At 35.3% G+C, this 57671-nt stretch carries 54 protein-coding genes and 1 tRNA gene (1 of these 55 running past the window's edge); 22 read left to right on the forward strand and 33 right to left on the reverse strand.

Annotation, left to right across the window (positions count from 1 at the left end):
- Positions 1–221: 221 nt before the first annotated feature.
- The 3 genes from I5M07_RS14455 to I5M07_RS14465 form a co-directional block, all read right to left on the reverse strand.
- The gene (locus I5M07_RS14455; RefSeq protein ID WP_200107160.1) at positions 222–3029 is read right to left on the reverse strand and encodes an AsmA family protein; all 2808 of its coding nucleotides are present in this window, start codon (positions 3027–3029) and stop codon (positions 222–224) included.
- A 612-nt stretch (positions 3030–3641) separates the two neighbouring features.
- Positions 3642–5810, reverse strand: a complete 2169-nt coding sequence (locus I5M07_RS14460) for a DEAD/DEAH box helicase (RefSeq protein ID WP_200107161.1) — start codon at positions 5808–5810, stop codon at positions 3642–3644.
- Between the two features lie 157 nt (positions 5811–5967).
- Complete coding sequence (locus tag I5M07_RS14465) at positions 5968–6666, reverse strand: hypothetical protein (protein WP_200107162.1); 699 nt, start codon at positions 6664–6666, stop codon at positions 5968–5970.
- A 179-nt stretch (positions 6667–6845) separates the two neighbouring features.
- On the opposite strand from I5M07_RS14465, the gene I5M07_RS14470 reads away from it, so the two are divergent.
- Positions 6846–7034: a hypothetical protein gene (locus I5M07_RS14470; RefSeq protein ID WP_200107163.1), complete on the forward strand. Its 189-nt coding sequence runs from the start codon at positions 6846–6848 to the stop codon at positions 7032–7034.
- 223 nt (positions 7035–7257) lie between these two features.
- Here I5M07_RS14470 and I5M07_RS14475 read toward each other — a convergent pair whose 3' ends face one another.
- On the reverse strand, positions 7258–8067 hold the full coding sequence (locus tag I5M07_RS14475) for an MBL fold metallo-hydrolase (RefSeq protein ID WP_200107164.1): 810 nt from the start codon (positions 8065–8067) through the stop codon (positions 7258–7260).
- 89 nt (positions 8068–8156) lie between these two features.
- On the opposite strand from I5M07_RS14475, the gene I5M07_RS14480 reads away from it, so the two are divergent.
- Both I5M07_RS14480 and I5M07_RS14485 read left to right on the forward strand, forming a co-directional pair.
- The gene (locus I5M07_RS14480; RefSeq protein WP_200107165.1) at positions 8157–8345 is read left to right on the forward strand and encodes a hypothetical protein; all 189 of its coding nucleotides are present in this window, start codon (positions 8157–8159) and stop codon (positions 8343–8345) included.
- 401 nt (positions 8346–8746) lie between these two features.
- Entirely contained in the window at positions 8747–9616 is an 870-nt protein-coding gene (locus tag I5M07_RS14485; protein ID WP_200107166.1) for a DMT family transporter, read from the forward strand.
- Between the two features lie 120 nt (positions 9617–9736).
- Here the strand turns inward: I5M07_RS14485 and I5M07_RS14490 are convergent, their stop codons facing one another.
- Both I5M07_RS14490 and I5M07_RS14495 read right to left on the reverse strand, forming a co-directional pair.
- A complete protein-coding gene (locus I5M07_RS14490; protein WP_200107167.1) occupies positions 9737–10636 on the reverse strand; it encodes a BRCT domain-containing protein in 900 nt (299 codons plus the stop codon).
- Between the two features lie 423 nt (positions 10637–11059).
- Positions 11060–11136: transfer RNA gene (locus I5M07_RS14495), tRNA-Ala, on the reverse strand.
- 104 nt (positions 11137–11240) lie between these two features.
- Here I5M07_RS14495 and I5M07_RS14500 point away from each other — a divergent pair.
- From I5M07_RS14500 to I5M07_RS14510, 3 genes are all read left to right on the forward strand, one after another.
- Positions 11241–12005: an enoyl-CoA hydratase/isomerase family protein gene (locus I5M07_RS14500; RefSeq protein WP_200107168.1), complete on the forward strand. Its 765-nt coding sequence runs from the start codon at positions 11241–11243 to the stop codon at positions 12003–12005.
- A 100-nt stretch (positions 12006–12105) separates the two neighbouring features.
- Positions 12106–12558, forward strand: a complete 453-nt coding sequence (locus I5M07_RS14505) for a 6-pyruvoyl trahydropterin synthase family protein (protein WP_200107169.1) — start codon at positions 12106–12108, stop codon at positions 12556–12558.
- A gap of 11 nt (positions 12559–12569) precedes the next feature.
- Positions 12570–13328, forward strand: a complete 759-nt coding sequence (locus tag I5M07_RS14510; protein WP_200107170.1) for a UDP-2,3-diacylglucosamine diphosphatase — start codon at positions 12570–12572, stop codon at positions 13326–13328.
- Here I5M07_RS14510 and I5M07_RS14515 read toward each other — a convergent pair.
- The 5 genes from I5M07_RS14515 to recJ form a co-directional block, all read right to left on the reverse strand.
- Positions 13325–13681 carry a hypothetical protein gene (locus I5M07_RS14515; protein WP_200107171.1) on the reverse strand — a complete coding sequence of 119 codons (357 nt, stop codon included), beginning with the start codon at positions 13679–13681 and terminating at the stop codon, positions 13325–13327. The two genes, I5M07_RS14510 and I5M07_RS14515, sit on opposite strands and share 4 nt — an antisense overlap.
- Before the next feature lie 77 nt (positions 13682–13758).
- On the reverse strand, positions 13759–14799 hold the full coding sequence (locus tag I5M07_RS14520; RefSeq protein WP_200107172.1) for a glycosyltransferase family 9 protein: 1041 nt from the start codon (positions 14797–14799) through the stop codon (positions 13759–13761).
- A gap of 113 nt (positions 14800–14912) precedes the next feature.
- Positions 14913–15746, reverse strand: a complete 834-nt coding sequence (locus tag I5M07_RS14525; RefSeq protein WP_200107173.1) for a sulfurtransferase — start codon at positions 15744–15746, stop codon at positions 14913–14915.
- 12 nt (positions 15747–15758) lie between these two features.
- Complete coding sequence (locus tag I5M07_RS14530) at positions 15759–17033, reverse strand: MFS transporter (RefSeq protein ID WP_200107174.1); 1275 nt, start codon at positions 17031–17033, stop codon at positions 15759–15761.
- Positions 17030–18727 (reverse strand): single-stranded-DNA-specific exonuclease RecJ, encoded by a 1698-nt coding sequence (gene recJ / locus I5M07_RS14535; protein WP_200107175.1) that lies wholly within the window; start codon positions 18725–18727, stop codon positions 17030–17032. Before recJ ends, I5M07_RS14530 begins: the two co-directional genes overlap by 4 nt.
- 224 nt (positions 18728–18951) lie before the next feature.
- On the opposite strand from recJ, the gene ade reads away from it, so the two are divergent.
- A complete protein-coding gene (gene ade, locus I5M07_RS14540; protein ID WP_200107176.1) occupies positions 18952–20574 on the forward strand; it encodes an adenine deaminase in 1623 nt (540 codons plus the stop codon).
- A gap of 202 nt (positions 20575–20776) precedes the next feature.
- Here ade and fic read toward each other — a convergent pair whose 3' ends face one another.
- The 4 genes from fic to I5M07_RS14560 form a co-directional block, all read right to left on the reverse strand.
- Positions 20777–21328: a protein adenylyltransferase Fic gene (gene fic / locus I5M07_RS14545; RefSeq protein ID WP_200107177.1), complete on the reverse strand. Its 552-nt coding sequence runs from the start codon at positions 21326–21328 to the stop codon at positions 20777–20779.
- Positions 21329–21418: 90 nt separating this feature from the next.
- Positions 21419–21763 carry a HopJ type III effector protein gene (locus I5M07_RS14550; protein ID WP_200107178.1) on the reverse strand — a complete coding sequence of 115 codons (345 nt, stop codon included), beginning with the start codon at positions 21761–21763 and terminating at the stop codon, positions 21419–21421.
- Positions 21764–21875: 112 nt separating this feature from the next.
- The gene (gene rsmI / locus I5M07_RS14555; RefSeq protein ID WP_200107179.1) at positions 21876–22598 is read right to left on the reverse strand and encodes a 16S rRNA (cytidine(1402)-2'-O)-methyltransferase; all 723 of its coding nucleotides are present in this window, start codon (positions 22596–22598) and stop codon (positions 21876–21878) included.
- 24 nt (positions 22599–22622) lie between these two features.
- Positions 22623–23570, reverse strand: a complete 948-nt coding sequence (locus I5M07_RS14560) for a hypothetical protein (RefSeq protein WP_200107180.1) — start codon at positions 23568–23570, stop codon at positions 22623–22625.
- Between the two features lie 232 nt (positions 23571–23802).
- Here I5M07_RS14560 and I5M07_RS14565 point away from each other — a divergent pair, with 232 nt between their 5' ends.
- On the forward strand, positions 23803–24393 hold the full coding sequence (locus I5M07_RS14565) for a thymidine kinase (protein WP_200107181.1): 591 nt from the start codon (positions 23803–23805) through the stop codon (positions 24391–24393).
- Positions 24394–24686: 293 nt separating this feature from the next.
- Here the strand turns inward: I5M07_RS14565 and truB are convergent, their stop codons facing one another.
- The 10 genes from truB to I5M07_RS14615 all read right to left on the reverse strand — a co-directional run bounded on the left by truB (position 24687) and on the right by I5M07_RS14615 (position 32209).
- Complete coding sequence (truB, locus tag I5M07_RS14570; protein WP_200107259.1) at positions 24687–25376, reverse strand: tRNA pseudouridine(55) synthase TruB; 690 nt, start codon at positions 25374–25376, stop codon at positions 24687–24689.
- 2 nt (positions 25377–25378) lie between these two features.
- Positions 25379–26173, reverse strand: coding sequence for an undecaprenyl-diphosphate phosphatase (locus I5M07_RS14575; RefSeq protein WP_200107182.1), 795 nt, complete (start codon positions 26171–26173; stop codon positions 25379–25381).
- Between the two features lie 70 nt (positions 26174–26243).
- The gene (locus I5M07_RS14580; protein WP_200107183.1) at positions 26244–26498 is read right to left on the reverse strand and encodes a DUF3098 domain-containing protein; all 255 of its coding nucleotides are present in this window, start codon (positions 26496–26498) and stop codon (positions 26244–26246) included.
- 110 nt (positions 26499–26608) lie between these two features.
- Positions 26609–27484 carry a cell division protein FtsX gene (locus tag I5M07_RS14585; RefSeq protein ID WP_200107184.1) on the reverse strand — a complete coding sequence of 292 codons (876 nt, stop codon included), beginning with the start codon at positions 27482–27484 and terminating at the stop codon, positions 26609–26611.
- A gap of 127 nt (positions 27485–27611) precedes the next feature.
- Positions 27612–28487: an ATP-binding cassette domain-containing protein gene (locus I5M07_RS14590; RefSeq protein WP_200107185.1), complete on the reverse strand. Its 876-nt coding sequence runs from the start codon at positions 28485–28487 to the stop codon at positions 27612–27614.
- Positions 28484–29161 (reverse strand): molybdate ABC transporter permease subunit, encoded by a 678-nt coding sequence (gene modB / locus I5M07_RS14595; protein ID WP_200107186.1) that lies wholly within the window; start codon positions 29159–29161, stop codon positions 28484–28486. The genes I5M07_RS14590 and modB overlap by 4 nt, the downstream gene beginning before the upstream one ends.
- Positions 29154–29555, reverse strand: a complete 402-nt coding sequence (locus I5M07_RS14600; protein WP_200107187.1) for a TOBE domain-containing protein — start codon at positions 29553–29555, stop codon at positions 29154–29156. The genes modB and I5M07_RS14600 overlap by 8 nt, the downstream gene beginning before the upstream one ends.
- A gap of 60 nt (positions 29556–29615) precedes the next feature.
- Complete coding sequence (gene modA / locus I5M07_RS14605) at positions 29616–30377, reverse strand: molybdate ABC transporter substrate-binding protein (RefSeq protein WP_200107188.1); 762 nt, start codon at positions 30375–30377, stop codon at positions 29616–29618.
- 11 nt (positions 30378–30388) lie between these two features.
- The gene (locus I5M07_RS14610) at positions 30389–31765 is read right to left on the reverse strand and encodes an alginate export family protein (protein ID WP_200107189.1); all 1377 of its coding nucleotides are present in this window, start codon (positions 31763–31765) and stop codon (positions 30389–30391) included.
- Between the two features lie 96 nt (positions 31766–31861).
- Positions 31862–32209: a winged helix-turn-helix domain-containing protein gene (locus I5M07_RS14615; protein ID WP_200107190.1), complete on the reverse strand. Its 348-nt coding sequence runs from the start codon at positions 32207–32209 to the stop codon at positions 31862–31864.
- 186 nt (positions 32210–32395) lie between these two features.
- On the opposite strand from I5M07_RS14615, the gene I5M07_RS14620 reads away from it, so the two are divergent.
- Entirely contained in the window at positions 32396–35545 is a 3150-nt protein-coding gene (locus I5M07_RS14620) for a leucine--tRNA ligase (RefSeq protein WP_200107191.1), read from the forward strand.
- A gap of 203 nt (positions 35546–35748) precedes the next feature.
- Complete coding sequence (locus I5M07_RS14625; RefSeq protein WP_200107192.1) at positions 35749–36435, forward strand: zinc metallopeptidase; 687 nt, start codon at positions 35749–35751, stop codon at positions 36433–36435.
- Positions 36436–36511: 76 nt separating this feature from the next.
- On the opposite strand, the gene I5M07_RS14630 is transcribed toward I5M07_RS14625, so the two are convergent.
- Both I5M07_RS14630 and I5M07_RS14635 read right to left on the reverse strand, forming a co-directional pair.
- Complete coding sequence (locus I5M07_RS14630) at positions 36512–37261, reverse strand: uroporphyrinogen-III synthase (protein WP_200107193.1); 750 nt, start codon at positions 37259–37261, stop codon at positions 36512–36514.
- A gap of 13 nt (positions 37262–37274) precedes the next feature.
- Positions 37275–37943, reverse strand: coding sequence for a DUF4271 domain-containing protein (locus tag I5M07_RS14635; protein WP_200107194.1), 669 nt, complete (start codon positions 37941–37943; stop codon positions 37275–37277).
- 105 nt (positions 37944–38048) lie between these two features.
- Here I5M07_RS14635 and I5M07_RS14640 point away from each other — a divergent pair, with 105 nt between their 5' ends.
- From I5M07_RS14640 to I5M07_RS14650, 3 genes are read left to right on the forward strand one after another with little or no spacing between them, the layout of a single operon-like run.
- Positions 38049–38774 carry a polyprenol monophosphomannose synthase gene (locus I5M07_RS14640; RefSeq protein ID WP_200107195.1) on the forward strand — a complete coding sequence of 242 codons (726 nt, stop codon included), beginning with the start codon at positions 38049–38051 and terminating at the stop codon, positions 38772–38774.
- Positions 38775–38783: 9 nt separating this feature from the next.
- Positions 38784–40124, forward strand: coding sequence for a dihydroorotase (locus I5M07_RS14645; RefSeq protein WP_200107196.1), 1341 nt, complete (start codon positions 38784–38786; stop codon positions 40122–40124).
- A gap of 8 nt (positions 40125–40132) precedes the next feature.
- The gene (locus tag I5M07_RS14650; protein ID WP_233622077.1) at positions 40133–40621 is read left to right on the forward strand and encodes a DUF4296 domain-containing protein; all 489 of its coding nucleotides are present in this window, start codon (positions 40133–40135) and stop codon (positions 40619–40621) included.
- Here the strand turns inward: I5M07_RS14650 and I5M07_RS14655 are convergent.
- Positions 40611–41606, reverse strand: a complete 996-nt coding sequence (locus I5M07_RS14655; protein ID WP_200107197.1) for an NAD-dependent epimerase/dehydratase family protein — start codon at positions 41604–41606, stop codon at positions 40611–40613. The genes I5M07_RS14650 and I5M07_RS14655 overlap by 11 nt on opposite strands.
- An 89-nt stretch (positions 41607–41695) precedes the next feature.
- Between I5M07_RS14655 and tyrS the strand changes: the two genes are divergently transcribed.
- Positions 41696–42994, forward strand: a complete 1299-nt coding sequence (gene tyrS / locus I5M07_RS14660; RefSeq protein WP_200107198.1) for a tyrosine--tRNA ligase — start codon at positions 41696–41698, stop codon at positions 42992–42994.
- Positions 42995–43045: 51 nt separating this feature from the next.
- On the opposite strand, the gene I5M07_RS14665 is transcribed toward tyrS, so the two are convergent.
- The 5 genes from I5M07_RS14665 to I5M07_RS14685 form a co-directional block, all read right to left on the reverse strand.
- Entirely contained in the window at positions 43046–43738 is a 693-nt protein-coding gene (locus I5M07_RS14665) for a hypothetical protein (RefSeq protein WP_200107199.1), read from the reverse strand.
- A 43-nt stretch (positions 43739–43781) separates the two neighbouring features.
- Positions 43782–44762 carry a LuxE/PaaK family acyltransferase gene (locus I5M07_RS14670; RefSeq protein ID WP_200107261.1) on the reverse strand — a complete coding sequence of 327 codons (981 nt, stop codon included), beginning with the start codon at positions 44760–44762 and terminating at the stop codon, positions 43782–43784.
- A gap of 71 nt (positions 44763–44833) precedes the next feature.
- Positions 44834–45172 (reverse strand): T9SS type A sorting domain-containing protein, encoded by a 339-nt coding sequence (locus I5M07_RS14675; protein WP_200107200.1) that lies wholly within the window; start codon positions 45170–45172, stop codon positions 44834–44836.
- A gap of 108 nt (positions 45173–45280) precedes the next feature.
- A complete protein-coding gene (locus I5M07_RS14680) occupies positions 45281–46477 on the reverse strand; it encodes a hypothetical protein (RefSeq protein WP_200107201.1) in 1197 nt (398 codons plus the stop codon).
- A gap of 145 nt (positions 46478–46622) precedes the next feature.
- Positions 46623–49370, reverse strand: a complete 2748-nt coding sequence (locus I5M07_RS14685; protein WP_200107202.1) for a TonB-dependent receptor — start codon at positions 49368–49370, stop codon at positions 46623–46625.
- Positions 49371–49607: 237 nt separating this feature from the next.
- Between I5M07_RS14685 and I5M07_RS14690 the strand changes: the two genes are divergently transcribed.
- The 8 genes from I5M07_RS14690 to phoU all read left to right on the forward strand — a co-directional run.
- Entirely contained in the window at positions 49608–50291 is a 684-nt protein-coding gene (locus I5M07_RS14690; protein ID WP_200107203.1) for a response regulator transcription factor, read from the forward strand.
- A 124-nt stretch (positions 50292–50415) separates the two neighbouring features.
- Complete coding sequence (locus I5M07_RS14695) at positions 50416–51504, forward strand: sensor histidine kinase (protein WP_200107204.1); 1089 nt, start codon at positions 50416–50418, stop codon at positions 51502–51504.
- A gap of 237 nt (positions 51505–51741) precedes the next feature.
- Positions 51742–53034 (forward strand): porin, encoded by a 1293-nt coding sequence (locus I5M07_RS14700; protein WP_200107205.1) that lies wholly within the window; start codon positions 51742–51744, stop codon positions 53032–53034.
- Between the two features lie 217 nt (positions 53035–53251).
- Entirely contained in the window at positions 53252–54115 is an 864-nt protein-coding gene (locus I5M07_RS14705; protein ID WP_200107206.1) for a PstS family phosphate ABC transporter substrate-binding protein, read from the forward strand.
- Positions 54116–54239: 124 nt separating this feature from the next.
- On the forward strand, positions 54240–55448 hold the full coding sequence (gene pstC, locus I5M07_RS14710; RefSeq protein ID WP_233622080.1) for a phosphate ABC transporter permease subunit PstC: 1209 nt from the start codon (positions 54240–54242) through the stop codon (positions 55446–55448).
- 1 nt (position 55449) lies between these two features.
- Positions 55450–56328: a phosphate ABC transporter permease PstA gene (gene pstA / locus I5M07_RS14715; protein WP_200107207.1), complete on the forward strand. Its 879-nt coding sequence runs from the start codon at positions 55450–55452 to the stop codon at positions 56326–56328.
- Between the two features lies 1 nt (position 56329).
- Positions 56330–57082 (forward strand): phosphate ABC transporter ATP-binding protein PstB, encoded by a 753-nt coding sequence (pstB, locus tag I5M07_RS14720; RefSeq protein WP_200107208.1) that lies wholly within the window; start codon positions 56330–56332, stop codon positions 57080–57082.
- A gap of 37 nt (positions 57083–57119) precedes the next feature.
- Positions 57120–57671, forward strand: the 5' portion of a protein-coding gene (gene phoU, locus I5M07_RS14725; protein ID WP_200107209.1) for a phosphate signaling complex protein PhoU. 135 nt of this gene lie beyond the right edge of the window; 552 of the gene's 687 nt are visible here — the first part of the coding sequence; the start codon lies at positions 57120–57122; its stop codon lies off the right edge, out of view.

Raw genomic sequence — 57671 nt, forward strand, 5'->3', positions numbered from 1 at the left:
AAAATTCAGGTGTTATTATTTGATAATAAAAATACGAAAAATAGTATTAAAATAAAAATAAAACACCTGCTAATTGAGCCCCTAAACCCTTAACTTAATGACATTGCGCTCGCGCCAGCGGGGGCGATAGTGAATATGACTTTGACACAAGCAGAATTTTAAGTGCAATGGTTATTTTCTGACCTAATCCCATTACACTTATTTTTATAATTTTATTACATTTAACTTTTTTGGTTACTCACTTTTTCTTTACGAATGACTTTATTGTTTTTTTCATCGTACAAAGCATCTTCAATTTCTTGACCCGTTTTGCTGAAAATTTTGATTTTGGGTTCCTCATGTGTTCCCGTTATTACAATTGGGAAACCAATTAAGCCAAAAGGTGGCAATCCTAGTCGCATCCTTAAATCTAAAAGGCCATCAAAACTCGTGGTTCCTTTTATGGTGGGTCTGAATACAGCCACTTTGAATGTAAAAGGTTCAATATAAATTAAATTATTATCAATACTGGATTTGATGTCTATGCCTTCGATTCGCGGATTATCTAAATCTTTTTGTCCCGTTTTTGAACTTATTCCGTCAAACAATTTCAAACCTTTTATCTGTACATCACGTAAATTAATGGTTCCTGCTCCCTCCAGCGATGCATAAATGGGTCCCATATTTCGGTCTAAATCTCCTTTAATTTTATAATCGATACCGACAATCCCTTTTGCTTTTTCGGCAACCGTAACCATGTCGTGAAACATGGGTATCTCATTATAGGCTTTTTGTACACTAAAATCTTTAGCTGTAAAATGGGCATCAAAATGTGCTGCCGTTGGCGATTCATCTTTATAGGACGCATTGATTCCTAAAATACAATCGATAACGGAAAGTGTCGTATTTTCTAAATAAAAATTACCTTTAGACATTCCTATTTTTCCCGAAAGATTATTGAAGATAAGCTTATTGTACTCTACTTTATTTACGGTTGCGGCAAGACTTACGTCTAAATTTCTAGGAATACTAACAACGCCACTCGATTTTGGATGATCTTCTTTGGCATATTCCACTTCAATATTTCGGTCTTTATTTTCGCCTTTTTCAAGCGCCATAAATTCATCAACATTAATCAGATTTGATTTCATATTAAAACTTCCGCTCAATGTCCCATTTGATTCTAAAAAATAATTAATAGTGTTGAGCAGATACCCATTTATGTCAAAATCTGATTTTCCATAGGAAGCATCAAATTTTTCAAACCACATTTTTTCATTCTGAAAACGGAAATTTCCCTGTTTGATGTAAAAAGCCTTTGGAAAAAGTTCTGAGGTCGCTTTGATATTTTTTAAGAGAATCGTACCTCGGTTATCTAATTTATCATATTGGCCAGTCGTTGCATAACTTTGTCTTCCTTTCAGGGAGAGATCTGCTTTGGCATACCCTTTAATATCAAGCCCTTTTTGAGAGAATACTTTATAGATATTACCAACATTCAGTTCTCCTTTTATTTTAGCATTGTAAAACAAATCATTAAAGTCAGAAACAGTTGCATTAACATATACTGGATTTTTCTCGAAAACGAATGAAGCTGGTGTAACGGCAACATATAAATCTTTAAACGTTCCTGTTTTATTAAATACATTGGCGACAAAAGTAATGTTAGTAATTGGGTTCGGATACGAATCGGTTTTTAGCCAACCATTTTGTAATGAAATGCCTCCTTTGGTTTTTGGAAACAATTTTTTGGACGTACTAAACGTTCCTTTGGCTTGAATATCCGTTTTTAGAATTCCTTTTATATCCATGGTATTTAAACCGATTGCAGCATCCAAAGTGGCCAAGTCCAAAGCTCCTTTTATATTCGTATCGACTGTCATTTCACTGAGGCCTCTGCTGCGTAAATAAGCGGTAAAATAATCTTTTTCACCCACTTTAAGTTTCAATGTTTTTAAATTAACCAACAATTTTTCGGGATCAAGCGAAGGCAAAATAGCATTAAGATTCATCTGGAAATCGGTCAGCGGAGCTGGAGCCTTTTCATAATTTATAGACCCATCATTGACTTTTAAATTAAATGCTAAGTTGGGTTTTAGATTTTTAGAGACATTATAATCTCCTTTAAAAGTAAATAATAAATCACTTTTTCCAGAGATTTCGGTTTTTTCTAACCAAGTTAAATACTCAGGTGGCATTACGGATAAGAGGTCTTTAACCGTAGTATTTTTAGAAGCGGCTTTTATATCGATTTTGTAGCCATCCCTCAAGATCGTAAATAATCCCGTGAATGTTAATGGCAGTTTATTAATTTGAAGTTCATTTTTTTGAAGAATAAACGAAAGCGCATCTGTATTGATTCGTGTAATTAAATCAGCATGTACTTTCTTTTTCCTTAGATAAGCTGTTCTATTGTAATAAAAATCGACATTATCTATATCGGCATCTGTGTTTAAATCGAAAATATCCTCGCTTAGATTTCCTTTTCCGATATAATTAAACCCTTTAGCATCCACGAATATTTTTGCCGAACGGTCGTTGTATTTTACATGACAATCCTCTAAATCAATACGTTCTAGACGAATTGCGGTTCCTTTTTCAGTCGTTTCTTCATTTTTTCTGTTTTCGGGTGCTATATAAATGTTGTAGTTGGCTTCCCCTTTTTGGTTCACCAATATATTTACCTGGGCTTTAGAAACATATAATTTATTGATTTTCACTTCATTGTCAAAAATCAATCTCTTTAGATTAATACCAAATGCAACTTGTTCTGCCTTTATTAAAGTATCCTTGCGGAAAGGAGCTGAACCGGTAAGAGTTAAATCTTCTAATGAAACGGTTAACGCCGGAAAATGAGTGAAAAATGAAAGTTTAGATTTTGAAAAATCCATTTTGGTATCTAAACGTTCGTTTGCAATTTTTTTTACTTCAGAAGCTATTTTTCCTGGGAAAAGTATCGGAAGCAAAAATAATAATAGCAAAATAGCAGCAACCGTAATTCCGATTCCTTTGAGTGTTTTGACTATCCTATTTTTGGAATTATAATTCATTTCCTATGCCTTTGAGGATTGTATATTAACTTACATAAACTTAAACCGGAAATAAAGATTACGCCTTATATAACTTTTATGGAAGTTTATAAAATTTGCATTGTATTCTTGTAAAAAAAGCGGTTATTGTAAATCGTGTTAAATTACTAAGCAATTCATTTGATTTTATTCACGAGCGAGACGCTCGCGCCCAATGTCATTAAGTTAAGAAATAGAAATACAGTTTGTCATTTCGACCAACGGGAGAAATCACATCAAGTAAGCACATTATGAGATTTAGCTTCGCTGAACTAGCGTTTCTCCTTCGTCGGAATGACAAGCGTTGAGGATACTTTTGGGCTTAACTTAATGGCATTGCGCTCGCGCTGGTTTAAGGGAACTTGTGCCTAGCAGTAAAGAAAATCACTGTAAAATCATCCCACAATAAAAGAGGACTTAAATCCACTTGTAATCCTTAAAACTCAATTTTCGAAATCCCCATAAAAATACAGCGGTTTAGTTTATCCTGAGCTTGCCGAAGGGTTCAACCGAGGTTTCATTGCTTCGCCAGTTCGCTTCGCTCGGGTGTGCGTGCTCCACACGCAACGAAACCTTAGCTGTTAGCGGTAGTCATTATAAATATCTCTCAATTGCTTTATATTTTATACCATCTTCAAATAGCTCAGATATATTTTTTTTAAACTTTATTTCATTTTCATCTATTTCCAATATGTATGGCTTTACCCATTCAATTTCTTCAAAAGAAAAGCCATATCTAAGAAGCCATATCTCGACAATATCGTTTGTGCCGTTTCTAATATAATTAGCAAGTGACAGCGCTTTTAAGTTGGAAGTTCTACTATAATATAATTCAAAAGCTGCCGAAAGTGGATCTTTTAATGATAGCGAAAGAACTTTATCTATGTAATCATATGTATCGTAAATTAATAAGTCAAAATCAATTTCAGTTACACTTTTATAGCCAAATAATGGAATTGGAACCTGAAATCGGCTATTAGGTAATGTTTCTGCTATACAAGAAAATTTGATCTGTTTATTCGCTAATTGACTATGATATTCCTTTCGAGATATTTTTCCATTTTTTAAATCTCTTCTTAACCCTCGTCTAAAATCACGTTCGGATAAGTAAGAATATCGTAACGATACTATCTCAGAAAAAGACTTTCCTTGAATATGCCAAAGTAAAATAGGAATTGCTGTGTCAAGTACAGATATTTCACCTCTAGTTAGTTCTGTTCTACGTAAGTGACTGATGAAGATGTTAGCTAAACAGCGTCGAATTTGCCTGCGAATATCAATTGAAAGATCATGATAAGCACGTCCGCTTAAAGGAATGCCTTTAGAGTCAATAAATGAGGAAAGAATAAATTCGATGTCTTGATCTAAGTTTGTTGAATTTAGACGTGAAACTTGCTCACTTGTTAGGTTTAAATTGTTGTCAAATGAATCATTTTTAATTGCGTTTATAATATCGATAAAATCCTCGTCAACATTTTCAGTTGTGCTATCAAGAATTGATTCAGTTTCCAAATATGAGTCTGATTTAAGTCTTTCTATAAACCTGTTTTTATTTGCGCTATTAATAATTACATAACCATAATCATAATTATTGATTAACTTACTTGTCCTACCAGCTCTTCCTATTAAATTTTTTAAGCTTAATTTCTTTTGGTCTTCGCTACCTGTAAATCGAAAGTTATTAATCCACACAAGATCAAATGGCATATTAATTCCCTGAATGAGAGTTGAAGTTGAAAAGCATATTTGTGCGTGGTTTTCGTTTACAAACCTTTCTATAATTGTTCTAGCTTTCAATGGGATTGATCCGTGATGTATTACGATGCCAACGCGCATCAAAAACAACATAAGAGATTTTTTCTCTTGATTTTCACCAAAATAATTTTTTAATTCATTTATATGTTCTAATGCCTTTGGATCAGTAATTTCCTTGCAAAGTGCAATGTATTTTGCATATGTTTCTAGAAACGTTTCATCATAGATTTTTGACTTTGCAATATAGATTAGGGCAGTTTTTCCATTAGAAATTGAATCAGAAATAATATCGCCAGAATATTCTAATTTACCTCGGGATTGGTCATCATAAGGTGAAAAATATTTAAAAGTATCATTTCGATGTTCGATAAATATTTTTCCCACTGCTTTTTGGTCATAAGCTTCATAATCACCATTTTGGAGATTGTGTTTTTGTAATTGTGCCTCTGGATTTATAACAAATGGATGTGTAAACACTTTTTTTACATTAGGAAATTTTTTATCAATTCTCCTTACCAAAGAATCAAACTTCATCCCTCGAATCCCTTCCTCAGATAGCTGAGCTTCATCAAAAAGTACTAACTGTAGATTGATTTTTTCTTGATACTTAAAAAGTTCATCGCCACGCTCTGGCGTGATAATAAATATTCTCCTAATTGTTTTGCGAATATTGACAAAATCAATAAAAGGTAAAACTAGGATTTCGTTTGCTACTAAATCCTGAATTTTAATCAGATATTCTGAAAGTAAGGCACGAGAAGGTACGACTATTATAATGTCACCTTTTATATCTTTTATAAGTTCTTGAAATAAGTATGACTTGCCTGCACTAGTTGGCGCCGAAAAAGAAAAATTATCAAATTTTTGGATGGAATTAAATGCGTCTGCTTGGACTGGTGTAAAGTATCTGCCTGTTTGCTCAAATATTGAGTTAGCATAATCCCAGTAAATTTGATCAAAAAAAGTTTGAGGTTCAGTTGTTTTGTAAAAGAGCCCCATTAAAAACATAAGCTTTTTTCAAAATATTGAAATTGTTCGGGGGCAAATTTTTTAATATAAGCAAGAGTTTCAAGATGATCAGAATTTATAGGTCCTTCAACGTGAAATTCATTAAGAATGTGAGTTACCAAACTATTATCTAATTGTCCAATGGAAAGTGATTTGTTTAACATATTTCAACTGCAATTAAGTAAAGCTCGTTATGTTTTATCAATTCATCGATAATATCTGATTCCAACGCATTTTTAAAAATTGTATCAATGTCTTTTGCATTGAAAGAAAAGGCGGCTGCGTATCCTCTCATTCCAGCCAATATATTTTTTTCACATTCATCATCCATAAATGGTCTAAATGTTTGCACTTCAGCAATTTCTTTTTTTAAAGTTATAAACTCACCAATTTGATCTAATGCTATTGCTCGAGGTGTACCATCTAAGCTAAACTTAGCCTCTCCAAATACTAAAAATCTTTTTGCGCTTAATGTGTGAAAGTCAAACCCTGGATTTCCTGACACTTTTTCTTTTAATAGTTCAGCTAAAGGAATTTTAATATGAGAGAAATTTGTTTCAAGTGCACTTTGTCCAGCATAAGAAACAATATATTCTCCAATATCCTCATTTACGGTTGAAGTCATTCCTGCAATAATTTGGTTTACAATTTTATCAATTGTTCTTTCTGAAGTCGCACGAAAAATCTCTTGTGAAAGCGCGTCTAATTTATCAATCCAGCTTGTGTCTGCAATAGTTTCATGAATTTCGTCGACAATACTTTTCAAATTAGTAATCTGGACATGGATACAATTTACATCACATGTACTAGAAGAAAAATCTCTGTAAGTAGATACTGGTTTATTAATTAATTTCAAAATGTGCTAATTTTATACAATATTGTCAATTTAAAAGTTAGTTCCTATTTTATATATACTATTTTTCTATGGTACGGTATGATTACCACTAACGTCAGACTGTGAAAAAACACCACCGACTGCAAAACAAATATAGATTTTTATTTATCTCATAGGGATAAAAATCGTATATTTTAGCTATGCAACCTATTCAAGGAATTTCCCGTCATCAGCTCCAGCTGGTCAGTTTAGAAGATAGCATTACAGCTACTAATCCGGTGCGTTTTATCGATGCTTTTGTCCATGTTATAGACCTTGAAAAAACAGGTTTTCAGCCCAAAGTTTTAAAACATAAGGGCCGACCAAGTTTGGAGTTACCTAAAAAATAACATCGCTTAAAAGTCTCTTATCTGACTTAAAACAGGCTGTTTTTAGATTTCTTTTTATGAAAGCCGAAACTTTACTGCAAAAATAAACCTCCTTTAAATCACTTTAAAAGAGGTTGTGTTTATGTTTTTTTCTAAAATTTATTTTTTTAGGAGGTTTTTTTGCAACAGCTACGTGTGTTGTGCGATCGTAGTTTTATTTATTCCAATTTTCAATTTTATTTTGTTAAATTGATATTATGAAATTTCTATAATGAAACAATCCCGCACCTTGTTCTAACATACCGTCATTATCAATTTGTTCAAACGCATCTTTAATTTCTTGTATAATTGAAGTTTGTATATTTAAATCAAAATGAGAAGGTAATATTTTTTTAATCGGCAAATATACCACTTTGTCAATTGAGTTTTTGTATGTTTTTGGGTCACTGGTTGGAAAAAAGGCGGTTAATTTACCTTTATAGATTAAATCTCCTGAATATAAATACTCTTTTTCCTTTTCATATAGACATATATGACCTGGTGCGTGTCCTGGCGTATGAATGATTTGAATTGTACGATTTCCTAATTCTATAATATCATTGTCTTTTAATATTTTAGTTGGTTTTCCTTGAAATATCTCATAATCATCTATATTGAAATCTAATGGAAATTCACAAGGTTCTTCTATTAAAAGATTTTTGATAAAGTCCAAAGGCAAAGGGAAATTTCCATTAATCCAATCTTCTTCATTTTCGTGAATATAAAAATTGTCAAAATATTTTAGTCCACCAATATGGTCATAATGAGTATGTGTTGGAATTACTATTAGTGGTTTTGTTGCGAATTTATCCACAACTGCTTTAATATTTTTGACTCCCAATCCCGTGTCAATTAATAAACTATTTGTTGTTCCGTTTAACAAATAACAATGTGTTTCTTCCCAATGTTTATATTCGCTAATAACATAAGTTTTATTATCAACTTCTTCTACAGTAAACCAATCGTCTTTAATTAAATTCATATCTTTTTTTGCGGTTTTTTGACTATGTCGCATAACGTCAGACTGTGAAAAAACGTCACCGCCTGCAAAACAAATATAGATTTTTATTTATCTCATAGGGATAAAAATCGTATATTTTAGCTATGCAACATATCCAAGGAATTTCCCGTCATCAGCTCCAGATGGTCAGTTTAGAAGATAACATTACAGCTACTAATCAGGTGCGATTTATCGATGTTTTTGTCCATGTTATAGACCTTGAAAAAACAGGTTTTCAGCCCAAAGTTTTAAAACATGAGGGGCGACCAAGTTTGGAGTTACCTAAAAAATAACATCGCTTAAAAGCCGTTTGTCTGACTTAATTCAGGCTGTTTTTAGTATTCTTTTTTTGAAAACCGAAACTTTACTGCAAAAATAAACCTCCTTTAAATCGCTTTAAAAGAGGTTGTGTCTTATGTTTTTTTTTAAAATTTATTTTTTAGGAGGGTTGTGCAACAGCTACCCTTGTTACCTGCCGCTTTTTTTTGCTCATAAATAAATATATTTGCAATCATTAAATAATAAAAACAATATGAACCGTAAAAGTTGTCTACCACCTCCAATCGTTTAATATTTCTTTTCGTCAAAGAAGTGTAGCCTAATTTTTTAATTAGCTTTTTTGCTATGCTTTATTTTCAATTAAATATTAACAATTATAAGGCTTGTTCTATTTTAGGACAAGTAAGACAATTTTATGAAAAAAACATATTTGTTATTACACATTGCTGTAATACTGGCTGGATTTACAGGAGTTTTTGGAAAACTCATCACTTTGAATGAAGGATTATTAACTTGGTACAGAGTTTTCTTCTCTTCAATTTTTCTATTTATAATTTTAAAGCTGTTTAAGTTTAGTAATCATTTAAGTTCTAAAGAAAAATTAAAAATTTCAAAAGTTGGACTACTTATTACTATTCATTGGGTATTTTTCTATGCAAGTATAAAGTATTCAAATATTTCAGTTGGAGTCGTTTGCTATAGTCTCACAAGCTTTTTTACGGCACTTTTTAAACCAATTATTGACAGAAAACGATTTGTAATTTCCGAAATTTTGTTGAGTTGTATAACATTGTTGGGGATTAGTTTAATATTTCACTTTGACGCTTCCTATCAGTTGGGAATTTTGTTTGGTATTGTTTCTTCCGCTTTTGCGGCACTTTATACAATTTACAACGAACGATTGGCAACTATTTACGATAGTAAAATTATTAATTATTATCAGATGATTGGAGGAACTTTTGGTCTAGGAGCTTTACTTCCTATTTATTTACATTTTTTTCCTTCGGAAAGTATAATTCCTAGTTTGAAAGATACTTTATATTTGATACTTTTATCCGTTTTTTGTACAGTTGCGCTTTATGTGTCGGTTACAGAAGTATTAAAAAAAATTCCCGCTTTTACTGTTAATTTGTCATTTAATCTCGAACCAATTTATGCTATCATTATTGCATTTTTATTTTTTGATGAAGGCAAAGAGGTGAATTATTCGTTTTATGCTGGTTTATTTTTTGTAATGCTTTCAGTTATATTACAGTCAATATTTTCAGTTAGAAAAAGGAAATAGAGCTATCTTTTAAAAATAAAAGGGTACAAGTTTTTTTCAGCTTGTGCCCTTTTTTTGTTTCTGATTTGAACTCGATTTTTTACTATTTCTGCTAACGGCTGTTACCAGTAGTTTTTTTATTTATGAGTCTTGTAAAATATCCATAAAATCAAATTCGTGGATTAGTACAATTGTATGTCCGGTTTTTCTTAATTCTAAAGCTTTTTCTACTTTTCTACCATAACAAGCAAATGCCCAAGCTTGATTTCCATTGTCTCCAACGATTAAATAATCAGTTTCTTTAGTGACACTTTTTGTCGGATTTCCACCTAGGTCTTTAATTTGTTTTTCTATTGTTGAACGATTTCCACTTTTTAGAATTCCAGTAATACAAAATGTTTTATTTTTTATTTCAATATTCGGTTCACTTGTACAATGTCCTGTAATATTAATATCTTTTGTCTCTTCGTTTATTTTTCTACTGATTTCTTCATTTTGTATAATCACGAATTGCTTTAAGTATGCTTTTAAAACTAATTTTTCTTCTTCATCAATTTTTCCATCAGCAACAATTGATAAAATTAGACTTCTGATTTCATCATATGGATAATACGAGTTTAAATGTGTATTTCCATCTAACCATTTTTCAAGTGCAAAAATTTCTTTTTCATCGACAGTTCCATCCGCAAGTATTCCATGGCAAATTCCTTGAAGTAATTGTAAATCTGATGTAACTGTATTGTAATAGTAATTGTCGCCTTCGTATTTTTGACACAACCAATATAAATCTTCAATACTTTCTTTGCTATCAATATTTTGAGATGCAGTTTGATAAATAATAGCCATGAATTCTTTAAAAGGATTTCTGTTTATTAAATCATGATGATTTTCAGCCCATTGTTTAAGTTCTTCCAATTCTGTTTGGTTAACAGTTTCATTTGCAATCAGTCCTAATAAGATTCCTTTTAAAGAATTAATCGCTTTGTCTGCTCTACTTTTGGAAGTAAAAACATCCATTTGTTTTTGGCTTATTTCACTCATTTTTTTGATTTTTAGTTGTTAAATTCTCTTCGGTTTTTCAAAATTACAACTAACTTCTGCAAAATACTTATTTTTTCAGGCTTATAACTCTCTATAGCAAGAAAAGCCTAAAAATTGAGCTGCAATTTAAAAAGAAAATCCTTTAGGGTTTTGCGTATTAGCATTAATAAAGGGACGAGTTGTTAACAAGGGGCAACGATATAACTACGAAAAACATTAGACAAAATAAATTCAAATGATATGAATAGAATCCTATTTTGCCTACAATCATTGCCTTAAAACGCCTACAACAGTAACGTTGCTCTTTCAATATCGGATGTGAATTTCGAATTACACTCCCTTATTTTGCGTATATCTCCAAAATCGGTATACAAAATAGTGATAAAATAAAAAACCCAAGCCTTTCGGACTTGAGTTTGTAATTGGTGGAGAATACCGGATTCGAACCGGTCGCCTCTACGCTGCCAGCGTAGCGCTCTAGCCAAATGAGCTAATCCCCCATTGCGAGAGCAAATTAATGCAATTAATTCCCAAAAAACAAATTTCTATTCGCTTTGCAATGATTATTTTTCAAAACCGTAACTTTACCCTTAAAATTTTCAATATGAGTACAGCCTCCACGAGCGGATCCATTCAAACGGCTATTCACAATTCTATCGCTACGGTTACTTTTTATCATCCATTGGGGAATTCTTTTCCCGCTGCCTTGCTGCAAAAATTGGCGAGTGAATTTGATGACTTGAGTCAGAATGCTGCCGTAAAAGTAATTGTTTTGCAAAGTAAAGGCGCTACGGTTTTTTGTGCAGGAGCTTCTTTTGATGAATTACTTGCTGTCAAAAATGAGGAAGAAGGGAAGGTCTTTTTTTCGGGATTTGCACACCTGATTTTAGCGATGATTTCGTGTTCTAAAATTATAATTGGTCGGGTGCAAGCTAAAGCAGTGGGCGGTGGAGTAGGTATCATTGCAGCCTGCGATTATGTAGTCGCGGCTTCGGAAAGCAGTCTGAAATTATCGGAATTGAGTATCGGAATTGGGCCTTTTGTAATTGAACCGGTGGTTTCATACAAAATCGGAAAAACCAATTTTGCGAAAATGTGTCTCGAAGCCAAACAGTGGCACACTGCCGATTGGGCACAGCAAAACGGATTGTTTTCTAAAGTAGTAGCCAAAGAACAAGTAGATGATGCGGTGCTGCAACTGGCAAACGAATTGGCTTCGTTTAATCCAGAAGCCTTGTTTGAAATAAAAAAAATAATTTGGAACGAAACCCATCACTGGAAAGAATTGCTTTTTGAACGGGCAAAAATTTCGGGTCAATTGGTTTTGTCTGATTTTACTAAAAACGCTTTGCTAGCATTCAAAAAGTAATAATAGCGCCAGTAAAACAACTAGAAAATGGCATCGGTAGGCAAATTCGAGTCGTTTTTCATATCTATTGCTTAAATTTGCCTATTCAAATAAAGTTACAATGACAAAAATCCGAATTACCAAACAATTCAGTTTCGAAACAGGTCACGCCTTATATGGTTATGATGGCAAGTGTAAAAATGTGCACGGTCACAGCTACAAATTATCGGTTACCGTGATTGGGTCGCCTATTACCGACCGTTCGGATGTGAAATTTGGAATGGTGATTGATTTTTCGGATTTAAAAAAAATTGTGAAAGAAGAAATTGTAGATCAATTTGATCATGCTACTGTTTTTAACGAAACGACACCGCATATTGAACTTGCAAAAGAATTGATTTCACGCGATCACCATGTTATTTTGGTCGATTATCAACCCACAAGCGAAAATATGGTTGTCGATTTTGCACAACGTATCCAATCGCGTTTGCCAGAAAACATAGCACTATTTTCGTTAAAACTACAAGAAACCGAATCATCGTTTGCGGAGTGGTACGCTAGCGATAATTTGTAATTCGTTTTTTCATGCAAGTACCTCCTGATAAAAAAGTATATTTTGCCTCCGATCAGCATTTTGGAGCGCCCACAAACGATTTGAGTGCGCCACGCGAAAAGAAGTTTGTTTTGTGGCTGGATAGCATCAAACACGATGCTGCGGTCATTTTTTTGCTGGGTGATTTATTCGATTTTTGGTTCGAATATAAAACGGTTGTGCCCAAAGGTTTTGTGCGTGTATTAGGAAAATTAGCCGAATTGCGTGATAGTGGCATTCCCATTTATTTTTTTGTTGGCAATCACGATATCTGGATGCACGATTATTTTGAAAAAGAATTGAACATACCGGTTTACCATGATAATAAAGAATTCGTATTTAACGAAAGCGCTTTTTTAATTGGACATGGTGATGGGAAAGGACCTGGCGATAAAGGGTACAAACGAATGAAAAAAGTATTTACGAATCCTTTTTCTAAATGGTTGTTCCGTTGGTTGCACCCTGATATTGGAGTTCGTTTGGCGCAATATTTATCGGTGAAAAACAAATTGATTTCGGGCGACGAAGATGTTATGTTTTTAGGCGAAGAAAACGAATGGCTCGTCTTGTACGCCAAACGCAAATTAGAAACCAAACACTATAATTATTTTGTATTTGGTCACCGTCATTTACCGATGATTTTGCCGGTGGGTACGAATTCCGAATACGTGAATTTAGGTGATTGGATTACCTATTTTACGTATGGTGTTTTTGATGGTGCTACTTTCGAGTTGAAGAAATTTGAAGTCTAATTGCGGCCAACGCCATAAATAAAATCATCAATTTGTAACGTAAAAAGGGTACCTCTTATCAAATCTTCTATAAGTTGTAATTCTTCCATGTTTACGGCCAAATCTATCGCTTCGCAAGGGGTTTTGAGTAAAAATTTGTGACAGCTGTTTTTAAAAGCGCAATCATCACAACAACTATTTTTTAGTTTGCTAACGTGTACCAATTGGCAAAATTCACGCAATTGCGCTACCGTTAAATAAAATCCGGTTTCTTTAAAAACCAATTGAATTTTCTCGTAGGCGTTATTTTGCTCTTTTTTCCAGAAAAAGGAAATTCCAAATTCATTATGGTAGATTTGATCTATTTCTTTCATTTGTAAAGTATTTAGAACAAATATAAATAATAATTTATAAAGATTCTAAATAAAAAAACAAGAAAAATAGTGGAATACTATTGCAATCGTGCTTTGGCTAACGCTAAAATGGCTCCAGTATCCAATGTATTGGTGTTAATAGCGATACTTTTATTCCCGTAGGGTTCGTATTTTTCAGGAATTGTGACCGAAAACAAGCCTAGCACTGGTGTTTGCGAGGCACAAGCCAAATGCATAATCCCACTATCAGCACCAATAAAAAGCTCGCAATTGGCTATAAAAGCAGCAATTTCACGTACATCTTTGCTGTAAAAAGAAGGTGCTTTAAAGTCAATTTGAGAAACATTTTCAACCGGTAAAACTTCAACAATGGCATAATCGGGGAAGCTGGTTTTTAATTGTTCATAGAAAGGATGCCACCATTCGGGCGGATAACATTTAGCACCGGTAGCATAGGTAAAAATGGCTATGGTTTTAGTGGGTGAGCCTACTATTTCGGTTAAAATGGCTTTTGATTTTTGAAGTTCAGTTGCACTTAACTTCATGTTTATGGTAGGTACAGCTGCTTCTTTTTTGGGAAATCCTAAAAGCTCTAAATAATAACGAAATTCATAAACCGGGTACTTAGCCATGTGTACATGATCGGGATATTGCGAAATGATGGTTTCGTTTTCCTCGCCAAAAAATTTGTAATCGGCATCCGCAAACTGCGTTGATAAACGTCCAGAGGAAGAATTTTTATCGATGTTAATAACCAAATCGTATTTTTTTTGCTTGATTTTAAACCAAACAGAAAGGTATTTTCTTAATTCTTTAAAAGGTTTTTTAGGTAAAACGATATATTGATCGATAGTAGTATAATTCTCAAAAATGATGGGAGCCAAACCACCTTTTACAAACAAATCGATTTTGCAATCGGGAAAATGAGAATTGATTTCTTGAACCAAAGGCGTTATGAGAAGCAAATTCCCTAACCGGTGATTCGGGCGTGAAATCAGTACGTTTTTAAAAACAACCTCAGAAACGTTTTTTTTCTCAAATTTTACGGAGCCCACATTTTTAGTAAGTCCACGGGTGATTTTTCTTCGGAGCGCGTTGATTTCGGTTTTGAAACTCATAAAAAACTTTTTTAGCCAATGAAATTAATCAAAATACCTTGAATTTAAATTTATTTGTGGTTAAAACAGTAATTTATTGTTTTTATTGTCGTTCTGTTAGGACTTTTCTTAAATTACAACATATCTTTTTCAATGGGTAAACGGTAATCAATGCCCCATTCGCTCCAAGAACCATCATAAATACTCATGTCTTGGTAACCCGCAGCAGTAGCCGCTAAGGCAACTATACAGGCTGTAATTCCCGAACCACAACTAAAAATTAGAGGTTTGTTATCGGATAGGATTTCGCTAAAAAGGGTTTCTAGTGTTTCTTTGTTTTTTAAACGAGGACCATTATAAAGTTTTTCATAATGCAGGTTTATTGATTTCGGAATGCGACCCGAACGGGCATTTTTTCTAGAATCGGGCGTTTCTCCTGAAAAACGATCGGGACTTCGAGCATCAATCAGCAACTGTGTTTCATTGGTTAGATTTTGCACTACATTTTCTAACGTACTAATTCGTTTTGGCTGAAAGTGAGCTACAAAATTTCCCTTTAACAATGGTTTCCGATAACGGGCAGCAGTCTCGAAACCTTGAGCCATCCATTCGGGCAAACCACCATCTAACACATACACTTCTTGATGACCCATACTCAAAAAAAGCCACCAAGCACGTGGACTGGAATAAACGCCAATGGCATCATAAACAACAATAACACTATCCGAATGAATACCCAATTTTTGTGCTTCGCTAGTAAATTGATTGGCGGTGGGAATGGTGTTAGGAAGTGGACTTGAGGTGTCACTAAAATCGGTTGAAATGGGAAACAATACCGCATTCGGAATGTGTTTTGCTTCCTTATTAGACGTGGTGTTGACGGAATTATCCAAAACAGTTTCTAAAATCACCAATCTTGGATTATCCTGATTTTCATACAACCATTGTACCGATTTAAGTGGACTCATAACATAATGGTATTACTCATTTTCATTATCATCGAGATCTTTTTGTAAATCCAATTGTGGAATCGGCGTTTTAAGTCCGGTAAGCACCACAGTAAGCAAAGTCATTGTTCCGCCAAAAACAACAGAAGTAACAGTTCCCATTAATTTGGCTGTTAAACCGCTTTCAAAAGCTCCTAATTCGTTTGAAGAACCTACGAACATCGAATTTACCGAAGAAACCCTACCCCGCATATGATCCGGCGTTTTTAGTTGTAAAATGGTTTGACGGATTACAACCGAAATGCCATCGGCAACACCGCTTAAAAATAAAGCCGCTACCGACACCCAAAAAATAGTCGAAACACCAAAAGCGATGATACACAACCCAAAAACAAAAATGGCAATTAAAAGTTTCATTCCGGCGTTTTTGTACAAAGGCACATAAGCCGATAAAATCATGGTTATAAAAGCACCTACCGCAGGAGCCGCCCTTAAAACACCAAAACCTTCTGGTCCTACTTTTAAAATATCTTGCGCATAAATAGGCAACAAGGCTACAGCACCGCCAAATAACACAGCAAACATATCAAGGCTTAAAACTCCCAAAATAACTTTATTCGTAAAAACAAACTTGAGACCTTCTTTCAAACTATCCATAACAGGTTCACCAATTTTAGGATTTAAAATAGGTTTCGTACTAATCTGCGATAAAGCTAATAAAGCAATAATGGAACATCCAAAAATGGCGCACATAGACCAATGTACGCCTATCCAATTAATAGAAAAACCAGCAATGGCAGGTCCTAAAACAGCTCCAATTTGCCAAGTCGTACTACTCCAAGTCGCGGCATTAGGATACACTTTTTTAGGTACCACCAAAGACAAAAGTGAAAAAATAGTAGGTCCTAAAAAAGAACGTACGATTCCGCCAATAAATACCAGCGTATAGATACTATACAATATTATATTTTGCGACCAATCTGCTACTACCACCGGCCAAGTCAATAAAAACAATCCTAAACTAACGATAGAAAAACCAAAAATGCATTTAAACAACATATTCCGTTTTTCTTTTTGATCTACAATATGTCCGGCAAAGAGTGCCATACTCACTGCCGGGATGACTTCGGCCAAACCAATAAAACCTAATGAAAGGGGATCTTTAGTCAAACTATACACTTCCCATTCAATGACAATAAATTGCATCGACCAAGCAAAAACCATTGCAAAACGCATCAGTAAAAAAGTATTGAATTCTCTAAAACGCAAGGCTGCGTAAGGGTCGTTTTTTTTTATTTTTTGACTCATATTTCGTTAAAATCTTTAAGGTAAAGTTGGGTTGTAACGGTGCCATTCCATTCGTTTTCCCCAAGGGTGTACGCAATTTCTAGCTTTTTGGGAGCGGGTGTATTTTTCCATTTTTTGCCCAATCCAAAACCAACGGCCGCCACACCATTATCATAGACATTTTGCTTTAAAAAGAGGCGAAGGTGTTCTTCTCCCGAACCCAATAATTTGGCATGTCCTGTATCGGCAACACCCGTTGTTTTAAAAACAGGATGCATGTTTTGAGGGCCAAAAGGTTCAAATTGTTTCAAAATGCGAATTAATTTGGGAGTGAGCGCTTCAAAATCAATTTCGGCATCAATTTCCAATTCTGGTTCGAGCATTTCGGGCGAAATTGTTCGGGTCACTTCCTCTTCAAAGGCCGTTTTGAAATCGGCATATTTTTCGGGTTTGATCGTCATGCCCGCGGCGTATTTATGTCCGCCAAATTGTTCCAAATGTTCCGAGCAGGCTTCGAGCGCATTGTATACGTCAAATCCCTTAACCGAACGCGCCGAAGCAGCATATTTGTCGCCACTTTGAGTAAAAACCAAAGTAGGGCGGTAATAGGTTTCTATTAATCTCGAAGCAACAATTCCAATTACGCCTTTGTGCCATTTTTCGTCAAAAACGACCGTTGTACGATGATGCTCTTCTTGATTGTGACTTATTTGAAGCAAAGCATCTTGTGTGATTTGTTTGTCTAAACCTTTGCGCTCTGTGTTAAAATCATTGATTTCCTTAGCAAATTTTTCGGCTTGTTCAAAATCAAATTCAGTTAATAATTTCACGGCTTCTTCTCCATGTTTGATACGACCCGCAGCATTAATTCTAGGGGCTACCACAAAAACCAAATCGCTAATATCGTAATGGGCTTTTTTTAGATTCTGAAGCAAAACTTTAATGCCGTTACGCGGATTGCTATTGATAACTTCTATTCCGTAATAAGCCAAAATTCTGTTTTCACCCGTAATCGGAACAATATCTGCCGCAATCGCAGTGGCAACCAAATCCAAATACGACATTAAATCTTCGGTAGTTTCGCCTCTGTTACCGCCTAAAGCCTGAATCAATTTGAAGCCCACGCCGCAACCGCACAATTCTTTATACGGATACAAACAATCGGCTCTTTTCGGATCCAAAACGGCAACCGCATCGGGCAATATTGGGCCAGGTAAGTGGTGATCGCAAATAATAAAATCGATGTTTTTCGATTTGGCATACGCAACATGTTCAACCGATTTGATGCCGCAATCTAGTGCTATAATCAACGAAAATTGGTTGTCGTCGGCAAAATCAATTCCTTGGAAAGAAACGCCATAACCTTCGTTATAACGATCGGGAATATAAGTGGCGACGTTAGGATAATAACTTCTCAAGTACGAAGCAACTAATGAAACGGCGGTCGTTCCATCCACATCATAATCGCCAAAAACCAAAATGTTTTCTTGATTTTGAATCGCTTTTTCGATTCGATTGACCGCTTTATCCATATCCTTCATTAGGTAAGGATCGTGCAATTTTGTTAAAGAAGGGCGGAAAAAATCCTTGGCTTGCTCAAAGGTTTCGATACCTCTTTGCACTAAGAGTGTAGCCACCAGTTCTTCAACATTCAAATCCTGAGCAAGTTGCTTTACTTTATCAGCTGAAGGTTTGGGTTTTAAAGTCCAACGCATAGTGTATGTGGATTGACAAATTAGGATTTTAGGTAAAACACAAATTTAGAGGAAAAAATGATTAAAAAGAAAGCCCCCAGAAATTAAGTTCTATTAAAAAAGTAAGCCAAAAAAAACGGAAGAACGAGTAGTTAAATCACAATTATTTTTTTAAATAGTTGAAGAAGCGTTAAAAAGAAATACAAAATCGCAGTACTTTTGATAAGCACTTTAAAATCATCCAAATGCAAATTCAAGGACAAATTGTTGACATTCAAAACAAACGTATTTATTCGGGAGAAATTACAGTAAAAAACGGCAAAATCAGCTCGATAACAGAAAAGGATCATGCTGAAAAAAACTACATTATGCCCGGATTTATTGATGCGCACATTCATATTGAAAGTTCGATGTTGGTGCCATCAGAATTTGCCAAGATTGCAGTGTTACACGGAACGGTTGCTACAGTTTCGGATCCGCATGAAATTGCCAATGTTTTGGGTGCAGATGGGGTTTATTATATGATTGAAAACAGCAAAAAAGTACCGTTGAAATTTCATTTTGGAGCTCCTTCGTGTGTGCCAGCCACCTCTTTTGAAACCGCAGGCGCTGTGATTGATTCGGATGGAATAAAGGAATTATTAGCTTCACCTGACATTCATTATTTGGCCGAAATGATGAACTATCCAGGCGTTTTATTTGATGATAAAGAAGTGTTGAAGAAAATAGAATGGGCTAAACATTTTAATAAACCTGTCGATGGTCATGCTCCAGGATTGAGAGGCGAGGCAGTTCAAAAATACATTTCGGCAGGAATTTCAACCGATCATGAATGTTTTACTTTTGAAGAAGCGCAGGAAAAATTAGCGCTCGGAATGAAAGTCATTATCCGCGAAGGAAGTGCCGCTAAAAACTTCGAAGCTTTGATTGATTTACTTCCTGAACATTATAAAAATATGATGTTTTGTTCTGATGACAAACATCCTGATGATTTAATTGTGAGTCATATCAATGCGTTTTGTGCTCGTGCTGTTGCCAAAGGAATCGATGTTTTTAAAGTCTTGCAAGCGGCTTGTGTAAACCCTGTTCATCATTACAAAATGAATGTCGGTTTACTCAAAGAAAATGATTCAGCCGACTTTATTGTGGTCGAAGATTTAGTCGATTTTAAAGTGTTACAAACCTATATAAATGGGCAATTAATTGCTGATAATGGCGAATCTTTTGTGCAACACGTTCCTTTTGAAACGCCGAATAATTTCAATATTACCGAGAAAAAAAGTAGCGATTTTACACTTTCGGGAAAAGGTTCAAAAATCAGAGTAATCGAAGCTTTAGAAGGACAACTGATTACCAACGAAATTCATCATAACTCCTTAATCGTAGATGATAAAATCGTTTCAGATACCGAACAGGATGTTTTGAAAATGGCTGTTGTAAATCGATACGAAAACACGCCGTCCGCTATAGCATTTATCAAGAATTTTGGTTTGAAAAAAGGGGCTATTGCCAGTTCGGTCGCTCACGATTGTCATAATATTGTAGCGGTTGGAACTTCGGACGAAGAAATTTGCCATGCAGTCAATTTGATTATTGAAAACAAAGGCGGCGTTTGCGCCGTAAATGGTTCAGAAAATAAAATGTTGCCCTTACCCGTGGCCGGAATTATGAGCGACAAAAATGGCTGGGAAACCGCAAAACTATACCAAGAAATTGATGTAATGGCCAAGGAGTTGGGAAGCCAATTAAAAGCGCCATTTATGACGCTTTCGTTTATGGCTTTATTGGTAATTCCGGACTTAAAACTATCGGATAAAGGATTGTTTAGCGGAAATACGTTTTCTTTTGTGGATTTGGAGGTGGGGTAATGCGAGACCAATTTGCGCCGTTTTGACTTTTCGGAGAAAGTACTGTCGATTTAAAGTAAAAGTAGTGAACCTAATGATTTTTTCTAACTTGACTAAGTGAATAAATCTTAGTTTCTCGGTTTAGAAAAACGCTTTTTCTTTTTACTAGAAGCCAACAATGGCATGAATAGGAGGTTACCAGCTGACGCTATTCTATTTATGATTACTCATCCTCCTTTTTGTAACCTTCATAATAATAGGATTGTTCGATTCCTTTAAATATAATTTCACGATTATCGATTTCGTCAGTTAAGTTTTCCTTTAAAAGTGTTCGCAATTCCAAATCATTAATAGGACTTCTTTCCATTGATTGGAGATAGAGTGTCTTATCAACAAATTGCCAATTAACGACTTTTTGAATTCTATTCTTTAAAATCAAGTCAAGCCAAATTCGCATAGACCTTCCATTGCCTTCCATGAAAGGATGCGCAATATTCATTTCCACATATTTTGCAATGATTTCTTCAAAACTATTCTCGGGCATTTGTTCGATTTTGACCAAAATTTCATTTAGGTACAGTGCGTTTGCAAATCTAAATCCTCCTTTGGATATATTCAGTTTACGGATTTGGCCCGCAAAATCGTATAGTCCGTGGAATAAATATTTATGAATAGCTTGAAGTCCTTTTGTCGTGCCAATCTCAATGAAATTTATATCATTCGATTCGAACAATCGATAAGCGTTTTCGAGACTGTTTTTATCAATATTATTCATAGCGATTTATAGGTAATTTAAAAATAACACGCAGATTTAACAGATTTTCACAGATGTTTTTAATATCAATGTTGTTTTCCTGTACTAAATTTATTTCAACTTCAAAGCTTCTCCCTCAAATTGAATCCCATCCCAACCTAAGTTGATGAAATTACGGATGTTTTGGTGGTTGGTTCCTTCTGGATCTCCCAAAACTTCTTCAAAATAAAAGGCACCGAAACAAGCTAAAGTTTCTTCTTTGGTTAAATTTTGTAATTTGGCGAAAGCAAATAATTTGCAAGAACCAGAATTTTGTCCAGCTTCATTGTGTTGTGTTCCGTTGGTGAAAGCCGTTGGAGTAAAATCGTAATTTGCTTCAATAACCGCAATGGTTTCTGGAAATGTAATTTGTGTTGGAGTTTGTTTTAGTTTTTCTAAAAAGGCTTGAATGCTCATGATTATAATTTAATTTTTTAATGTATCATTTAGTTTGTCACATCGAGCGCAGTCGAGAACCAATTCCGCATCTCGACTGTGCTCGATGTGACAACATTAGGTAAATCTATCTTTATTCTTCTTCGTTGTCTTTTTGAAACTTATTTTTCTTGGCTTCTTTTACAATGGGCTTTCCTCCTACTACTACCACAATTTCACCTCGAGGCGCATTTTTTTCAAAATGAGCCAAAACTTCTTGAGCTGTTCCGCGCACATTTTCTTCGTGTAGTTTGGATAATTCTCTCGAAACACAAATGGGGCGGTCTGCTCCAAAATACTGCACAAATTCACTTAATGTTTTGAGCAACTTATGCGGCGAAACGTATAAAATCATCGTTCGAGTTTCTTCGGCCAATTGCAAATAACGGGTTTGACGCCCTTTTTTATCGGGTAAAAAACCCTCAAAGACAAACTTGTCGTTGGGTAAACCACTATTCACTAAGGCTGGAACAAATGCAGTAGCGCCAGGTAAACATTCTACGGCTATGTTATTTTCGATACAGCTTCTGACCAATAAAAACCCTGGATCCGAAATAGCCGGAGTGCCTGCATCCGATATCAAGGCAATGGTTTCGCCTGCCTTTAAACGTAGCACCACATGATCTGAAGTTTTATGCTCATTATGCATGTGATGGCTGTGCATGTGTGTGGCAATGTCAAAATGTTTCAGCAATTTGGCACTGGTACGTGTGTCTTCGGCCAAAATCAAATCGGCTTCTTGCAATACCCGAATGGCACGAAAAGTCATGTCTTCCAGATTGCCAATGGGAGTGGGAACGATGTATAATTTTGACATAAATGGGAATGCTTTTTAAACGATTTACAAAAACTTGCGCTCTAAAATTTCCATAAAACGGTGTGCATAATCATCTTTACCTTGCCAATTGTTATAATCAGGTTTGACCATGTCTTCAATAAATTGTTTGGTTTCGCCATACGTATCAAACGTGGTAAGTTGATTTAAAACGCGGTTGTAATCTTCGGGACTGTTGTCAAAAAGGTGTTTGGTAAAAGCCAATCGGTCGTTCAAGTCAATTTGAATGCCTTTTGAAAGGCGTTCGTTTAAAGACATCGGTTTGATTTCTTTTGGTTCTAAAACCGCTATTTCGGGTTCGGTTTTTTGTTCCTGAACCGCTTTTGGTGGTGCAACGGGAGTTTTTTCTACGTCTTCCACTTTAACAAATTGTGCTTCTTTATAACTTATCCCCATCAAATCCTCAAACGAAATTTGTACGGCTTGGGGTTTGGTAATAAGTTGAGGTTCTTCGATTTCTTCTTCCTCTTCCTCTAATTCAAAAGCGGGCTCAAATTCACTGAAATGAGTTTCGGTAACCATTTCAATGGCTTTTTTTTCTTCTTCTTTAAAAACAGGATAATCGACTGGTTTTTCTGCTATAACTTCGGTGTTCTCGGTTATTTCAACTGCCTCAATCGTTTCCTCTTCTATACGAATCGCCGGAGTTTCTTCTATGCTAATTTCAGCTGCGGTAGCGGTTATTTCTTCTAAAATGATTGGTTCTTCGGTCGTTACAGGAACTTCTAAAGCAATAGGTGCGGATTCAAAAGCGGTTTCCAGTTGCGACTCAATTTCGCTGCGACCAATAGTGGGTTTTGCACCTTCAAAATGGTCTTCTACAAATTTAAGAACCGATAATTTTTCATATAATTTCTGTGTTTCGAGATACAATTGATTGATATCGGATTTGTTTTTAAGCTTTAAAATTCGATGTGCAATGCTGATTAAATCGGCTTCCAATTTTTTTTTCATAACAGTTAAAATTATAGTGAGTAGCGTATTTACTTGAAATTATTTCTGATTACTAAATGGTTCGAAGTGGACATACATCGTATTTTGTTTTTCGAATTAACCGAATGCGAACCTCGATTTGATAAAAATTTTCTACTTTTGAAAAGGCCTAAAAACAGACTATTTTTAGCTCGAATTATTACCAGTACAAAGTAATAAAAACTATTCATTTTTAAAGCTAGAAAAATACAAAATGTTTCTCGAAAATACAGTAAATCACAAAGAGCAGTTTGGTTGGATTGAAGTTATTTGTGGATCAATGTTTTCGGGTAAAACCGAAGAGCTGATTCGCCGATTAAAGCGTGCTCAATTTGCCAAACAAAAGGTAGAAATTTTTAAACCGACTATCGATACACGGTATCATGACGAAATGGTGGTGTCGCATGATGCCAACGAATTCCGATCGACACCTGTTCCGGCAGCAGCTAATATTGCTATTTTGGCACAAGGCTGCGATGTAATCGGGATTGATGAGGCGCAGTTTTTTGACGACGAAATTGTGACGGTTTGTAACGATTTGGCTAATCAAGGAATTCGGGTTATTGTGGCGGGTCTTGATATGGATTTTAAAGGAAATCCTTTTGGACCAATGCCGGCGCTAATGGCGACTGCCGAGTATGTAACCAAAGTACACGCCGTGTGCACCCGAACGGGAAATTTGGCGAATTATAGTTTTCGGAAAACAGCTAACGATAAATTGGTTATGTTAGGCGAAACCGAAGAATACGAACCGTTAAGTCGTGCGGCCTATTTTGAAGCAATGAAAAAAAATCAAGAAAAATAGTATTTAAAGTGCTATAATTCAGTGATTTTTTTGTAAATTAGAGTGTCGTACAATCTACAGATGAACCCGCTATTGTAATGGTGTTGCAGTATGTTTAACCTTTAAACAACAACATCATGAAAAATTTATTTGAACGCTTTTATCGGTTTATGTCTAACTTACTCTATGGAGGAAAAGGTACCGTGCATTATTAATGCAAACGGAAGTTTTTTAAAGTTGAGACATTATGTTGAAGTAAAATCCATCGTTAAAACAATTTTTTCGATGGATTTTATTTTTCGTGATAGTAGTTACTATTCAAAACTGTTTACGAATTCGGTAATGTCAAATGCATTTTTTACATCGTAATCGCCAATTTTAGTTCGGCGTAAAGCAGTTAAATGCGCGCCAGAATGTAATGCTTTTCCAAAATCAAAGGCTAACGACCGAATGTAAGTACCTTTGCTGCAAACGACTCTAAAATCGATTTCGGGCAACGCAATTCGGGTAATTTCAAATTCATGTATAGTCGTTTTCCTAGCGGCAATTTCAACTTCTTCGCCAGCACGGGCGTGTTCGTAAAGGCGTTTTCCGTCTTTTTTTATAGCCGAAAAAACAGGTGGTTTTTGATCAATTTCGCCTAAAAATTGCGAGACCGTTTCCTGAATTAAATTTACATCAATATGGGCAGTTGGGAAAGTGTGATCAATTTCGGTTTCCAAATCATACGACGGCGTAGTGGCTCCTATATAAAAAGTGCCCGTGTATTCTTTGGCTTGACCTTGAAGTTCTGAAATTCGTTTGGTAAATTTTCCCGTGCAAATTAACAATAAACCGGTAGCCAAAGGGTCTAACGTACCCGCATGTCCAATTTTGAACTTTTTTGGTAGTCCAACTTTGTTAATTAACGTGTATTTGAGTTTATTTACCGCCTGAAAGGAACTCCAGTGCAGGGGTTTGTCTATTAATAAAACCTGTCCTTCGAGGTATTCTTCGGGCGTGATCATTAGATGATAGTCAGTGGATGAATAAAAAAGTGAATAATCAGCAATAAGATTCCCACAATGATTCGGTAATAGCCAAAAACTTTGAAGCCATTTTTGGTTAAAAATCCAATGAAACTTTTAATAGCCAAAAGGGCCACAACAAAAGCTACAATATTTCCAATAATCAATAAATTAACTTGATCTTGAGACAATTCAAATCCGGCTTTGTAATAATCGTAACATTTTTTGGCGGTTGCGCCAAACATAGTCGGGACAGCTAAAAAGAACGAAAACTCGGCTGCTGTAGTGCGGCTTAATTTTTGCGACATTCCGCCGACTATCGAAGCACCACTTCTAGAAACGCCCGGAATCATAGCCAAACATTGAAAAAGGCCAATTTTGAATGCTTGTAAATACGTAATGGGTTTTTCAACGCCAAAGGAAGGTTTGTTGAACCAATCGTCTACTTTTAACAAAATGATACCGCCCAATAATAACGAAACAGCTACGGTAATAGGATTCTCTAACAATTGATCGATAACATCGCTTAATAACAGTCCTAAAACCACAGCTGGAATAAAAGCGACTAACAGTTTAAAATAAAAATCGAGGGTTTGAAAAAAACGTTTGAAGTACAAAACCAAAACCGATAAAATAGCGCCCAACTGAATGACAATGGTAAAAAGCTTGGTAAAATCATCTTGCGCAATGCCGTAAAAAGACGACGCAATAATCATGTGACCAGTTGAAGATACCGGTAAAAATTCGGTAATCCCTTCAATTATAGCAAGAACAATGGCTTGTAATGTATTCATAAATTAGTGATCAGTGATCAGTTTTTTTTAGTATTCAGTTTAGGAGCATATTCTGTCAACTTACAATTGCTTACTGATTACTTTTTTTCGGGTTTTTAAGAATAGCGTAAATAGTAATACCAAAACCAATTAAAACAGTAGTAGGTGCCAAACGAATTCTTCTAAAATTGAAGATATCTTCGTTGAAAACATTCGGATCATCACTACCGCCGCCCGACATCAGAATAAATCCAAATGCAATAACGGCAATTCCGATTAATAGAATTTTATAATTTACTTTATCAAAAAGAAATTCTTGTTTATTTACTTCTTTGTCGTTTTTCATTTTTATGGGTAAGGAATCTATTTAGCATTCCTTCATTTTGTTAATTTTTATTTGAGTCATAAATAGTTATCCGTTTCTAAAACGGAACACTTTTAACTGCTAACTGAATACTAATACAAATCGTCGGTACGTAAATTTAAGAAACGTTGTGTGGCAAAGTGGGTACTAAGCCAAGTAATTAAAATGCCGATTCCTAAAACACTAATAAGTACAAAGGCAATTAAAATTTTATCATCTAAAATACCCAAACTTGGGAAATTGGTGTTCACGTAAATTAAAAGCGCAATCAGGGCAATAATGGCCAATCCAGCGCCTAACATACCCAGTTTAACACTTCGCATCACAAACGGTTTACGAATAAACGCTTTGGTGGCGCCTACCATTTGCATGGTTTTAATGATAAAACGATTGGAATGAATGGATAATCGTAACGAACTGTTGATTAATAATACGGCAATTACAGTTAAAAATCCGCTGATGATTAATATCCAAAAACTGACTTTTTTGATGTTATCGTTTACCAAATTCACCAATTGTTTGTCGTATACAATATCCGAAATCATCTCGTTTTTACGCAAAGTTCGTTCAATTTTAACGATGCTGTCGCGTTCTACATAATCGGCTTTTAAATGAATATCATACGAATTTTGAAGTGGGTTTTCGCCTAAAAACGTCAAGAAATCTTCGCCAATAATATCGGTATGCAATTTGGCTGCTTCGTCTTTAGAAACATAAACGAATTTTTTTGCAAAAGGCATTTTTTTCAAATCGGTACCAAATGCTTTGATAATGCTATCATTGGCTTCGTTGTCAAAAAACACCGTCATGGCAATTTTTTCTTTAAAATCGTCGGCCAGTTTTTTCGAATTAATTACAAATAATCCCAAAACCCCCAATAAAAATAATACTAAAAATACACTGAGTACAACCGAAAAATAAGAGGAAATTAACCTGCGTTTTTGAAATTTATCAAAGTTAGATGCCATAGTTTGCTGTAATTATGGGGTAAAAATAATAAAGAATTTCTTTATATGCAGTTAATAATGTTCAAAGTTTTGACTTTAGTACCGAAACTAGCTTTTTGAGGTAAAATTCGTTGGTTTTGGATTAAAATCACCGCAGTTTATTCAAAATAGGATTGAAAGCTTTTGAAGAAACAGCAATTTTTTCACCTACTGCGAAAGTATTAATCTCTTCTTCCATAGCCACCACTTTTACTAGTTGATGGCCAATTAAAACCGAGACGATATAGAGGAAATGCTCTTTTTCGATTTTTAAGATCGTTCCCATAAATTGAAATTTGCCACTCGAAGTTTGAGTCGAAAATACGGCTGATGCACAACCATCTTGGGTTATTTGGCCCTTTTCTAGAACCAAAACCCGATTGGAAAGTTTGTAAATCTCGGCAATATCATGACTTACCAAAAGAGTGGTCAGCTGGTATTTTTGATGTGCTAATAAAAGGTAATCTTGCAATTTTAGGCGCATTTCGGTATCAATTGCCGACAAGGGTTCATCCAATAGCAAAAGTTCTGGACGACGAACTAACGCCCTTGCCAAAGCCACACGTTGTTGCTGTCCCCCCGATAATTGATGGGGTTTTTGATGCTCCAAACCCTTTAATTCCATGGTTTCTAACAATTCTGCTATGATGGCTTGGTCTTTTTTATTCTCCAAAGCAAAAAGTAAATTTTCCCGAACGCTCATATTCGGAAACAACGCATAATCCTGAAATACATACCCAATTTTGCGCTGCTGAGGGGGTAAATTCACATTAGATTCAGTATCCAACCAAACTTTATCGTTTACTTTTATATACCCTTTTTCGGGTTGTGTCAAACCAGCGAGCAGTTGCAACGTGGTGGTTTTTCCAGAACCCGACGCGCCATAAAGCGCCACAAAATCATGAGGAGCAACTTTATAATCGAGTTCTAAAGTCATGCTTCCCGCTGCGGATTGTAATGTTTTACTGGTTTTAATTTCGATCATGATAACGGACTTATTTTAGCGAATCGGTTTTTGAAACCGTACACCCCAATCAGAATTAAAAAAGAAAAAACCAAAAGTATAGAGGAATAAATGGCGGCAGTTTCATAATTCATAGCCGTAACTTCATCAAAAACAGCAATCGAAACAACTTTGGTTTCATTCGGAATACTGCCTCCCACCATTAAAACCACACCAAACTCGCCAATGGTATGTGCAAAGCTTAAAACGATAGCCGTAACCATGGCTGTTTTCATATTGGGCAACTGTACGTGTATTAGGGTTTGCCATTTGTTTTTGCCTAAAGTATAAGCGGCTTGACTTATATTTGGAGGTAACGATTGAAAACCGCTTTGTAAAGGTTGCACCATGAAAGGCAAACTGTACAAAACCGATGCAACAACCAATCCGGAAAAGGTAAAAACCAATCGAATATCAAAATAATTTTCTAGAAAATGGCCAAATGCATTTTCGGGACTAAAGGCAAGTAGCAGATAAAACCCCAAAACGGAGGGCGGTAAAACCAAAGGCAAACTGACTATAGCTTCGAGAATTATTTTCGATTTTGCTTTGCTGTACGCCAACCAATACGCCAAAGGCAAACCGACCAAAAACAAAAGGAAGGTGGTAGTTAATGCCAATTTTAGCGTTACATAAAGCGGTGCAAAATCAATCATGAGCTAAACTTATTTCGTTGGTTTTTATCAGTACTGTAATGATATCATTCTCTTGAATTTCGAGTTGGTCAAAAGCATTTCGAGTGATGACCGAAGTGATTTTAGAATCGCCAAAATGCAGCACTATTTTACAGAGTAATTTCCCTTTTTCAAAAGAACGAACCACACAGTCTATTTTGTTTTGCAGACTAATAATTCCAGAGATGTTTTTAGCCAAAATAACTTCGGTCTCTTTGAAAAGTACTTTTACACAATTGCCAACTTTAAGATAATTAGAAGTTTCAGGTGTGTCAATTACGATAGTGGTTAGCACAATATTTTGCACTTTTAGTTGTACCAAAGACAAAGAGCTGTCGGTAGTTATGTTGATGATATTTCCTAAAAGTGAGTTCATATTTACGCTTTTATTTTGCACGTAGATTTCGCAGATTCGCTAAATTTTATTTTAAATCTATTATTTCGTGTTTTGTGAATAGCCGAAATACGTTAAAATTTGAATTGCTTTTTCAGATGAAATATAATCATAAAATCGTTTTGCTGCCGCATTTTGTTTCCCATGTTTCAAAATGAGGCAACCTTGCTCTAACGGTTTGTGGCTTTCTTGCGGAATGACATAAAACTTGCCTTTTTCTTTTTTCATTGCGGGCGACAATGCGTCTGATAAAGCAATGATGCCAATATCAGCAGCGCCAAAAGCTACAAATTGTGCGGCTTGCGCAATATTTTCGCCGTATACCAAATTTGGTTTAAGTTTATCATAAAGTCTAAAATGTTTTAAACTTTCGATAGCTTTTGCTCCATAAGGTGCTGTTTTTGGATTTGCGATGGCAATTTTCTTGATTTTAGAATCAATTAAAGAGTTCATTTTGGCTTTGGTTGGATCAATTTTTTTACTCCAAACGGCCAATCTTCCTATAGCGTACATTTTTATGGGAGAAACGGAAATGCCGTTATTTTTCAATAATTTAGGGTAATTCATATCGGCCGAAAAAAACAAATCAAATGGTGCGCCGTTGCTAATTTGTTCGTAAAATTTTCCCGAAGCGCCATAAGTAATTTGAATGACATCCTTCGGGTATTGAATGCGATAAACTTTTGCCACCGAGTCCATAGCCGATTTTAAATTGGCCGCTACAACCACCGTGGCTTTTTCTTGCCCCACAACCAGAGAAGTTATCCAAAAGAAAGGGATTATATACAGAAATTTGGTTTTCATTTGTGGTTATTTTATTTTTTTGAACTAAACAATTCGGGTTTAAAAGTCACCATCACATAACTCCAAACTGGCGTTAATCCACTATCACCATTTTTTAAAACTTCCATACTTTTGGTTGGAGCCATGTACGAAAATCCAAAATCTACCATCGTGAATGAATTCCATTTGTAATGCAATGACAAATCGTTTTCAAACCCTAAATAGGAATTGACAGGTTTTAATGTATTGTCTAAGACTTTATTTTGCAAGTAAAACAAATGAAAATCGGAGCGAATCATTACTTTAGGACTCAATTCATACTCCATAATTAAATACGGATTTATTAAACCACCATTATGAACATCTGGAGGGAAAATAGTGAAATAATCCATATTTCCCATGAATTTCCAAGCCACACCGTACAATGGTACAAATGATTTTGAAATTTCGCTTGGATGAGTCGCATCGTCACCACTCATAATTTCGGCTCCTAAACGACTTGTTAGCTTTTTTAATTGATAACGCAATTCGGGTTGCAAATAAAAAGCTGAAATTTTGGAACTATTTTGTAATTGACCATATTGGTAATAACCGCTAAGTGTAGCGTAAAAACCATTTTTTTCAAACGCTATTCTTCCGCCAGAAGTTCCTCTAGTGTACAATGTTTTAGCGTTGGTTTTACTCTCGTAACTGTCGGCTGCGTTAATCGTTGTTAAAGTGAATTCTTCATTCAATTTAGCTTTCAAAAAATGCACATTCAATATTTTATAATTATTGAAAGTGGTAGGTGAATATGTTGTTTCAAAAAAACGTTCTGACATCTGACTAAAAGCGGAAATGAATTGCGATTCGATTTTTTCATTAGCAAAAATCAAATTAAGACCATCATGTGCTCGTCCGGGTTGACTCCAATTGGCAGCCGAGAAAATCCTACCGTTATCCAAATCTATTTTTTGTCGCCCAAGACGAATCCAAAGATTCTCATACAAAGCCGCATCTACAAAGGCTTCAAAAACATTTAATGAACCCGCTCCAGAAATCTGCCCGTATTGTCCCCAAAGGCGAATATCTTGAATGGAAGTGTGAAATTTAAATTTCGACTGCGCATAATCAATATTAATGCGACTGCGTTGCGACACAAAAAAAGCAGCATCAGTAGTATCATTTCGCAATTGATGGTAACCGTTTCGGTACTCCAATCGAGGCCTAAATTCTAAACCAATAGAAAAAAATTTGTTTTCATCCTGCACTTTTTTATCAAAATCCGATACTACCGACAAAGAATCAGCTTCACGTTGTGAAATTATTTTTTTTTCGATTAAAAGTTGGAGTAATTGATCCTGGTTTTGCGCCCAGTTGAGTTGACAGATAAAAAAGAACAGTATGGCAGTTATGAATTTTGATTTCATGGATTTTGGTCGCGATAGGGAGTAGGCTATAGATTAATTTTGTTTTGGTTTTTTGTGAAACGAGTGCAAACTTACGTTTAAAAAGAATGTATTGGCTTAAAATTTTAGTCGTTCCATTTCTGTTTCAGCAAAGGCTTTGATGCGTTTTTCTATTTCATAAAAAGTTTGAATAGCTTTTATACCCGCTTCGGTCAATCGCGCACCACCACCGCCTTTGCCTCCTAAAAGTTTTTCAACTAACGGACTTTCGGAACGTTCGTTCATTTCCTGAACCAATTGCCACGCCTGACGATACGCCATTTTCATTTCTTTGGCTGCATTGGTTATCGAACCTGTTTTTTGAATGTTTTCCAACAACCAAATTTTACCAATTCCTAAAAAAGGGCCTTGCGCTTCCTGAATCCAAACCCGAACTTCAACATGATATTTTTTTGCATCACTCATCATTATGTTTTTAAAAACACAGCGCTAAAATAAGTATTTTTACGTATATAATATGTAGCATTTTAGAAAAAATCATTGCTAATAAATTATTTTCATACCCCATACAATAAATGTAAATTTGCTGCTCATAATTAATTAGTGGAAAGCCTTAGAAACTTAGTCACTTAGAAACTTAGTCACTTTGAAATGAAATACAATCCGAACGAAATCGAAGCCAAATGGCAAAAATATTGGGCCGATAATAAAACTTTTGCAGCCGAAAACAATTCAGATAAACCAAAATATTATGTTTTGGATATGTTTCCTTACCCTTCGGGAGCGGGCTTGCACGTAGGGCATCCGCTGGGTTACATCGCTTCGGATGTGTATTCGCGTTTCAAAAGACATCAAGGGTTTAATGTATTACATCCAATGGGTTATGACAGTTTCGGATTGCCTGCAGAGCAATATGCGATTCAAACAGGTCAACGTCCAGAAGATACTACTCGTGTAAACATTGACGGAGGTTTTGATAAAGAAGGCAATCAAATTGCGGGTTACAGAAAACAATTGGATAAAATCGGATTCTCATTTGATTGGGACAGAGAAGTACGTACTTCGAATCCTGATTATTACAAACATACACAATGGATTTTCATTCAATTATTCAATTCTTGGTACAATAAAAATTCGGACAAAGCTGAGGATATTTCAACTTTAGTTGCTGTTTTCGAAAAAGAAGGAAATGCAACAGTAAATGCTGTTTGCGATGATAATATTGCGGCTTTTTCTGCTTCGGAATGGAATGCATTTTCTAAAGATGAACAGGAAAAAATCTTATTGCAATATCGTTTAACATATTTGGCAGAAACCGAAGTAAACTGGTGTCCAGGATTGGGAACGGTTTTGGCAAATGACGAAATCGTAAACGGTGTTTCTGAACGTGGTGGATTTCCAGTTGTTCGTAAAAAAATGACGCAATGGAGCATGCGAATTTCGGCTTATGCGGAGCGTTTATTACAAGGTTTAAATGATATTGATTGGAGTGAATCGATCAAAGAATCGCAAAGAAACTGGATTGGAAAATCGGTTGGTGCGATGGTTACTTTCAGCCTTGTGCCGTCAGCTCACAGCTCAGAGCCGAAAGCCATACAAGTTTTCACTACTCGTCCTGATACCATCTTCGGAGCAACTTTCATGACTTTGGCGCCAGAACACGAATTGGTGGCGCAAATTACAACTCCAGAACAAAAAGCGGAAGTGGAAGCCTATATCGAAAAAACAGCAAAACGTTCCGAAAGAGAGCGTATGGCAGATGTAAAAACCATTTCGGGAGTTTTCACAGGAGCCTATGCCGAGCATCCGTTTACCAAAGAACCAATTCCAGTTTGGATTGGAGATTATGTGTTGGCGGGTTACGGAACAGGCGCGGTTATGGCGGTTCCTTGTGGCGATGAAAGAGATTATGCTTTTGCGAATTTCTTTAAAGGACAAAACGGAATGCCGACTATCAAGAATATTTTTGATAAAGATATTTCAGAAGCTGCTTACGGAGCCAAAGAAGGTTTCCAATTAGTAGATTCGGATTTCTTAAACGGTTTGGATTATAAAAAAGGAACTCAAAAAGTAATTGAAGAATTAGAGAAAATCAACCAAGGTTTTGGTAAAGTAAACTACCGTTTACGTGATGCCGTTTTCTCTCGTCAGCGTTATTGGGGAGAGCCATTTCCAGTGTATTATGTAAATGGACTTCCAAAAATGATTGACGCACAACATTTGCCAATTATTTTGCCTGAAGTAGAAAAATATTTACCAACCGAGGACGGTTTGCCTCCGTTAGGAAACGCTTCTGTTTGGGCTTGGGATAGTGTGAACAATAAAGTTGTCAGTTCGAGCGCAGTCGATAACCAAACTATTTTTCCATTAGAATTGAATACCATGCCAGGTTGGGCAGGAAGTTCTTGGTATTGGATGCGTTATATGGATGCTAAAAATGACGGAGAATTTGCAAGCGAAGAAGCATTGAAATATTGGGAAAGCGTTGATTTATACATTGGTGGAAGCGAACACGCAACCGGTCACTTATTATATTCGCGTTTTTGGAATAAATTTTTGAAAGACAAAGGTTTTGCCCCAACCGAAGAGCCATTCAAAAAACTGATTAATCAGGGAATGATTTTGGGGACGAGTGCGTTTGTTTATAGATTGAATATAACAAGTGTTTCTGGTGGAAGAGATGGTTTTGGTAACGATACTGTTGGAGATGGTATTTATGGAAAATCATTTTTTGTAAGTTTAAAATATTATAAAGAATTTAATAGATTAAAGGATTTATATTATAGTTCTAAGGAATATTTTGATTTTATAAAAAATGGGGGTGATGTAAATTCTGAATTTAAAATTTCTTTAAAAAGAGGAAGAGAAGTTTTTGTCTTTAATGCTGAAAATGAAATATTAAAACAATTGTCAGATTTCTTATTTGATAAAACTACTTCTAGTACTTCAGAAATTACAATTTATGAACAATCATTTAATAAATTACATACTGATGTTTTTTTCGTAAATGCATCTGATGAATTAGATACAGATAAATTCAAAGCTTGGCGTGAAGATTATGCAAATGCTGAATTTATTTTAGAAAATGGAAAATACATTGTAGGCCGCGAAGTCGAAAAAATGTCAAAATCGAAATACAATGTAGTTACTCCGGATGCTATTTGTGCTGAATACGGAGCTGACACTTTGCGTTTATACGAAATGTTTTTAGGACCATTGGAACAAGCCAAACCTTGGAATACGGCCGGTATTTCGGGAGTTTTTGGTTTCCTTAAAAAATTATGGCGCTTGTATTTTGATGAAAATAATGGTTTAATTGTAAACAACGACGAACCAACCAAAGACAACTTAAAATCATTGCACAAAACCATCAAAAAAGTTACAGAAGACATCGAGAATTTCTCTTTCAACACTTCGGTTTCTCAGTTCATGATTTGTGTGAATGAGTTGTCTTCGCAAAATTGTCATTCAAGAGCGATTTTAGAGCCGTTGGCAATTGTGATTTCGCCTTATGCACCACATATTGCTGAGGAATTATGGCAGGCTTTAGGGAATACAACTTCAATTTCAGATGTAGCTTTCCCTATTTTTGATGAGAAACATTTGGTAGAATCGGAGAAAGAATACCCAGTTTCGTTTAACGGAAAAATGCGTTTCACTATCAAGTTACCTTTGGATTTGACAAAAGAGCAAATTGAAGAAATCGTGATGAAAGACGAAAGAACCCAAAAACAATTAGATGGTAGAACGCCAAATAAAGTGATAATCGTTCCAGGAAAAATCATCAATTTGGTAGGATAGTTTTTTAATTGTAAATGGTGAGTTATCAATGGTTATTGCTAATAATCTAGTAACTATTTTAATAATCCAAATTTCAGTAACATGGTGTTTATTGGAATTTGGATTTTTTTTGGGAATTATTTAACGAATGTCAAAATGATATTTATTGAAAATGGTTTGTAAATTGCTGTGTATTTGAAAATAGCAACAAAAAACAAAAAGATATGGGAAGTGGATATTTGATTTTAGCGGGCGCTATTATGCTCCTTAGCTGGCTGGTTAGTTCACGATTAAAAAGCAAGTTTGAGCATTACTCCAAACTGCACCTACAAAACAACATGAGCGGTGCCGAAATAGCTCAAAAAATGTTAAACGATAACGGGATTTATGATGTACGCGTGATTTCGACTCCAGGTCGTTTAACCGATCATTATAATCCCATTGATAAAACGGTTAACCTAAGTGAAGCAGTTTTTCACGAGCGTAATGCGGCGGCGGCGGCTGTAGCGGCTCACGAATGTGGGCATGCTGTGCAACATGCTGTAGGCTATCAATGGTTGACGATGCGTTCTAAATTGGTGCCTTTTGTAAACATCGCTTCTAGTTTTATGCAATGGATTTTATTGGCGGGAATCTTTTTAGTGAATACGTTTCCAGGATTGCTGTTATTCGGGATTATCTTGTTTTCGGCAACCACAATTTTCTCTATTGTAACTTTACCTGTAGAATACGATGCGAGTAATCGTGCTTTGGCTTGGTTAAAAAACAAAAACATGCTAAATCCTGCCGAGTATGCCGGAGCAGCAGATTCGCTAAAATGGGCGGCTAGAACTTATGTTGTAGCAGCCATCGGATCAATAGGAACCTTGTTGTATTACATTTCAATTTATATGGGAGGTAGAAGGGATTAAAAAATCCATTTAGCGAAATGAACCCAAACAAAAAAGCTGCAAGAAATTGCAGCTTTTTTTATGGAGTATTATTTTTTTATTTGGATTTGTTTACCTCGGCAACGTATTTTTCTAAAGCCATTGTCATAGAGGGTGTTCCTGGTGTTGGTGCCATAATGTCTACTCGTAAACCATGTTCTAAAGCCTCTTTTTGTGTAGTGCTTCCAAAAACAGCAATGCGAGTATTGTTTTGTTTGAAGTCTGGGAAGTTTTTGTACAAGGATTTAATTCCGGTTGGACTAAAAAAAGCCAAAACATCATAATAAACATCAGCCAAATCAGACAAGTCGCTCATTACAGTACGGTAAAAAGTGGCTTGTGTCCAATCTACTTTTAAACTATCTAATGTTATAGGAGCATCTGCATTTAATTGATCTGATGCGGGTAATAAAAACTTTTCGTCTTTGTATTTTTTGATTAGCGGAGATAAATCGGCAAAATCTTTCGCGCCCACATAAATTTTACGCTTGCGGTATACAACATATTTTTGAAGGTAAAAAGCAACAGCTTCTGATTGGCAAAAATATTTTAAAGTTTCAGGAATTTTATAACGCATTTCTTCGGCTACTCTAAAAAAATGATCAACCGAATTTCTACTGGTTAAAATGATGGCAGTAAAGTTGTTAAGGTCTATTTTTTGAAGACGAATTTCTTTGGCGCTAACTCCTTCAACATGGATAAAAGGTCTGAAATCAATTTTTATCTTATGCTTTTGTTGCAGCTCAAAGTATGGAGAATTTTCTACTTTAGGTTCTGGCTGCGATACCAAAATTGTTTTCACTTTCATATTATAATACTTTCTAAATATTTCCTTTTGTAAACAAATAATACATGAAATAATATGGGGCTATTTCAAGTGCGCAAAGATACAAAATAAAATAAAACAACTTGCCGATAATTACATTTTGATAGTTTTTAATCGAAATTATGTAAGATGCAATGCTAATTGTCAGGGCAACCCCCATAATTATTAGGGGTACACTTCTCGAAATGTCGTTATAATAGAACAAGATGGCATTAATGGGGAGGAGTAAAATTCCTATATATGTTCGGTAGGTGATTTTTTGAAGGTTAAATTGTTCCGAAAATTCTTCTATATTGAAGGAGGTGGCGATGATTTTTTCGACCAAATATTTCGAGCCAATAAAGAAAAACAAGAACGTAATGATTTGAATATAAAGCAACCAATCGGTTTTAGAAGCGTATCCAAAAAGGTTTAAGGTCAACAAAATGAAAAAAGCAAAGGAAATTACCTGAACTAAGAATAATCCGGCGGTAAAAAAAGTTCTAAGATGACTACTTTCGCGGTAAATTTTGGCGTATTTGTCTGAAAATAAGAGCTTCGAAAAATCATGAAAACGATTTTCGTACATCGATTTGGTTAGGGCAATTATCATAAAAGCAATCACGAACAAAACAGTTGCCCAGTCTTTGTTTTCGGTAATGCGTAATTGAAGTTCTTCCATCATAGTAGCGCAAAATTAGTAATTTTTTGTATCAAAGCTTTTATTATAACTTTATTATGAATCAAATGTTTTAAAAAGTTTATTTTTGCCTTGCAATTACTCCAAAATATGAATGATTCGGTAGTTATAATTCCAACCTACAACGAAATTGAAAACATAGAGCGTATTATCAGAGCGGTTTTGTCGCAGCACAAACCTTTTCACGTTTTAATAGTCGATGATAATTCGCCTGATCATACCGCTAAAAAAGTGGTGCAACTACAAGACGAATTTCAGGGGAGATTGTTTTTAGAAAACCGCACCAAAAAAGCAGGATTAGGTACGGCTTACGTGCATGGTTTTAAATGGGCCTTGCAACGTCATTATGATTTTATCTTTGAAATGGATGCCGATTTTTCGCACAATCCCAATGATTTAGAAAAGTTATACGATGCCTGTCATTTTGGAGGTGCCGACTTGGCTATTGGGTCGCGTTATGTTACCGGTGTAAATGTCGTAAACTGGCCATTAAGTAGGGTCTTGATGTCTTATTTTGCTTCGGTTTATGTAAAGTTTATAACCGGAATGCAAATTCACGATGCTACTGCCGGATTTGTGTGTTACAAACGCAAAGTGCTGGAAGTTATTGATTTGGATAAAATTAAATTTGTGGGCTATGCTTTTCAAATTGAAATGAAATACAGAACTTTTTGCAAAAAGTTTGAAATTGCCGAAGTGCCTATTATCTTTACCGATCGAACCAAAGGAGTTTCAAAAATGAGCAATGCCATTATAAAAGAAGCAATTTTTGGCGTAATTTCACTTCGAATTAAAAAAGTTTTCAATTCTTTATAATCAAAACCAATGAATAGGATATTAATTAAGAACGCTAAAATTGTAAATGAAGGAGTCATTTTTGAAGGAGATTTGCTAATTGAAGATGAGGTAATTGTTGAAATTTCAGAAAGCATTAGTGCCAAATCGTCGGAATGTACGATTATTGATGCAGAAGGAAATTATCTGATTCCAGGTGCTATTGACGACCAAGTGCATTTTAGAGAACCGGGTTTAACGCATAAAGGTGACATTGAAAGCGAATCCAAAGCGGCCGTTGCGGGCGGAATCACTTCGTTTATCGAGCAACCCAACACGGTTCCGAATGCGGTAACGCAAGAAATTTTAGAAGAAAAATACCAATTGGCTGCTCAAAAATCGTATGCCAATTATTCGTTTATGATGGGAGCCACCAACGATAACTTGGATGAGGTTTTAAAAACCAACCCGAAAAATGTAGCGGGAATCAAAATATTTTTAGGTTCTTCAACCGGGAATATGTTGGTGGATAATGAAGCTACTCTTGAAAAAATATTTTCGAGCACCGATATGTTAATTGCTGTTCACTGTGAAGACGAACAAACCATTAAAGATAATTTAGAAAAATACAAAGAAGAATACGGCGAAGACGTTCCGGTTACGGTGCATCATTTAATTCGAAGTGCCGAAGCCTGTTATTTGTCTTCTTCAAAAGCGATTGCCTTGGCACAACGAACAGGAGCACGTTTGCACATTTTTCATTTGTCAACTGCTCGCGAAATGGAATTGTTTACCAATAAAATTCCGTTAGAAGAAAAGAAAATTACTGCCGAGGTTTGTGTGCACCATTTGTGGTTTACAAACGAAGATTATGCTACAAAAGGTAATTTTATCAAATGGAATCCAGCGGTTAAAACAACCGAAGATCGCGATGCTTTATGGCAAGCTTTGTTAGACGATCGAATTGATGTTATTGCCACCGATCATGCGCCGCACACCAAAGAAGAAAAGAAACAAAAATACTTGCAAGCCCCTTCGGGAGGCCCTTTGGTACAACATGCCGTAGTGGCTATGTTTGAAGCGTATCACAAAGGGAAAATCAGCATTGAAAAAATTGTGGAGAAAATGGCGCATAATCCTGCTAAAATCTTCAAAATTGAAAAAAGAGGTTTTATTAAAGTGGGGTATTATGCCGATTTGGTTTTAATTAATACTGGAATGCCATGGGGTGTAAAACCCGAAAATATTTTGGCAAAATGCGGTTGGTCTCCTTTTGAAGGTTATACTTTTAAATCGAGAATAACCCATACTTTTGTAAACGGAAAGTTGGTTTATAATGCCTTTAAAGTAAAAGATATACGTGCCGGAAAACGCTTGTTGTTTGATAGATAATGGTTAAGATGCGGAATTTTATTATACTAGCTTTAGTACTAACGGCATTGGTAAGTTGCAAAGAGGAAGTGGTGTCTAAACCCGACAAACTCATTGACAAGGAAACCATGACCAATATTTTGTATGATATGGCCTTGTTAGAAGCAATTAAATATCAATATCCGTTTGTGGTCGACTCTAACGAAGTTAATGCGCCCAAGTACATCTACAAAAAATACAAAATTGATAGTTTGCAATTTGCGCAAAATAACTTGTATTATGCTTCGCATTTTAATGAATATAAAGAAATGTTTGCTGAAATTGAAAGCAGAATAAAAGAGCAAGATTCGGTATTGACCAAAAAAATAAGCAAAAAAAACAAATCCAATCCTAAAACCACATCCGAACCTACTACAGAAAAAGTGACAGAAAGTGTAATTATACCTAAAAAAGTAGATGTGGATTCGGTAAAACGCAGTATTCGCCAAAATCGCGAAAAATTACCTTCTATTGAATAACGTTCGTTTGAATGTAATTCGTAACGTTTGTAAAAGTATAATCCAATCGCGTTTTTATCTTCTCATTTGAGAAGGTGTTTTTAGAAGAAGAAGCCTTAGCAGTAGCCTTACTTATTTGGCGTTTTTTATTTAAAATCTTCGAAAGCAACCAATCAATTCGCCAAATAATATTCATTAAACTAGGATCTGCATGTATGCGAGGTTTTTTTACCTTTAACGCAGAGGCAATTGCATCAAAAATAGTTTTAAAAGGGTAGTTGTTTTCAATTAATGTAAAACGTTCGTTTTTAATTTCGCTATTCATTAGCATTATGGCAATATTGGCCACATCATCAACGACCACGCAACCTGTACTTCCCATAGTGTAAAATGAAAGCCCTTTGGCTACTTTATGGTAAATTCCAGCGCTTCCATCTGTAATTGTTTTGATAAAAGGGCCGAAAATCAATCCGGGATTTACGACCACAACATCAAGACCTTCTTGTTGTCCGCGCCAAACTTCCATTTCGGCTCCGTATTTTGAAATGGCATAATCCGAATGCGGTTTTTCGGGATTCCATTCGGTTGTTTCAGAAATGGTGTTTTCGTGTGGGGCTTTATCACCTAAGGCAGCAATAGAGCTAATGTAGCATAATTTGTTGACGTTTTTAGACAAGCAAAAATTTACAATGTTTGCAGTGCCTTCAATGTTGGTTTTTCGAATTTGTTCTTCGTCCTGCGGATCATACGAAATAAAAGCAGCACAATGATAAACCAAATCCACATTTTCAAAGGCTATTTCTAACAACGGAATGTCTAAAATATCGGCTTCGAGCCAATCTATTTGGGTAAAAAGTGCGCTTTTTTGGTAATAATCAAAATAGGCTCTGGTTTTATCAATTGAGGAAGTAGTTCGGTAAATGGCACGTACGCGGTTGCCTTTTTCAATCAATTGCAAGGCGATGTGTGCGCCCACTAAACCGGTAGCTCCTGTAATTAATATCATTTCGTAAAGATAAGCAGTTTGATGGATTTTTAAAGGGATAGATTTTCAAATTATGCAATTAAAACTATCTTTGTGCAAATTAAAAAAAAATGAAGAATTTAGTTGCAGAATTACAGTGGAGAGGACTTGTTCATGACATGATGCCTGGAACCGAGGAACAACTTTTAAAAGAAATGACACCCACCTATATTGGGTTTGATCCTACTTCAGATTCTTTGCATATTGGAAGTTTAGTGCCTATCATATTATTGGTTCATCTTAAAAATTTCGGACACAAACCCATTGCTTTAGTGGGTGGTGCTACCGGGATGATTGGAGACCCGTCTGGTAAATCAGATGAAAGAAACTTGTTGGACGAAGCGACTTTAAATAAAAACGTAGAAGGAATTAAAGGGGTTTTATCGCGTTTCTTGGATTTTAATTCAACAGAAGTTAATGCGCCTGTTTTGGTAAACAATTACGATTGGATGAAAGCTTTTTCGTTCATTGATTTTGCGCGCGAGGTAGGAAAACGCATCACGGTAAATTATATGATGGCCAAAGATTCGGTAAAAAAACGTATTGCTGGAGAAGGAGAAGGGATGTCGTTTACCGAGTTTACGTACCAATTAATTCAAGGTTACGATTTTTATCATTTGCACAAAAATTACAATTGTTTGTTGCAAATGGGTGGCTCAGATCAATGGGGAAATATTACTACAGGAACCGAATTGGTTCGTCGAATGAATGTAGGGGAAGAAGCCAAAGCCTACGCCATGACTTGTCCGTTAATTACCAAAGCGGATGGTTCTAAATTTGGGAAATCAGAAGGGGGGAATGTTTGGTTAACTGCTGATAAAACTTCGGTTTATAAATTTTACCAGTTTTGGGTCAATACCACCGATGTTGATGCTGAAAAATACATCAAAATTTTCACCTTTTTAGACCAACAAACCATTGAAGATTTAATTGCCGAACACCATCAAGCGCCTCATTTAAGAGTGTTGCAAAAGCGTTTGGCCGAAGAATTAACTGTTTTTGTTCACAGTAAATCCGAATTGGAAAAAGCAATTCAAGCTTCGAATATTTTATTTGGGAATTCCAATGCAGCCGATTTAAAACAATTGGATTCGGCTACTTTTTTAGAGGTTTTTGACGGTGTGCCGCAGGCCGAAATTGCCAAATCTGATTTGGAAAACGGATTGGATATTGTTTCCGTTTTAAATGAAAAAACAGGCTTTTTTAAATCGAATGGCGAGGCTAGGCGAGGCTTAACTGCAAATTCAATTTCGGTAAACCGTGAAAAAGTAAAAGAAGATTTTGTGCTAACACCAAACGATTTAATTAATAATGAATTTGTGTTGTTACAAAGCGGAAAGAAAAATTATTTTGTAGTGAGGGTTGTGTAAGCTATTTTAAACTGAATTATTAAGAGAGACGTATTTTTGTACGTCTTTTTTTTATTCCTTAAAGTTTATTTCAGCTTTGTTAGAATAATAATAGCCTTCAAGGAAATTGGGGTCTTTCAAAAAGGTATTAAGTTCTTCTGTTGTTAACCTGTCGGCAAATTCTTTTTTCAATAAAATTAATTCTATTTGAAGGGTGTAAAATAAGTTTTCTTCCAAGTAGTACTCTAAATCATCGGTTTTTGTATAGCGATTTTTATTCCAATAAATTTTCTGTTTAAATTCTTTCTTTTCTCTTGGTTTTAAGACTAAAATGGAACTAAGTATGTCTTTATTTTTCTTTTTCCAAAAATATAAAGAATCATTTTCCCATTTTTTAAGGTTTGATTTAATAGAATCTTTGTTCATAAAATCATCTCTAATCGTTTCTTTTCTGTCTTTTGATTGGTAAGATTTTCTCCTCGATTTGATTACTTGTGAAGCATCAATTGGATTTTCATTTTGAAAAAGGCGGTAAGTAGTGGCATATGACATAGAACTACTAATACTAGGAAGAAACTTATTGGGATTTAAAAAAAAAGAAACTTCCTTTTCGGTTAAATTTTTTATATGATAACTTATTGTGAATTCTCTATCTAAAAATTCAGATGAATCTTTTGATGTTATGGAATCAATTTTTATTTCTAGAACGTTGTTTTGTGCAGAAAGCGAGAAAACAACTAATAGTAAAAAGTAATGAAATCGCATATAAAGGGAGTTGACTTTTAGTTGCGAATTAAGTGAAAAATTTTTATAAAACCATCAAATTACAACCTCGAATATCCGAATGATCAAAACGTCCCAATACCTCGAAAGAGTTGTTGGGATATTTTTTGCCCAAATCCTGCGTAGCAATAAAAGAACACGAATTGATATTTGATAAATCGATCACGTTAATTCCGCCTGTTTTTCCAAAACCGACATAAGTCAAAGCATCTTCAGGATCACGCATTAAAACCTGCATCCACGAAGGGCATTCAAATAAGCCATCGCCAAAAGAGTAGGCTTGGGCAAGCAACTCGGTCATGCCGTATTCGGAATGAATTGAAGAAACGCCAAAACCAGTACACAAGAGTTGATGCAATTCTTCGCGAATCATTTCTTTACGTTTGCCTTTCATACCGCCCGTTTCCATGATGATGGTGTTTTTTAGTTGAAAAGGATGCTTTTCGATTAAATCCAATAAAGCATAAGTTACACCAATTAAAATCACATTCTGACCAGAGGCATCTAGTTCGGTTAGTTTTTTTATCAGTTCGTCGTGATTGTGCAAATAAAAACCGCTGTTTTCGTTGTGGGTAAGTGCAATTAAATCTTCGACCATATAAATCAAAGAAGAGCCTTCGCGCTCCAAATAAGACGGAAGTAAAGCTAGGACAACATAATCCTCGATATTACCGTAAAACTGTTTAAAAGCGTTGCGGTAGCTCTCTTCGTATAAGCTGACATCGGTAACCAAATGTTTGCTGGTAATCATGCCAGTGGTGCCACTACTAGTAAATGTGGTTTCGATAGGATTTTGATTGGAAACAACCGAATGACTTTTGAAAAACTGAATGGGTAAAAAGGGTATTTTTTCAATAGTTTTTACCTCTTGCGGATTGGTTTTTAAAAAGTCACAAAACTCCCGATACACCAAATTGTTTTCGTATTGGTAACGAAATACTTTAAGAGCTATTTTAGCAAATTCTTTTGGAGAGGAAATGGTAAAAATATCGGCAGCAGTCACAATTTTTTTAAGCAAAGGTACTAACTATTTTATAAAAAAAAACCTCTCAATAACGGGAGGTTTGCGTTGTATTTTTAGCGTACGATTAACTTTCGGGTTGCCGTAGCGTTTTGTTCGTTGATTTTAATGATGTACACGCCAGGAGGTAAAGAAGAGAGGTTGAGTTCTTTGGAACTGATTTGCGTATGCAAGACCATTTTGCCTAACACATCAAAAATAGTAATTTCTTTCTCCAAATCGTTTTTAGAACTAATATACACTTTTCCATTTGTCACGGGATTTGGATATACACTCAGTCCTTCAATAACCGTGGCGGCTTGTGGTTTGGATTGCGCTTTAACTTCTTGAATAGTACTACTCAGGAAAAAGAAAAAAGCCAATAAAAAAGTAGTATAAAAGTAGTTTTTTGCCATCGCATCAATTTGGTATGGGTAAAAATACAAAAAAATGTTTTTGCTTTAACAAAGAAAACACCCTAAAATGCTTAGGGTGTTTTTACTATGCTATTATGTAGCTTGATTTTATAATCCTGTAGTCCAACCAGCAGTCCAAGTAGGAACCCCTGAACCGTTTCCTGCTCCAGTAGCTGTAGTAGATTCAGTGAATAATTTAGAAATATCAGGAGTTACTCCTGTTACTGGAGTTGTAGCTGTAGCTTTTGATTTAACAGTTACATCTTCAAATTTAACATTAGTAGCTAACAAATCTTTTCCAACATAACTAATACCTTCATCGTGTTGAACATCAAATCCAGTTTTCCAACCTTTTAAAACTACGTTGTCAAATTTACCTTTAGTACCCACTCTCAATTTAATAGCCTGAGCCTCACCACTAGTATCGTTAACTCCAGCTCCAATTAAAGTAAGGTTTTTGATATTAGGAAAAGAAATTGGTGCAACTAAGTGGTTGTTTGAATTGTTATCTGCTTCGATACCTCTGTTACCAGCATTAGTTCTGATTCCGTACCAGCTATCACCGTTACCAACCCATCCTTCAGTCCAGTCAAATAAATCATCACCTACGTTAGCCAATTTGTTAGAAACTACTAAGTGTTTTGCATCCACTGTTCCTCCAAACCATTCGAAACCATCATCAGAACTTTCAAAAACTTGTACATAATCTATAGAAGTTCCTTTTCCAACTCCAAATAATGAAAGTCCGTTAAACTCTTTATCTGAACTATAGGCAAAACCTGGATATTCAATTCTTAAATATTTAATAGAACCTGAATTATCGTTAGCATCTGTTCCACCATAAGTTAAAGCAGAAACCTCAGCAGAAGCTGTAACACCTTTATTAATAGGTGCTTTTCCGCACAATACTAATCCTCCCCAAGCTCCTGGTTTTTTCTCAGCAGAAGTCATTACTACTGGGCTTGAAGCTGTTCCTTGAACATCAATTTGACCACCTTGAGCTACAGCAATATATCTAACTTCTTCAATTTTATTAGGATCTAATAAAGTTGCCTCAATAATTACACCTGGTTTGATAGTTAATTTAGCTGAACTATTAACAATCAATTTTCCGTTAAGTTTGTAAGTTCCAGACTCCAAAACTACTTCTCCACTTTTAATCTCACCTTGAAGATTATCTCTCACTACTACGAAATCAGATTTTGGTCCTTCGTTGTTGTTGTTGTCATCGCTAGAACAAGATGTTGTTAAAGTTACAAGCGATAAAGCTGCTAAACCTAAAATTGTTGAAACTGTTTTTTTCATTTCTTTTTTTAATTGTTTTGTGTTTGTGTTTGTGCAAAGATTAAAACTTAAGTTCGCTTTGACGTTAAGCCGTTGTGATGTGTTTGTTATGAGTATTTTAAAGAAACATTAAGGAAATAACACCTCAATGTTTCTTTAATGTTTCTTAGAATTGATAATTCATTCCTAAGCCAAAAGTTATTCCTTTTTTGTAGTTGAAAACCAAAACATCTCCCCCAGCATTTTCTTGAACTCTTTTGAATTCTGGATTTAAAATATTTCTGGCACCAAAGTCAATACCTAGATTTTTATTCAATTTTGTTTTTAAAACAAAATCTAAAGATCCCATAGCTTTATCAACTAAATTTCCTTTTCCTTCGTTACCAATTGCGTAAAGTTTATCAGAGTAGTGGTTGTAAGAAAGTGTAGCAATCAATCCGCCTTCTTTAGTCCAATTTTTTGCATACGATACATCAGCATTTAAAATCAAATCCGATGCTCCAGTAAAACCAGAACTGCTATCCGTAAGATTGATATTTAAATCGGTTTCATCAATAACCTTTTGTTCGTCAATATCCTGATGTGTTTTCATGTAAGAAGCATTAAAACCGAATGAAAGTCTATTCGTTAATTCTTCATCAAAATCAAAAATATTTTTTCTAGCTTCTAATTCAACACCATAAGCATAACCCGTATCTCCAATATTTACCCAAGAAATATCATTAGATGCCGAAGCAATTACCACTTCATTGATTGGATCTAAAATATATTTTCCGAAAGCTGTTACCGAAAATACTTCGTCACTTTTTGGAAACATTTCCCATTTAACGTCTAAATTATAATTTTGAGAAGGATACAAATATGGATTACCAATTTTTGACTCCATTACGTCTTCGTAAACAAATAATGCACGCTCTTTAAATTGTGGTAACGTATAGGTTTTACTAGCTGCCAAACGAAGGTTTTGTTTTTCGTTCAACTCATATTTTAATACTAAACTTGGTAAGAATTCATTTCTTTCAAACGTATTAATTCCGCCTCCAGCATCAAATTGCGTTCTCCACTCAACTGTTTGCGCAATATTTTCATATCGAAGACCAGCAACAAAACTGAATTTCTCTCCAAAAGTATATTCTAAATTAGCAAACCCTGCGTGAATATCCTGATCACCACTATAGGTTTGCGGTGTCATCCCTGCAAAAGAAGTAATTGAGAATGTTCCGTTATTGTAATTTTGTTGATTGAAAAAGGCATCTAAATTATTAGGATCAACAATTGTATTTTGACCAGCATCAGTTACCGGAAAGTTAAATTGTATCGCTTCAAAATCACGTGTTTTAAATTTACCATTATAACCCGCTACAATTTTACCTTTAGAATCACCATTTTTAGGATCACCTAATTTATAAGAAAAAGCCATGTTAGCGGCAATCTCGTCTTCTTTTAGGTTTTGAAAATACCTTTGATTATCAGTAGTAGTACGTTGTGCAATATTGTAATAATCATTATTTCTGTAGTAAAACAATTTGTTTTGGGTTCTATCTGGCATATCACCTTCTACCGTATTGTAAGATGCTCCCCAATCGAATCCAAATTTGTCTGTCAATTTGTGACTTCCCAATAACTGATTAATAAATACTGTATTTTGAGTAAAAGTTCCTCTTTGTACTTGTAAATCTGCATTCGCATTATCATAATCACGATCTCTTCCTACATATACATCTCTTGTTTGCTCAGAAGAATTTACATATAATAAGTTATATCCAATTTTATGATTGTTGTTTATACGGTAATTAGCATTAAACATTCCGGTAGTATTGGTATTGTATGTATACTTTTCCTGATTAAAAGATTTTAATTCTGCAGCTTGAGCATTAACCGCTTGTGTTAATCCTTCTCTGAATTCGTAACCACTATTAAAACTTGCCGTACCAAAAAGGCCAATTTTTCCTTCTTCACCTACGTTAAATGATTTTCCGGCTTTTAAAGCAATATCACCACCAAACGGCGCTTCTTTAGTTGGGTTTAAACTATTTTCAAAATTATATCCTGATAAGGCATTTGACGGAACTCCGTAAGAAACAAAACCAGTTTTATTAGGACCTTGTTGCAACAAAAAGTTATTAGTTTGTCCTAAAGCATTTGTATTCACTTTTGATCCTAAAGAAAGTTCAAACATTCCATCACCTCTATAATCTTTAGAAACGATATCTACATTTCCTCCAGCAAAATCGCCATAGATTTTAGAACCATACACTTTATCTATCGAAATATATTCTACAATATCTGTTGAGAAAATATCCAAAGCAATATTTTTACGTTCAGGATCATTTGACGGAATTGGCAATCCGTTCATAGAAGTTGAATTATAACGATCCCCTAATCCACGAACATAAATATTGTTATTTCCTTCTTGTTTAGAAACCCCAGCTGTTTTTACAACTGCCGCAGCTACATCACCCACACCCTTTCTTGATAGTTCTTGCGCCCCGATAGATTGTTTAATTTCAACCGCATTTTTTTGATCTAACAATAAAGCTGATTCTTTTTGGCGGTTAACTGTAGTTTGAATCACCACATCGTCTAAGGTGTAGCCACCCGAAGAAAGGGTTTGGTTTATCGTTATGGTTTCATTGGCTTTTACGGTTACTGGTACTTCTACCGTTTCGTAACCTACAAAGCTAAATTGCAAGGTGTATTTTCCGGCAGGAACCGAAATGGAATACTTTCCGTCTAGGTCTGAGTTAGCATTATAATTTGTACCTTTAACTACAATGTTGGCAAAAGGTAGGGTTTCGTTATTCATTTCTTTATCGGTCAAAGTTCCCTTAATGGTTCCCTTGGTTTGCGCAAAAGATATTCCGCAAAGGAATAAGGTGATAAATAGAAATCGTACGTTAAATTTCAGTTTCATTTTTGTGTGTGTTTATTTTTGGTGCAAATTAACGGTGGCTTTGTAAAGTTCATGTTAGGCTCTTGTTATGGTTTTGTCTTCTAAATATTAACAAATTGTTATTAATTTAAATTACAGTTAACACAACTTTTTAAAGCTTTAAATAGTTATATCTTTACACTCGGATAAAATGATCGCAGGAGCTAATAGGTTCAATTAAGGCGATTTAAACCTCAATTTTTTCTTTATTAATTGTATATGAAAAAGACACAAACTAAGATTTTATTAGTAGATGATGAACCGGATATCCTCGAAATCGTAGGATACAATCTTTCGCAAGAAGGATACCAAATTGTAACGGCTTCTAATGGTAAAGAGGCTATACTTAAGGCACAAAAAGAAATGCCGGATCTTATAATTATGGATGTGATGATGGCCGAAATGGACGGTATGGAGGCTTGCGAAAACATTCGAAAAATACCTGAGTTAAGTAATGTAATTATTACCTTTTTAACGGCTCGTAGCGAAGATTACTCACAAGTTGCCGGTTTTGATGCGGGTGCCGATGATTACATCACCAAGCCTATCAAACCAAAATTATTGGTGAGTAAAGTAAAAGCCTTGTTGCGAAGAACGGTTGAAGAAACGGTAAGCAACGATACTTTAAATGTGGGCGGAATCGAAATTAACCGAGAAGAATATAAAATCATCAAAGGGAACGAAGAAATTTCGTTGCCGCGAAAAGAGTTTGAATTGTTTTACCTTTTGGCTTCAAAACCTGGAAAAGTATTCAAACGCGATGAAATTTTAGATAAAGTTTGGGGTAACGAAGTAGTAGTGGGCGGACGTACGATTGACGTGCACATCCGAAAATTGAGAGAAAAAATTGGCGAAGAACTTTTTAAAACCATCAAAGGAGTAGGTTATAAATTTGAAGTTTAAATAACAATTTAGTTCGTGTAAACCATTAAGGGTTTTGTTGAGTTAAGTAATTAATACTTAATTTTACTCAATTCTTAATGGTTTATTAGTTTGTAATCCTCCATTTCTAATCGAAATTTAATGCATGAAAATTAGTTTTAAAAAAACATACAAATTTGCAGTTAAGTCAGCACTTTATATTAGTTTGTTTGCCACGGCCTTTGTGGTGCTGTTGCAGTATTTATTTTATAAAAAAACACACGAAAATCTCGTGTTTTTTGCTATCGTTTTTCTTATAGTATGTTATCTTTTTTCTTTCTTGGTTTTACAATATCGTGTAGAACGTTTTATTTATAGAAGGGTAAAAAAAATATACGATGAGGTTTCGTTATTAGAATCTACCTCGTTGCTCAATCAGCCGATCACTACAGATATGGAAACGCTTTCGCGTGAGGTGAAAAAATTTGCAACCGAGAAAAAACTCGAAATCGAAATGCTCGAAATTCGTGAAGCGTATCGAAGGGAATTTTTAGGAAACGTTTCGCATGAATTGAAAACACCGCTTTTTACCGTGCAAGGCTATATTTCGACCTTGTTAGATGGTGCTATGGACGATAAAGTAATTCGGAAAAAATACCTTAAACGTGCCGAAAATGGAGTGGAAAGGTTGATTTATATCGTTGAAGATTTGGATATGATTACCAAATTAGAGTCGGGCGATTTGAATCTGGAAGTAACCGATTTTGATATCGTGGCGTTAATTCAAAATGTATTCGATTTACTCGAAATGAAAAGCAGTAGCAAGAATATCAAATTGACTTTCGAAAAAAAATACATGCAGCCTATTTTGGTAAAAGGCGATCGCGACCGCATTCAGCAAGTCTTAGAAAATTTAATTGTCAATTCGATTAAATACGGAAAAGAAGATGGTTTAACCGAAGTAAGTATTGTGAATTTGACCAAGAAAAAAGTGCTTATTCGTATTAGTGATAACGGCGAGGGTGTTGAAAAACAAAACATTGGGCGTTTGTTTGAACGTTTTTATAGAGTCGATAAAAGTGGTTCTCGCTCCGAAGGTGGTTCTGGTTTAGGTTTGGCCATCGTAAAACATATTATCGAAGCGCACAACGAAAAAGTATATGTAGAAAGCGAATATGGTATTGGGTCTGATTTTTCATTTACCATGGAAAAAGCCATAAAAAAAGAAAAAACACCCAAACATCCAAAATCATAAAAGAGTAAAAGAGTAAAATAGATTTTTTATAAAGAGCTGTTGTTTTTAAAACGACAGCTTTTTTTTTAACCACTTTTTTGTGGATTTGTGATGTTTTTATTTAAAGTATTTGTAATCTGTTATTTAACTGTTTTTGATTACGGTAATTTACCAATAGCGTAACATTAAATTAATATTAAGGCTAGAAATTAACATTAGGTTTGCCGAAAATAAACACAACAATAACGATTAGTTAAAATGAAAAAAAGTTTAATTGCGTTTGTGCTTTTGCTTTCGGGTTTTGTGCAAGCTCAAGATGTTCAAAAAGAAGAAGTTAAAAAAGAAGTTCTACGATTATTAGATTCGATTAATTCAGTAAAAGAAAAAGAAAAACCTCAAAAAACCTCCGGGAACAAATGGTACGATGTGCTTAGTTTGCGAGGATATGCTCAAGTGAGATACAATGGCTTAATAGCTACCAATGATAAAGTTTCGTGTGATCAATGTGATAAATCATGGGGAACTACTGCTACCGAAGAAGGCGCAAAAGCAAACGATGGTTTTTTTATTCGCCGAGCTCGTGTGGTGCTTTCGGGACAAGTTCATCCCAATGTTTTTATTTATTTTCAGCCTGATTTTGCCAGTTCGCCGGGAACCGGAATTCATAATTTTGTACAATTGCGCGATTTATATGCCGATGTTTCTTTTGATGCCAAAAGAGAATACCGCGTTCGAATTGGGCAAAGTAAAGTCCCTTTTGGTTTCGAAAACATGCAATCCAGTTCCAATCGTTTGAGTATGGATCGTAACGATGCATTAAACAGTGCTATTCCGAATGAGCGTGATTTAGGAATGTTTTTTTATTGGGCACCAAGCGAAATCAGAGAACGTTTTGCCATGTTGGTACGCGATGGTTACAAAGGTTCGGGCGATTTTGGAGTTTTTGCTTTCGGGGTATACAACGGGCAATCGGTTAATAAATTAGAGGGTAATCGCAACTTACATGTGGTGTCGCGTATTACGTATCCTTTTGTGATAGGAAGTCAGATTATTGAGCCAGGAATTCAGGCGTATACCGGAAAATGGGCTTTTACCAACGAAATTTCTTCGGGTGTAAGTGTTGCCGATAAGCAGTATACTTTAGACCAACGTGTGGGTGCTACTTTTGTATTATATCCAAGACCTTTTGGAGTGCAAACCGAATATAATTTTGGAAAAGGGCCTCGTTTTAACAAGCAAGATATGGCTGTAGAAGTGGGCGACTTAAACGGAGGTTATGTGTTGCTGAATTACAAATGGGATATCAATAAAAAACAATTGTTATACCCGTATGCTAAGTTTCAATATTATGATGGTGCCAAAAAATTCGAAAAAGACGCCAGAAGTTATATGGTTCGCGAATATGAATTGGGTGTCGAATGGCAACCGTTTAGAGCTTTAGAGTTTACAGCACAATATGTGTTTTCAGACAGAACATTTGAAGATAGTGTTTTGTTAAACAACCGACAAAAAGGAAATACACTCCGATTACAGGCACAGTTCAATTTTTAACAAAAGTAGTTAAAAAAGGACGTTATAGAATAGAAAATGGTAATTGTCTTTTTTTTAATTGTAATTGATTTTGTATGAATTAATTAACTAAATTTAGGAAGCTATTTTATTTGTTTTCAGAAGGTTGAAAAGTAATGATAGCGTAATTTAGAATTAACATTAAGATAATGTACTCGCTGTACTTTCGCATAAAATTTAAAAATAAACACACACAAAAATGAACAAATCAAAACTACTATTGTTTTTACCACTATTGGCTATTTTAAGTTGTGGTAAATCAAAATCAGATGAAAAAGATGCTACTCAAAATACAGCTTCTACATCGGTAACGATTAAAGGCAGCGATACCGTATTGCCTTTAGCCCAAAAAGAAGCCGAAACCTTGATGTTGAGTGATAAAGGTATTAGTGTAACAGTAGTAGGAGGTGGTTCTGGAGTAGGAATTACTGCTTTAATGGACGGTACTACTGATATTGCCATGGCTTCGAGAGATTTAAAAACCGAAGAAAAGCTAAAATTTTCCGAATCTAAAAAAGAAGTTGAAAAAGTAACCATCGCTTTTGATGCGTTAACGGTAATTGTAAATCCAGCCAATAAAGTATCGCAATTAACACGTCAACAATTAGAGGAAATTTTTACCGGAAAAATTACCAATTGGAAAGAAGTTGGGGGAGCCGATGAAAAAATTGTAGCCTATTCGAGAGAGTCTTCTTCAGGAACTTATGAGTTTTTTAAAGAAGAAGTTATGGAAAACAAAAATTATGCAACCAATATTTTGAGTTTACCAGCCACTGGAGCCATTGTGCAAGCTGTTGGGCAAACAAAAGGAGCTATTGGGTATATTGGTTTGGCTTACGAAACCAAAGAGGTAAAACAATTAGGCGTTTCGTATGATGAAGGGAAAACATTCATCGAGCCTTCTGTTGCCAACGCTAAAAACAAAACCTATCCTATTTCGCGACCTTTATTTTACATGTTCGATAAAACCAATGCGAACAAAGTAAAACCAATTGTAGATTATGCGCTTTCAGACGAAGGTCAAAAAATTGTGGGCGAAATTGGTTATGTTCCTTTAAAATAATCAAACAAAATCAAAGGCTGCCTAGAAAACAGCCTTTTTTGTTGAATTACTTGGGCGTTTTCGCACGGAATTGATTTTTTAATGCTCATTTGCGACAACGTTTCCAGAACTAATATTAGCAATATTGAAAACAAACTTCAAAAGGCTTAAAGAAAAAAGCATCGAATGTATTTTGATGTTAAGTAGTGCCGCCACCAGTATCATAGTGGTTTTAATCGTTTTTTTTCTTTTCATGGAAGGAGCGGGGGTTTTTACCAAAAAGCCAATTGAAGACGGCTTTCTTTTGGCTGTTTCGCCATCCAATCCAGTAAAAAAATTAGAGCCATCTCAAATTAAAGATATTTTTGATCAAAAAATAACCAATTGGAAAGAAGTTGGTGGTAAAGATGAACCCATCGTTTTATTTAGGACTTCCGATATTAGTACCTATTATACGGATGAAGAATTAGGGGAGAATTTCGAATTTTTTCCAGCCAAGATTAATGAACTAATTAGTAAGCAACCGGGTATAATTGCATTTTTTTCAGACAAATACAAAGCCGAAAATTTTAGTGGACGCGAACTCGAAATTAACAAAATAAAAGTATTCGAATTTCTATCAGGCGAAGAATGGTTTCCTACGGCACAACCTATTGCCCAAATGGGGGTGAAACCGCTAATTTATGGGACACTTTGGGTGAGTTTGGGAGCTATTTTAATTGCACTTCCTATCGGATTAGCTGCGGCTATATTTTTGAGTGAAATCGCTCGCAAAAAAGTTCGTAATTTGGTGAAACCGCTTATTGAATTGTTAGCAGGAATTCCATCGGTTGTATACGGTTTTTTTGGATTGGTAGTGATTGTTCCTTTAATTCAAAGTACGTTTAATTTACCCGTAGGAGAAACGGGCTTGGCGGGTAGCGTGGTCTTGGCTATTATGGCTTTGCCAACGATTATAACCCTTTCGGAAGATGCCATGCGCAATACCCCTCGTGCCATGAAAGAAGCTAGTTTGGCTTTAGGTGCTAGTCAATGGCAAACGATTTATAAAGTGGTTATACCGCACTCGGCATCCGGAATCACTGCGGGTGCTATTTTGGGAATTGGGCGTGCTATTGGCGAAACTATGGCGGTGTTAATGGTTACCGGAAATGCTGCCGTTATTCCGCATACACTTTTAGAGCCGGTGCGTACTATTCCAGCCACCATTGCGGCCGAATTAGGAGAAGCACCAAACGGAGGATTGCACTACGAAGCCTTATTTGCATTAGGTTGTATTTTATTTATCATCACATTCGGAATTAATTTGTTGGTTGAATTGGTTAGTAGCAAACAAAAACACAAAAAGCATTAGTATGAAAAAAGCACAAAATTTGGCCCGAAAAAAAAGTGTAAGTCAAAATATCGCTTTTACCATTTTTAGCCTAATCAGTTATGCTATTGTGGCTTTATTAGTGGTGATTTTAGCTTTTATCGTTATCAAAGGGATGGGCGTAATTAGTTGGGAATTTATTACCGAAATGCCTAAAAACGGCATGACCGAAGGAGGTATTTTTCCTGCTATTGTCGGAACCTTGTGTTTGGTTGGTGTGAGTATGGTTTTTGCATTTCCGATTGGAATTTTAGCGGCAATTTACATGAACGAATACGTAAAAGATGGTTGGGTAAAACAAATTATCAAGCAAATGACCAATAATTTAGCAGGAGTTCCCTCTATCGTTTTTGGCCTTTTCGGAATGGCTTTGTTTGTTAATAAATTGGGATTTGGCGATTCGATTCTCGCCGGCGGACTAACCTTAGGATTATTAGTGTTGCCCGTAGTAATTCGAACGACAGAAGAGGCTTTAAAAGCCATTGACGATTCGTTCCGACAAGCCAGTACAGGTTTGGGCGCAAGCAAGTGGCAAACAACCAGTCAAGTGGTTTTTCCTATTGCTTTTCCGAATATCATCACCGGTTTGATTTTGTCTATAGGAAGGGTTTCGGGCGAAACCGCTCCTATTTTATTTACTGTAGCAGCGTATTTTTTGCCTAAATTACCAACTTCTATTTTTGATCAAGCTATGGCTTTACCCTACCATTTGTACGTAATTGCTACCAGCGGAACCAATATCGAAGCGTCTCGTGCTATGGCGTATGGAACGGCACTTGTTTTAATTGTTATCGTATTAATTTCCAATTTACTGGCCAATGCGCTTCGTAAATATTTCGGAAAAAAAGTAAAAATGAACTAGAATGCACAAAATAGAAACTAAAAACGTTAATTTTTTCTACGGAGAAAATCACGCCTTACACGATATTTCGTTGGCCATGAAAGCCAATACCATCACAGCCTTAATCGGACCCTCAGGCTGTGGTAAATCGACCTATTTGCGATTGCTTAATCGAATGAATGATTTAATTGATGGCACCCGTTTGGAAGGTGAAATTTTGATTGATGGCGAAAATATTTACGATAAAAATACCAATGCCTACGATTTGAGAAAAAATGTAGGGATGGTGTTTCAAAAACCAAATCCTTTTCCAAAATCTATTTTTGAAAATGTTGCTTACGGATTAAAAGTAAATGGCATTACCGATAAAGCGGTAATCGAAGAACGCGTTCATACTTCCATTCAGCAGGTGGCTTTATGGGATGAGGTGAAAGACAAACTGAAAAAATCGGCATTTGAACTTTCGGGAGGACAACAACAACGTTTGTGTATTGCGCGTGCTTTGGCTGTGCAACCATCGGTATTGTTGATGGACGAACCCACTTCGGCATTAGATCCTATCTCGACTTCTAAAATAGAAGAATTATTATTCGAATTGAAAAACAAATACACTATAGTAATTGTAACGCACAACATGCAACAAGCTGCCCGTGCGAGTGATAATACCGCCTTTTTTTATATGGGAAGGTTAATTGAAATGGATAAAACCAAAACTATTTTCACCAAACCAAATCAAAAACAAACCGAAGATTACATCACCGGCCGATTTGGTTAATAGCAGGTTTTAAAGTTGAATTTTAAAAATAAACACAATGACAATACCTTTTGAAGTTGAATTAGAAAAATTAAAAAATACGATTATTAAAATTGCCGATTTGGCCGAACAACAAGTAACCGAAGCTACGGCTACTTTATTAGCAGAGTCAAAACCCGAAAATAAAGTAATCAAACGAACCGAAGATAAAATCGATAAATTGGATGTAAAAATTGATCAAATTTGTCAAAAAATCTTCGCTTTAAAACAACCTGTGGCCTCCGATTTGCGCTTTATCATGTCGGCTATGCAAATTAGTAACGAAATAGAACGCATAGGCGATTTGTCGATGAGTGTGGTGAAAAAGACCAAAAAAATCAATGACAAACACGATTTGATAAAACGTTTCGGAATTGATGAGGTTTGCAAACAAATCGTGGCCATCAACCAAAAAGCCAACGAATGTTTTATCAGCCGAAACGAAAATACCATTGGTGAAATATTCATCTTAAATAAAAGCATCAAAAATAAAACCAGCGAAGCCATCCACGAAATCATTGCAGTGATGAAAACCAATTCGAAAACCGTGGTTTCCGGTACCCATTTGATT

Origin of the sequence: Flavobacterium agrisoli (assembly GCF_016522065.1) — a bacterium.
Lineage (GTDB): Bacteria > Bacteroidota > Bacteroidia > Flavobacteriales > Flavobacteriaceae > Flavobacterium > Flavobacterium agrisoli.

Excerpts from the sequence above, each read along its gene's own strand:
- I5M07_RS14455 (WP_200107160.1), bottom strand. The coding sequence starts at position 3,029 with ATGAATTATAATTCCAAAAATAGGATAGTCAAAACACTCAAAGGAATC.
- I5M07_RS14460 (WP_200107161.1), bottom strand. The coding sequence starts at position 5,810 with ATGTTTTTAATGGGGCTCTTTTACAAAACAACTGAACCTCAAACTTTT.
- I5M07_RS14470 (WP_200107163.1), top strand. The coding sequence starts at position 6,846 with ATGCAACCTATTCAAGGAATTTCCCGTCATCAGCTCCAGCTGGTCAGT.
- I5M07_RS14475 (WP_200107164.1), bottom strand. The coding sequence starts at position 8,067 with ATGCGACATAGTCAAAAAACCGCAAAAAAAGATATGAATTTAATTAAA.
- I5M07_RS14480 (WP_200107165.1), top strand. The coding sequence starts at position 8,157 with ATGCAACATATCCAAGGAATTTCCCGTCATCAGCTCCAGATGGTCAGT.
- I5M07_RS14485 (WP_200107166.1), top strand. The coding sequence starts at position 8,747 with ATGAAAAAAACATATTTGTTATTACACATTGCTGTAATACTGGCTGGA.
- I5M07_RS14490 (WP_200107167.1), bottom strand. The coding sequence starts at position 10,636 with ATGAGTGAAATAAGCCAAAAACAAATGGATGTTTTTACTTCCAAAAGT.
- I5M07_RS14500 (WP_200107168.1), top strand. The coding sequence starts at position 11,241 with ATGAGTACAGCCTCCACGAGCGGATCCATTCAAACGGCTATTCACAAT.
- I5M07_RS14505 (WP_200107169.1), top strand. The coding sequence starts at position 12,106 with ATGACAAAAATCCGAATTACCAAACAATTCAGTTTCGAAACAGGTCAC.
- I5M07_RS14510 (WP_200107170.1), top strand. The coding sequence starts at position 12,570 with ATGCAAGTACCTCCTGATAAAAAAGTATATTTTGCCTCCGATCAGCAT.
- I5M07_RS14515 (WP_200107171.1), bottom strand. The coding sequence starts at position 13,681 with ATGAAAGAAATAGATCAAATCTACCATAATGAATTTGGAATTTCCTTT.
- I5M07_RS14520 (WP_200107172.1), bottom strand. The coding sequence starts at position 14,799 with ATGAGTTTCAAAACCGAAATCAACGCGCTCCGAAGAAAAATCACCCGT.
- I5M07_RS14525 (WP_200107173.1), bottom strand. The coding sequence starts at position 15,746 with ATGAGTCCACTTAAATCGGTACAATGGTTGTATGAAAATCAGGATAAT.
- I5M07_RS14530 (WP_200107174.1), bottom strand. The coding sequence starts at position 17,033 with ATGAGTCAAAAAATAAAAAAAAACGACCCTTACGCAGCCTTGCGTTTT.
- recJ (WP_200107175.1), bottom strand. The coding sequence starts at position 18,727 with ATGCGTTGGACTTTAAAACCCAAACCTTCAGCTGATAAAGTAAAGCAA.
- ade (WP_200107176.1), top strand. The coding sequence starts at position 18,952 with ATGCAAATTCAAGGACAAATTGTTGACATTCAAAACAAACGTATTTAT.
- fic (WP_200107177.1), bottom strand. The coding sequence starts at position 21,328 with ATGAATAATATTGATAAAAACAGTCTCGAAAACGCTTATCGATTGTTC.
- I5M07_RS14550 (WP_200107178.1), bottom strand. The coding sequence starts at position 21,763 with ATGAGCATTCAAGCCTTTTTAGAAAAACTAAAACAAACTCCAACACAA.
- rsmI (WP_200107179.1), bottom strand. The coding sequence starts at position 22,598 with ATGTCAAAATTATACATCGTTCCCACTCCCATTGGCAATCTGGAAGAC.
- I5M07_RS14560 (WP_200107180.1), bottom strand. The coding sequence starts at position 23,570 with ATGAAAAAAAAATTGGAAGCCGATTTAATCAGCATTGCACATCGAATT.
- I5M07_RS14565 (WP_200107181.1), top strand. The coding sequence starts at position 23,803 with ATGTTTCTCGAAAATACAGTAAATCACAAAGAGCAGTTTGGTTGGATT.
- I5M07_RS14575 (WP_200107182.1), bottom strand. The coding sequence starts at position 26,173 with ATGAATACATTACAAGCCATTGTTCTTGCTATAATTGAAGGGATTACC.
- I5M07_RS14580 (WP_200107183.1), bottom strand. The coding sequence starts at position 26,498 with ATGAAAAACGACAAAGAAGTAAATAAACAAGAATTTCTTTTTGATAAA.
- I5M07_RS14585 (WP_200107184.1), bottom strand. The coding sequence starts at position 27,484 with ATGGCATCTAACTTTGATAAATTTCAAAAACGCAGGTTAATTTCCTCT.
- I5M07_RS14590 (WP_200107185.1), bottom strand. The coding sequence starts at position 28,487 with ATGATCGAAATTAAAACCAGTAAAACATTACAATCCGCAGCGGGAAGC.
- modB (WP_200107186.1), bottom strand. The coding sequence starts at position 29,161 with ATGATTGATTTTGCACCGCTTTATGTAACGCTAAAATTGGCATTAACT.
- I5M07_RS14600 (WP_200107187.1), bottom strand. The coding sequence starts at position 29,555 with ATGAACTCACTTTTAGGAAATATCATCAACATAACTACCGACAGCTCT.
- modA (WP_200107188.1), bottom strand. The coding sequence starts at position 30,377 with ATGAAAACCAAATTTCTGTATATAATCCCTTTCTTTTGGATAACTTCT.
- I5M07_RS14610 (WP_200107189.1), bottom strand. The coding sequence starts at position 31,765 with ATGAAATCAAAATTCATAACTGCCATACTGTTCTTTTTTATCTGTCAA.
- I5M07_RS14615 (WP_200107190.1), bottom strand. The coding sequence starts at position 32,209 with ATGAGTGATGCAAAAAAATATCATGTTGAAGTTCGGGTTTGGATTCAG.
- I5M07_RS14620 (WP_200107191.1), top strand. The coding sequence starts at position 32,396 with ATGAAATACAATCCGAACGAAATCGAAGCCAAATGGCAAAAATATTGG.
- I5M07_RS14625 (WP_200107192.1), top strand. The coding sequence starts at position 35,749 with ATGGGAAGTGGATATTTGATTTTAGCGGGCGCTATTATGCTCCTTAGC.
- I5M07_RS14630 (WP_200107193.1), bottom strand. The coding sequence starts at position 37,261 with ATGAAAGTGAAAACAATTTTGGTATCGCAGCCAGAACCTAAAGTAGAA.
- I5M07_RS14635 (WP_200107194.1), bottom strand. The coding sequence starts at position 37,943 with ATGATGGAAGAACTTCAATTACGCATTACCGAAAACAAAGACTGGGCA.
- I5M07_RS14640 (WP_200107195.1), top strand. The coding sequence starts at position 38,049 with ATGAATGATTCGGTAGTTATAATTCCAACCTACAACGAAATTGAAAAC.
- I5M07_RS14645 (WP_200107196.1), top strand. The coding sequence starts at position 38,784 with ATGAATAGGATATTAATTAAGAACGCTAAAATTGTAAATGAAGGAGTC.
- I5M07_RS14650 (WP_233622077.1), top strand. The coding sequence starts at position 40,133 with ATGCGGAATTTTATTATACTAGCTTTAGTACTAACGGCATTGGTAAGT.
- I5M07_RS14655 (WP_200107197.1), bottom strand. The coding sequence starts at position 41,606 with ATGATATTAATTACAGGAGCTACCGGTTTAGTGGGCGCACACATCGCC.
- tyrS (WP_200107198.1), top strand. The coding sequence starts at position 41,696 with ATGAAGAATTTAGTTGCAGAATTACAGTGGAGAGGACTTGTTCATGAC.
- I5M07_RS14665 (WP_200107199.1), bottom strand. The coding sequence starts at position 43,738 with ATGCGATTTCATTACTTTTTACTATTAGTTGTTTTCTCGCTTTCTGCA.
- I5M07_RS14675 (WP_200107200.1), bottom strand. The coding sequence starts at position 45,172 with ATGGCAAAAAACTACTTTTATACTACTTTTTTATTGGCTTTTTTCTTT.
- I5M07_RS14680 (WP_200107201.1), bottom strand. The coding sequence starts at position 46,477 with ATGAAAAAAACAGTTTCAACAATTTTAGGTTTAGCAGCTTTATCGCTT.
- I5M07_RS14685 (WP_200107202.1), bottom strand. The coding sequence starts at position 49,370 with ATGAAACTGAAATTTAACGTACGATTTCTATTTATCACCTTATTCCTT.
- I5M07_RS14690 (WP_200107203.1), top strand. The coding sequence starts at position 49,608 with ATGAAAAAGACACAAACTAAGATTTTATTAGTAGATGATGAACCGGAT.
- I5M07_RS14695 (WP_200107204.1), top strand. The coding sequence starts at position 50,416 with ATGAAAATTAGTTTTAAAAAAACATACAAATTTGCAGTTAAGTCAGCA.
- I5M07_RS14700 (WP_200107205.1), top strand. The coding sequence starts at position 51,742 with ATGAAAAAAAGTTTAATTGCGTTTGTGCTTTTGCTTTCGGGTTTTGTG.
- I5M07_RS14705 (WP_200107206.1), top strand. The coding sequence starts at position 53,252 with ATGAACAAATCAAAACTACTATTGTTTTTACCACTATTGGCTATTTTA.
- pstA (WP_200107207.1), top strand. The coding sequence starts at position 55,450 with ATGAAAAAAGCACAAAATTTGGCCCGAAAAAAAAGTGTAAGTCAAAAT.
- pstB (WP_200107208.1), top strand. The coding sequence starts at position 56,330 with ATGCACAAAATAGAAACTAAAAACGTTAATTTTTTCTACGGAGAAAAT.